Here is a 57,554-nt window from a genome sequence, read left to right as displayed (position 1 = left end):
CAACAAGGCACTGCTCAGCCTCGTGCCCCAACATACCGAACTCATCGCCGATATTTACATCAAGAACAAAGACATAGGCTTTACGCGCATTGGCGACCGTGCCCTGATTCGTTACGCCTCTTATCCCTATCAAAAATTCGGCATGCATGGCGCCGCGATTACTTCCATCTCGTCGGTGGCGGTGCCCGCCTCGGAAATCGTCAGCATCTCTGGCGCCCTGCCCGGCCTCGACCACCAAGCCGCGCAAGAACTCTACTACCGGGCCTCGCTGCGCCTAGACAATCAGCACATCCTGGCCTATGGCGAACAACGGCCGCTCGCGCCCGGCATGGCGCTTGAGGTCGATATCCTGCGTGAGACCCGCGCGATTTACGAGTGGGTGTTAGAGCCGCTCTACAGCATTACAGGAAAGATTTCTTCATGAGCGGATTCACACTCACGGACCTCAAACGCCTGATGTCCGGGCGCGCCAGCGTCCCCGTCATTTTGCAGGGCGAGGCGGCCGAGTGCGCCAACGCCTGCATCGCCATGGTGGCGAGCTACCACGGCCATGCCTTGACGATCCATCAGTTGCGCCAACGTTTCCCGATCTCGCTCAAGGGCGCCACGCTGCTGCAGGTGGCGGGCATGTGCGAACGGCTTGGCATGCAGTACCGGGCCGTCAGTCTGGAACTCGACGAACTGACCAATCTGCGCACGCCTTGCATCCTGCATTGGCGATTCAACCACTTCGTGGTGCTATGTTCGGCCAATGGCCGAACCGCGATCATCAACGATCCCGCGACAGGCCAGCGCAAAATCAGCTACGAGGAGCTTAACGAAGCATTCACCGGCGTCGCCCTGGAAGTCTGGCCCGCCGAAACGTTCCAGCCCGCCCCGCCCGAGCCGCCGTTGCACCTGCGTAAGCTAATCGGCAAAGTCTACGGCATCAAGCGCGCGCTGCTGCAGATCATCGTGCTCGCACTGGTGCTGGAAATGCTCTCGCTCACCACGCCGGTCTTCACGCAGTGGGTGATCGATGACGTGATCGTCTCCGCCGACACCGATCTATTAACCACCCTGCTTATCGGATTCGCGCTCTTGCTCATCATGCAGACCGCGGTGTCCACGCTACGCGCCTATATCGGCATGCAACTGGGAACCAGTCTCTCGTTCCAGAGCAAGAGCAATCTGTTTTCGCATCTGGTAAAGCTGCCGACCGCTTATTTCGAGCGTCGTCACATCGGCGACATCGTGTCCCGGTTCGGCTCGATCGACACGATCCAACAGACACTGAATGCCTCGCTCGTCGCCGGTATCCTCGACGGTCTCATGACCGTCATCACGCTGGCATTGATGCTGCTATATAGCTGGCAGTTGTCCCTGATCGCCATCGCCGCCATGGTGATTTACGGCATCGTTCGACTCGTGTCTTTCCCTCCGCTCAAGGCGCGTTCGCACGACGCCATCATCAAGGGCGCGCAGACCCAGTCGCATTTTCTGGAGACATTGCGCGGCATCCGCACGCTGCAGGTTTTTCAGAAAACGCAGGACCGCTGCACGTCATGGCAATCGTTGCTGGTCAATCAGGTCAATGCCGGCGTGAAGGTGCAAAAACTCAAACTCGCGTTTCAGCAGCTCAATGCCGTGATATTCGGCATGGAAGGGTTGATCATTCTGTGGGCCGGCGCCAACCTGGTTATCTCGGGCGGCTTTAGCGTCGGGATGCTGATGGCCTTTCTCGCGTACAAATCGCAGTTCAATCAACGAGTCGGCGCGTTGATCGATAACTTCTTCGAACTGCGCATGCTGCGCCTGCAAGGCGAACGCCTCTCCGACATTGTGCTGACCGCGCCCGAGAGTCCCGGCCTGGATCCGCAGCGCCCCGTCGACAATCTGGCCGGGACGCTGGCATTCTCCAACGTCAGCTTCCGCTATGGCGAGGCGGAGCCGCTGGTCCTCGATCAAGCGTCATTTCAAATCGAAGAAGGCGAATCCGTCGCCATTGTCGGCACCACCGGCACCGGCAAATCGACGCTGCTAAAACTCATGCTCGGCATACTGCCGCCTACCCAGGGCGAGGTCGCCATAGGCGGTGTGTCCTACTCTCAGTTGGGTGCGCGCGGCATCCGTTCCATCTCGGCCTCGGTGCTGCAAGACGATGTGCTCTTTGCCGGATCGATCGCGGATAACGTCAGTTTCTTTGATCACGAGGCGGATCGCGAGTGGATCGAAACGTGTTGCAAACATGCCGCGATACACGATGATATTGCCGCGCTACCCATGGGCTATCACACGCTTGTCGGCGACATGGGCACCGTGCTTTCCGGCGGGCAGAAACAGCGACTGTTGATCGCCCGCGCCCTGTACCGCCGGCCCAAGATTCTCATCCTCGACGAGGCCACCTGCCACCTTGATTTGCAAGTCGAGGCGCGCGTTGTCGACATGCTCAAAGCGTTGAACCTCACGCGCATCGTCGTGGCGCATCGTCCCCAGACGATTGCGTCGGCAGACCGCATCCTGGTCCTGCAACACGGCCGCCTGCACGAACACAAGATCACCCCCGAGCATCATGGTTAGCCCATCCCGCGTCCTCTCTCTGGTTCGCACCCGCCTCTTGCTAACGGTGGGGATGTGCTCAACGGTCAGCACCTGGGCATCGCCCGTGTCGTTGGAAACGCCCCCGACATTGAACTTCCCGCTGACGGCAGACGTTTGCGAAACCCCCGCTACCTTGACCGATCTCGAATTGCGCGACGTGGTACACATCGCGCTATGCCAAGCACCCGCCGTACGGCAAGCCACGCAGACGGTCGAAGAGCACCTGGCCGAAGTCGAGGTAGCACGGGCCAAGTATTTCCCCACACTGAACGCCAGCGCGGATGTCAGCCGCTTTGGTAAATCCATGCGATACGCCGGACGTGACTACGGCGATCATGACGTCTATGGCAATCGCGAAAACGCCCGGTTGGGCTTGAACTGGCTGCTATTCGATTCTGGCAGACGCGGGGCGCAAGTCGATCACGCACGCGCGAACCTCACGGCGGCGCTCTACAACAAAGTGCTCGTCAACCGCAATCACGCCATCGCGGTTGCCACGGCGTACTACAAAGCGAGCAGCGCCCAGGCAAGCGCCTTGGCCGCTCAAGAGGCCGCTGCCCGAGCGGAAAAGAATTTCCTCGCCACGCAACGTCTGCGCGAAGGCGGCGTCGGATCCATCGCCGACGAACTGCTAGCCAAAGTCGCCTGGCAACGCACGCTGGTCGATAGCGAAACCAAATCGAGCCAAGCCACCGCCGCCAGGATGGCGCTTGCCTCGGCGATGGGGCTGGCGGGCCAGACGCCAATTAGCGTGGCCACGACAGCGCATCAGCATGCCGCTCCCGTATCCGCAGATACCCGCGCAGACGCTACGCAATTCCCGATGGCGTTGACCGAGCAAATCAACACGGCCGTCCGTCATCATCCCCGCTTAGCCGCTGCCCGCGCCAAAACGCAAGCCGCGGCCGCCCAAGAACAGACCATCTTCGCTCAGAACCTCCCCAGCCTGACGCTGCAGGCTGACCGGGATCTGGGCATCACGCGTCCCTCGAATGCCAATGCCAGGCAGAACGTCAACAGCTGGTCCGTCGGTCTGAATCTGCAGATCCCCATCTTCGATGGCATGGCGACACGCTACGCCACCACCGCCGCCAAGGCGAAGGTCCGTGCCGCGCGCGACACCGAACGCAATATCTGGCTCGAAGAAGAGCTCGCGTTGCTCACCGACATCAACCGCCTCACGAGTACCACCCAGAAGGCCGCGCTATTGAATGTCGCCGAAGCCAGTGCCGAACAAGCCTATCGCAGCGCGCAAGTGCGCTACCAGCAAGGCGTCGGCACCGCCATCGAACTGCTCAAAGCGCAGGACGAACTCTCCAGTATCAAGCAGTCCCATATCGACGTGCGTTATGAGCTGCTGGCCACGCAATTCCGCGTTGCCGTAGCGCTCGACACGCTCCCCGCGACGGGGGTCCGCTAGGAGCTTTCTTTCCACACCGCTACCAGAGGGCCTGACACCATGAGACCACTCAACCCGCACGAATTGTCGCTTGTTTCCGGAGGATTCCAGATACCGTTGGTGGGGTCTATCAACAGGGCACTGTCGCGACGCGGCGTACCTCTTATGGTCGTGGGAGTCTCCGCGAGCATCGCGCATCAAGTCGGCGGGCTCATTGCTGGCGAGAATCTGTCGATTCGCTATTTACTCGGCTCCACCTTGGCCAGCATGGCCACTACACCTTTGCTCGCCGATGCGGGCGTGACGCACTGCACGTCTTTAAAAACCGCCATCACGACGGTATACGCCATCGGCTTTCATGGCTATGTACAAGGGCTTGTCACCCAGCAGCCCGACATCGACCCGACCGACGTTCAAGACGACGAGGAAATAGGCTAGCAACCCCGCAATACCAACAATGCTCCCCGACGCATGACGAACCAACAAACCTTAGGAGACACACTCCATGCGCGAACTCACGAGACCCGATCTGCGGCACGCTTTCGGCGCCGGTCTGTACACCGATTACGGCGCGCAAGAGATCTGCCCCATAGGCACCATGATGGGCTATTGGTTGGGATCAGCCATACAAAGCTGGAGCAAGACCGACCACCGCATGTCGGTCAATGGCGTCATCACCGCGATCAGTTTGTGCGCGCGCCGTATCGATGTCGCTCGTGAAGTCACCTTCCATTACCTACCTCACACAAGGAGCTTTAACGCGATCACCCATTTATGTTGCGGCATTGTGATGGGTATGACAGATCGCCCCCGAGATAAACCCCATCCCACTTGAAGCAGGACCCACGGCGACACTGCCACCGTCTTTACTTCGCATTGGAGCACGCACCATGCATACCCTAGCCAAACAAGATTTGATGACCGTATCCGGCGGCTATTGTTGGGCCGACGAAGATGATGATGATTTCAGACTGTTCGAGTTTGGTTCGATGCCGGACCCCTTTGCCCTCATCGACCAGTACATCGAACCTCCCTGGCTGCAATACACCTTAAAAGCAGGCTTAATCGCCATCTATCTAGGCATCGCGGTCACGTTCATCATGAACGCCACCGCCAATGACGACGACTGCTGAACAGCAACGCAGCCCCAGGCCTTTTTATCAATACTGACGATTGTGAGGATGCCATGCGTGAACTATCGTTGCAGGAGTTGCACCAGGCGTACGGCGGCAAGGTGGTGTCGCAGCCGCCATCGCAAGAGATAGTCTCGACCACCGCGACTATAGGTCACGCAGTCGGCATTTTCTTTAGAGGAATAACCACGCAGGACTACGATGGGTCCGTGACGGAACTGGCGGCCTCCATCAAATATTGTCGCAAACTGCTGTCCTCGGTGCACTCGCTGGACCCCATGGGCAAACTAAAACGATTCCAACCCCTTACCGCCATTTTTCATTTGGGCTGCGGGATCTATAAAGGCATGTATCCCGATCGAAGAGGAGCTTAGCGACTCTGTTCTCTTTGAACGCCACGCCGTCGGGAATGGAGATGCTATGCGTGAATTGTCCTCAGCAGAGCTGTGCACCGCGTTTGGATGTGCAATCTCGGACTATATCCCTGAAGACATTGCCACAGTCAGCGCCACCACCGGCTATACCTTGGGCGCATTTATCAAGAATATCCAGGGCAACCCCTACCCGAGTTCGGTAACCGGTCTGGCCACGGCAATCAGTTCATGTCAGCGAACCTATAAACAGCTTCAAGGCATCATGCCTCGCCACATCACTGAATCACCCATCGTGCGCATGCTTTTTCACCTGGGGTGTTCGATTCAAGTCGGACTCTCCGAACGCGCGCCGCGAATCTACTAATCCCTAGCCACTTCACAGCGTACCGATCTGAATCACCGACTCGAACCTGATCATCCCGATTCATCCGCCCGTGGGGTACACCCGCGAGCCACCCATCCCGTCCATCATTCACAGCATCGATACCTGCCATGCGCGAACTGACACGACAACAGCTTCAATCGGTCCATGGGGCCCAGCGAATCTCTGAACTGCTGCCCGATGACATCATTCCCGTCAGTGTGGCCACGGGCTACTCCGTCGGCACCTTTGTAAAAAGTCTGGCCACTAGCACCTACAACGGCTCGGCCACGGATCTGGCCGTGGCCTTAAGCGATTGTCATAACCGGTTGAGAACTTTCCGCAGCGTGATCGGTTATGTCTATGAACTGCCCGTCGGTTCCAAGCCGCTGGATATGGTCAGCTTTTTCGTCTGCGGCACCATCATGGGTCTGGCCGTGACGAATAAAAAAGGCTAAGCGCGTCGCCTCCCGTGTACGGGGGCTATGGACGCAAAAAAGCCGGCAGCGTAAACGGTGCCGGCTATTGCCACGGTGTCGGGTACACCGATGAAAATTCGACCACTAAGTCAGTGGTCGGGGCGAGAGGATTCGAACCTCCGACTCCTGCGTCCCGAACGCAGTACTCTACCAGGCTGAGCTACGCCCCGAGTTTTACAGCATTTTTTCGCTAGCGATCTCGATTCACCGCGAAAGCGCAGAATTCTAGCAGAGATTTTTGGAAAACGGAAATCGGCAGTGCATCGAGCGCGCGGCGCGCGATATCCACCTCGGCCAACGCGGCTTGGCGCGCGTGGTCCAAGGCGCCTGTCGCGTGGATCGCTTCGGCCACCGCGGCAAAATCGGCGTCGCCCGTTTCGATGGCAGTGCGAATCAGATCGCGCTGGGCGGACGTGCCTTGCTCCATGACCCAGATCAGCGGCAGCGTGGGCTTACCCTCGCGCAGATCATCGCCTACGTTCTTGCCCAGGGCCTGCGCATCGCCGCTATAGTCCAGCACATCGTCGACCAGTTGGAAGGCGGTGCCGATATGACGGCCATACGCGGCGGCGGCTTCTTCCTGTTCGGGCGTAGCGCCCGCGAGCACCGCGCCCACTTGGGCGGCTGCTTCGAAAAGTTTGGCGGTCTTGTAACGCACGACTTGCAGGTAGCGCTCTTGCGAGACATCCGGATCGTGCACGTTGAGCAACTGCAACACCTCGCCCTCGGCGATCACGGTCGTGGCCTCGGACAGGATCTGCATGATGCGCATCGAGCCGGCTTCGACCATCATTTCGAAGGAGCGCGAGTACAGATAATCGCCCACCAGCACGCTTGCGGCATTGCCAAACATCGCGTTGGCGGTTTCACGGCCGCGGCGCAGCGACGACTCGTCCACTACATCATCATGCAGCAGGGTGGCCGTGTGGATGAATTCCACCACTGCGGCCAGCAGATGGTGATGACTACCTTGGTAACCCAAGGCGCGCGCGACCATCAGCACCATGGCCGGGCGCATGCGCTTGCCGCCCGCGCCAATGATGTAGTCCGCGATCGTCCGGATCAATACGACCTCAGAGTCCAGGCGGCCGCGGATAACCGCGTCGACGGCCTTCATGTCATCGGCAATAGGGGCGATCAGCTCAGGGAGATTCAAAACGTATCCGACAGATATCAAGAAGAGCCGACCCATGGCTCCGTGGTGTGCCAACAACGCGGCCGGGACGCCGCTACCGGGAACGGAGGATTATACGGGCTTAACCCTGCCGCGCCCGGTCATCCCCTGGCGGCCAGCGGGTTTTCAACATTTCCCCAGCACCTAAACACCCGGCCCATAAGGAAATTTTTGACTTTGCCGGCCCGGCGGGCTAGAATCTACGGCTCGGTCTATACCGAAATCCCAAATTTTTTAGGAATTCCCCATGTACGCGGTCGTAAAAACCGGTGGCAAGCAGTATCGTGTTGCCGCTGGCGAAAAACTCAAGGTAGAACAGATACCTGCTGACATTGGGCAAGAAATCACCCTGGACCAGGTCCTGTCGGTGGGCGAAGGCGACCAACTGAAAGTTGGTACCCCGATCGTCGCTGGCGCCGTGGTCAAGGCGACGGTTCTTGCGCATGGCCGGCACGATAAGGTCAAGATCTTCAAGATGCGCCGTCGCAAGCACTATCAGAAGCATCAGGGCCACCGTCAGAACTACACCGAAATCCGCATCGAAGCCATCACGGCTTAATGATACGGTTCGGTATTGAATAGCAGGAGCTATCAAAAATGGCACAGAAAAAGGGCGGCGGCTCTACGCGGAACGGTCGCGATTCAGAATCGAAGCGACTTGGCGTCAAGGCTTTTGGCGGTCAACTTATCCCGGCTGGCTCGATCATCGTGCGCCAGCGCGGTACCCGTTTCCACCCCGGCACGAACGTCGGCATCGGCAAGGATCACACCTTGTTCGCGCTGGTCGACGGCAAGGTTCAATTCGGCTTCAAGGGCGCATTGAACAAGCAGACCGTGTCGATCGTGGCAGCCGAATAACGGTTTCCGGATCCCGGTAACCGTTTCTTAAACGGCAAAAGCCCTGTCGCGCGCGGCAGGGCTTTTTTGCTTCAGGCAGAAATACTTATGAAATTCGTAGACGAAGCCACCATCGAAGTCATCGCCGGTAAAGGCGGTAATGGCGTGGCGAGCTTTCGCCGCGAAAAATTTATCCCAAAGGGCGGACCCGACGGTGGCGATGGCGGACGTGGCGGCAGCATCTTTGCCGTAGCGGATCGCAACATCAACACCCTGATCGACTTCCGCTACGCACGCTTGCATCGCGGCAAGAACGGCGAGAACGGCCGCGGCTCCGACCAATATGGCGCCGCTGCTCCGGACATCACGCTGCGTGTGCCAGTGGGCACCATGATTTACGACGCCGATACCGGCGAACTGCTGTTCGACCTGAATCGCCACGACCAAAAGGTCACGCTGGCGGCAGGCGGGCAGGGCGGTATGGGCAACATCCACTTCAAATCCAGCGTCAACCGCGCGCCGCGTCAATGGACACCGGGCAAGGAAGGCGAACAACGCCGTCTGCGCATGGAACTGAAGGTGCTGGCCGACGTGGGCTTGCTGGGCATGCCGAACGCGGGTAAATCGACGCTGATCAGCCGCATTTCCAATGCGCGCCCCAAGATCGCCGATTACCCCTTCACCACGCTGCATCCGAATCTGGGCGTGGTGCGCACCTCGGCTTCGCGCAGTTTTGTGGTGGCCGATATTCCGGGGCTGATCGAAGGCGCGTCCGAAGGCGCGGGCCTGGGCCATCTGTTCCTGCGTCACCTGGCACGCACGCGCGTGCTGTTGCATCTGGTGGATATCTCGTCCGCCGACCCGGACACGGATCCGATCGAGGCGGCGGTAGCCGGTGCGCGCGCCATCGTCGAGGAACTGCGCCGCTACGACCCCGAACTGGCCGAAAAGCCGCGCTGGCTGGTATTGAACAAGCTGGATATGGTCGACGACCCCGAATCCGCACGCCAACGCTTTGTCGAACAATTCGATTGGCAGGGACCTGTCTATGCGATTTCCGGTCTGAACGGAGATGGCACGCAAGAGCTGATCTGGGCGCTGCAGGACTATCTGGATGCCGAACAACGTAAGGATCACATCGCCCAAGATCAGGCCGATGGCACGTACGTGGCCGAGGATCCCCGCTTTGACGCCACGCGCAGTGACGCAATTGTCGCGCCGAGCCCGCGTAGCGGTGACGAATAAGCCATAATTTCGCCTCGCTTTCCCTGGCCGCCGCAGGCGGCCTTCCTTTCCTTGCCACATTACGGTCATCGTCATGACTGCCGAGCAAACCGCTGTTTCTGTTGTCGCCAGCGCCACGCGCCTGGTGGCTAAAGTCGGGTCGTCCCTGGTCACTAACGAGGGACGCGGTCTGGATCGCAACGCTGTTGCGCAATGGGCCGCGCAAATTGCCACGCTGCGCCAGCAAGGCAAGCAAGTCGTTCTGGTCTCCAGCGGCGCGGTCGCCGAGGGTATGGCACGGCTGGGCTGGCACAAGCGACCGTCAGTGATGCATGAGCTGCAAGCCGCCGCGGCCGTGGGCCAAATGGGTTTGTGCCAGGCGTACGAAGCGGCATTCGCCGAGCATGGCCTGCGCACCGCGCAAATCCTGCTCACACACGAGGACCTGGCCGACCGGCATCGTTACCTGAACGCCCGCAGCACGTTGTTTTCCCTGCTGCGTATGGGCGTGGTGCCCATCGTCAACGAAAACGACACGGTGGTGACCGACGAGATCCGACTGGGTGATAACGACACCCTGGGCGCACTGGTCACCAACCTCATCGAAGCCGACACCCTGATCATCCTGACCGACCAGCGTGGCCTGTATGACTCCGATCCGCGCAAGAACCCTGACGCCGTGTTTATCTCGCACGCTCAGGCGGGCGACGTCGCGCTGGAAGCCATGGCCGGTGGCGCGGGCTCGGGCATCGGCACGGGCGGGATGCTGACCAAGATCCTGGCGGCAAAACGCGCGGCCCATAGTGGCGCGCATACCATCATCGCCTCGGGGCGTGAATCCAATGTCCTGACCCGTTTGGCCGACGGCGAATGCATCGGTACGGAGTTGCGGGCGGTGCTGCCCGTCTGGTCGGCGCGCAAGCAGTGGCTGGCCGATCATCTGCGACTGCGCGGTAACGTCGTGCTGGACCAAGGCGCGGTGCGGGCGCTGGCGCACGAAGGCAAAAGTTTGCTGCCTATCGGCGTCATCGACGTGCAAGGCGAATTCGAACGCGGTGACGTCGTGGCCTGCGTTGACGAATCGGGCAAGGAGTGTGCTCGTGGACTGGTCAATTACTCGTCCACCGACACGCGCCGCATCATGCGACAGCCCTCGTCGCGAATCGCATCAATTCTGGGCAGCATGACCGACCCGGAATTGATGCATCGCGACAATATGGTGGTGACTTAATTAATGTAATTGGCCTGCGACTGCGATGAGGATTGCGGCGCAGTACTGGGTCGTTCATCGCCCTGGCCATCGGGCGCCACATCGGCCAAGAAGATGTAACCCCACTGTCGCACCGCCAATAGCGGCAGGCCAACGCCCAGGCGCTCCGCCTTGGCGCGCAGCCGCGACACCATGACATCGACACTACGCGTGGACTGACGTCGTCGCGGCCCCACGACGGGCGTGGTGACAAGACGTTCGCGCGGCAAACGATGCCCCGGCGAGGACAAGAGGCGCAAGAAAAACGCGCTTTCCGTGAACGTCAGCGGCAAGCTCTGCCCACGCGGCCCGGCCAACACGCGACCCGAGTGCGTGAGACGCCAAAGCGGCGTGTCGCGGCCCGAACGTTCCGGCGTGGTCTTGCGCGTGCGGCTCAGGGCGCGGCCTAGCGCGCAGATTTCACGCACGTCGGTCGACATCAAGCAGCAGGCATCGGCGCCAGCATCCAGCGCCACGATGCGGTCGTCCACATCAGCATCGTCCACCAGGACGATGAGCGCCGCGTTGGGCACGCCGTAGCGCGCGATGCCCACGGCGGTGCGCAGGTCCGAGTCGCCGTTTTCCAGGATCACCACCTGGGGCGCGCAGCTCTCGGCTAATTCGCCCAACGTATCGGTGGATTCGCAGGTGCGGACGTTCCAACCCAGGGACCCCAGACCTGTGGCCAGGTAGGGTAGTTTTGGCCTATGGCCTTGAATAATGATGGCTTCGATTGCGGTATGCATGAGATCTCCTCGGCGAGAAAAGCGATTTAGTGATAATCATGATCGCCAACGTAATCTCAATGCACGGTTGCATCCCATGCGGGCGGGATTTTCGGACCAAATGAAGGCTCTAAAGCAATATTTGCTAACTTCAGCAAGTTTCAGCGCCGGCTAGCGCGGTGGCAGTGCCGCCGTGGGGTCTACCGGCTGACCGCGGTATCGAAGCTCGAAGTACAAGCCGGGGCCATTACGGTCGGTGCTGCCCATCTCCGCCAATTGCTGGCCTTGCGACACTTTCTGCCCTTCTTTGACCAGCAGCTTGTTGTTGTGCGCGTAGATGCTCAGGAAATCGGCCGAATGCTGGACGATAACCAGATTGCCATAGCCGCGCAGACGGTTGCCCGCGTAGACCACGCTACCCGCAGCGGCCGCCTTGATCGGCGTGCCGGCCTTATTCACCACCGTCAGGCCCTTGGACGAGCTGCCGTTATAGCGTTGCGTGAGTGTACCGTCGGCCGGCCAGACAAGTTTGAGCGATTTCACCACCGCTGACGACGCGGATGACGAAACGGCGGGCGTGCGCGTGCCGCTAGTCTTGCTGGGGGTGGTAGTGCGGCTCGGAGCGGTACTGGCGGTCGTGCCGCTGCCCGACGAAGCCGTGGCGCCGCTTGCCGACACGCGCAGGATTTGGCCTTTTTCGATGCGATTCGGGTCGGACAACTTGTTCAGCCGCATTAACGCCGACACACTGGTGTTGTGCTGGCGCGCGATCTTGCTCAATGTATCGCCCGGTTGAACGCGGTAATAGCCAGGCTCGACCTTGCCAGTTTGTGTGCTGCTACAACCCGCGATCGCAATGAAAAGGCACAGACAAAGCAGCCATATCAGGGGTTGGCGGCTAGGCGCGCGCGTCACAGGGCACGCGGAAGAAGGCAAACACGGGCGGCTCAAAAACGCAGACACAGAGGGCTATGAATAAAGGGCGATGGATGAAAAGGGCGTCGGACCTCAAGGTAAAAAGTTTGGGGCCGGCGCGATGTAGGAAATTACACCAACCCAAGGGTAACAAGAAACGATGTAACAGGGCTTATGCATTTCGCTAAGGAATCGCCGCAGCGACCGGTTCGACCCCTTATCGGCATGCTTTACCCTCACACGGGATTCGCGCAGGCGCGAGGCGTGGACACGACGGTCAGCCGTCCCTTGGCACCTATTGCAGCGAGTAGTGCGGCGAGCGCGGGCCATACAACAGGCCCCCTGGCCGACCGGCGTACAGCAGCCGCGTATCGGCCATGCCGGCCACGTCGTAGCTTCGATCGGACAAGGTATTGGCGATCTGAGCCACCATGGCGCCGACCAACATGCCGATCAGGCTGTTATTGTTATTGTTATCGCCGCCATGCACCACGGTTGTGGCGCCTCGCCAAAGATTCGCCCCCGAGCGCAGATCGACCAGCGACGCCTCTAACTCGACCGTGATCATGCTGGACACGACTTTGTAGGTCGAACCGTACTGCTTGACCGTCATATAAAGTGCGGCATCCGCGCCAAAGATCTCGCGCAGTTGGGCGGCGGGCACGGCGTGGGCTTCCTCGGCGGCCATCATGCCGTTCTGGCGAAAGGTTTCTTCCATGACGCCCACGGGCACCACGTAATACCCCGATTCCGCCAGCGGGTAGGTCACCTGGGCGAGCACGGCGGCCGCGGCTCCCGGTTCGACCGAGTGATTCACGGGCGGCAACACCAGCAGGGACGCCGGCTTGCTTTCACGAAATGCATCGTAATTGACATCGCTGTGCGCAACGGCGCAGCCGCCCAGAGTCAGTACCATGCCGACGAGGATGCCGCGCGACAGAAATTTCATCATCACACGCCTCCCTCGCGATTGGTGGTCTCGGACACGGCAGGCGCGGGATTTTCTGCAGCGGCGGGTGGTGCCGAGGCCTGCGACTGCGGCTTCAGATTACGCATCAGGAAATCCATGAAGGGCGCCGATTCCGGAAAGGCGGCTTTCTCGTCTTCCATTTGCTCGATGGCTTTGCCGTCTTGGCCGACTTTCAGATAGAGCATGGCCAAATGTCCGCGGAATCCCGGGGGCAGTGCCTTGTTGGAGGCACGCGCCGTTTCGATGTTGTGCTCCATCTTCTGGATCTGAGCCGCGGCATCGTTGTCCGGCTCCTTTAGGTAGGCGTATACGGCGGGCTGATAGCTTTCCCAGGTATACATGTGCTGGGACTGTTGAGCGCAGGCGGCCAGCAGAGAAAGCGTGGCGCCGGCCATGGCGAGCTTCATACTGGATCGCAAAAAGCCCGCTCGCGCGCAGGCCGGGGCCTGCACAGCGTTGAACAGGTTGGACATGTGGGAACTCCTCTTTACTTGCCGCCCGGTTGCCAGACGCCTTGCTCGATACCCGCGACGAGCTTATTGACCGCTTCGCGGATGGCCAGGTCCAGGACCTTGCCGTTGAGCGTGGAGTCGTAGCCGGCCGTGCCGCCAAAACCCACGACTTCGCGGTTGGACAGGCTGTGCTCGCCCGCGCCCGCGGCGGAATACACCACTTCGGAAGTCTCTACGTCCACGACGTTCAGATCGACCTTGGCGTAGGCGACTTGTTGCTTGCCCTTGCCCAAAATGCCGAAGAACTGCTGGCCGCCGGTAACTTTGCGGCCGAAGGCGGTCACGTCGCCGGTCACGACATAACGCGCGCCCTTGATGTGGTTCGCTTGCTTGTTGAACCCGGCTTCCTGCGCGAGGGCTTGCAGGTTCTCGCGGTCCATCACCTGGAACCGGCCGGTCTGTTGCAGGTGGCTGATGAGGATGGTCTTGGCCTGGCTGCCGAGGCGATCCACGCCATCCGAGAACACGCCGCGCAGGTAGTCGCTGCGGTTGTCGAACTTGCCCACCGAGATAGGGCTGCGCACGCCCTGATACACCGTCCCCGCCGACGCGACTGTCGGCACATTGATGCTCTGCGAAGACTCCGTTGCACAACCCGATACCAGCAGTGCAGTCAGCGCGGCTGTACCCAAAACACGATATTTGCCCATTGTTTTCCTCGGCATGTGAGCGCCGCCACGACCTGGACTGCTGTCCGGCGCCCGGAGGACGCAACAACGCTGTTTAAGTGAAAAGAAAGGGCCACATTTAATCGTACTGATCACAATGTAACCATGATCAACGAAATTTTCGGACTCAATGACGTTCCACAGCGTGCTTGACGCTGTCCAAGGCCCATGCCATCCTCCGGGGATGGTGATCGCAAGATCACCGTCCTCGAAAAGGACCGAGCGCGCAAGCGATGAAAATTCTTGGGTTTCAGCTTCTGATTGGCGATTACCTCGCACGCAGCGTGCGCGGGCGCCCCTGTGCGCCACCTCGGTGATGGCCGGCTGACGAATTCCCGACTTTCATCCTTTGCACAATCAGGAGCCAACTCATGGCAGACCTTTTCGACAACCCCATGGGCCTCATGGGGTTCGAGTTCATTGAATTCGCCTCGCCCACGCCCAACGTCATCGAGCCGGTGCTCGAAAGCATGGGCTTTACCAAAGTCGCGCATCATCGCTCCAAGGCGGTGACGCTTTATCGCCAAGGCGGCATCAACGCCATTGTCAATAACGAACCGAAAAGCCCGGCGGCATACTTCGCGGCCGAACACGGCCCTTCGGTTTGCGGATTGGCGTTTCGGGTGCGTAATGCGCAAGAGGCGCATCGCCGCGCGCTGGAGCTCGGCGCGCAACCCGTGGAAATCCATACCGGGTTCATGGAGCTGCGCCTGCCCGCGATCAAAGGCATTGGCGGCGCTCCGTTATATCTGATCGACCGGTTCGAAGACGGCTCTTCGATCTATGACATCGATTTCGTCTTTATCGAAGGCGTGGACCACCACCCGGTAGGTGCGGGCCTCAAGGTCATCGATCACCTCACGCATAACGTGTATCGCGGTCGCATGGCGTACTGGGCCGATTTCTACGAACGGCTCTTTAATTTCCGCGAGATCCGTTATTTCGATATCAAGGGCGAATATACGGGTTTGACCTCCAAAGCCATGACCGCGCCCGACGGCCTGATCCGCATTCCCTTGAACGAAGAGTCGTCCAAGGGCGCCGGACAGATCGAGGAATTCCTGATGCAGTTCAACGGAGAGGGCATACAACACGTGGCCTTTCTCACGGACGATCTGATCAAGACCTGGGATGCGCTCAAAGCCCGCGGCACGAAGTTCATGACGGCGCCGCCGGCGACCTACTACGAAATGCTGGAAGGCCGGTTACCCAATCATGGCGAGCCGACCGAGGCCCTGCAATCGCGTGGCATTTTGTTGGATGGCACCTCGGAAGGCGGCGAGCGCCGGTTGCTGCTGCAGATCTTCTCCGAGACGCTGCTGGGCCCCGTGTTCTTCGAGTTTATCCAGCGCAAGGGTGACAGCGGATTTGGGGAGGGCAACTTCAAGGCCTTGTTCGAATCGATCGAACGCGATCAGATCCGCCGCGGTGTTCTGACCACGGAATAACCGGCAAGTGCCAGCGGTGCGGTGGATTAAGCCCACCGCGAGGGCCCGCACGAAAACGAACCGTGCGGGCCCCCTCAAAAAATCAAAATACTTACCCCGTTCGGGGACTCAGCAGCGCCCTACCTGAGGGCGTTTTTCACTGCCTCATAACTCCTCATTGATTTTCGAACTCGTGCATGCGGCTGCCTGCGGGCGAGGGCGCGGCGCGTACCTGCAATTGCCCGGCCACGCGAGCCAAACTTGTCGAATCTAAAACACAAGACTGCATTCGATTCAGCGAGTAGGCTAATATCGGTTACAAGTACCGATCCTCTTATTAGGGGAGTCACGTTGCAACTCAATACAGCGGTTGACCACAACCCGGAGACATGGCGATTCGCCCCATACGGAAACATTTATGAGTGAAACTACGCCCTCAACTTCCGGAGCCCGTCCGCTCCAGATCGATGACATTACCGTTATCGACGACGCCAAAGTCAAGAAAGCCGTCACTGCCGCCGCCCTGGGCAACGCCATGGAGTGGTTCGACTTCGGCGTCTATGGCTTTGTGGCGTTCGCGCTGGGCAAAGTGTTTTTCCCGAGCGCCTCGCCAGCGGTGCAAACCATCGCGGCGCTTGGCACATTCTCGGTGCCATTTCTTGTGCGGCCGCTGGGCGGTTTGTTTTTCGGAATCATGGGCGATCGTTTCGGGCGGCAGAAGGTGCTGTCACTGACGATCATCATCATGGCGATCAGTACGTTCTGTATTGGGCTGATTCCTTCCTACGCCAGTATTGGCATCTGGGCGCCGATTCTGCTGTTGCTGTGCAAACTGGCTCAAGGGTTTTCCGTCGGCGGCGAGTACACCGGGGCCGCGGTGTTCGTGGCGGAGTACGCCCCCGACAGGCGGCGCGGCTTTCTGGGTAGCTGGCTGGATTTTGGGTCGATCGCGGGGTTCGTGCTGGGCGCGGGTCTGGTGGTGTTGTTGCAAGCCATACTCGATGATGGCCCCTTCCTTGAATGGGGATGGCGTGTGCCATTCTTCATCGCGGGGCCGCTGGGGCTGCTAGGTCTTTATCTGCGCCATGCGGCGGAAGAGACGCCTGCCTTTACTCAGCAACTCGAAAAGATGGAGCAGGCCGACCGCGAGGCCGTCAAGGAGCGGCCGACCCTGTCGTTCAAGGAAATCTTCGTCAAGTATCGTAAGTCGCTGCTCGTCTGCATCGGCATGGTGTTAGTGACCAATATCACTTACTACATGCTGCTGACCTACATGCCGACGTATCTGTCGAGCAGCCTGGGCTATGACGAGCAGCACGGCGTGATGATTATCGTGGTGGTGATGATCGGCATGCTGTTCGTGCAGCCCATGGTGGGCTTTTTCAGCGACAAGGTGGGGCGCAAGCCATTCCTGCTGGCGGGTAGTATCGGGCTGATGTTGTTTTCGATACCGGCGTTCAAGCTGGTGGGCAGCGACAATATGGGGCTGATTTTCCTTGGCCTGCTGGTGATCGCGGTTCTGCTCAACTGCATGACGGGCGTGATGGCCTCTACGCTGCCCGCGCTCTTTCCGACACGCATTCGTTATAGCGCGCTGGCCAGCTCGTTCAACATCGCCATCATCGTGGCGGGCCTGACGCCGACCGTCGCTGCGTGGCTGGTCGAGGTCAGCAACAACCTGCTGTTGCCCGCCTATTATTTGATGGCCGCGGCTGTCATCGGCTTGATCACCTCGTACTTCCTGCCGGAAACCGCGAATCGCCCGATGCGCGGAGACACGCCCAGCGCCTCGAACCGGCGCGAGGCCAAGATCCTGCTGCAGCAAGCCTACGATCATATCGAGCAGACGGTGCAAACGGTGGACGCGGAAATCGATGCGTTGCAAGCGCAGATCGAGGCGCTGAAAACGCGCCGGCAACGCCTCATCGATCGTCATCCCGAGCTCGAATAGCAACGGGTATCTCGGCGAGGCGCCCGTCGAGGTGCCTGCAGGCCCAGACAGAGGCGAGTATTATCGAGGCCGGGAGTGCATCCGGCGCGCATCGGCGCAGGCGTGCTCCCTTGGCCCTCAATAAAAAGACAGTGACCAGAGCGACATGACCCGAGCAGCTCCGACATGGCTGATGCCCATCGTGGCAATTTTCACGCTGCAGACCATTTCGTCGTTTCTGAACCGTCTGATCCCCATCATCGCGCCGGACATGTCGGCAGAATATGGCTGGAGCGGCAGTTCTATCGGGTATCTCACCGCCAGCAACTCGCTGGGCAGTCTGGCGATCTTGGTCGCGGGCTCGGCGATGCTCAGGCAAATCGGTGGCATGCGCACGCTGCAGCTGACTATGCTGATAGGGGCGGCCTGTATGGCGTGGCTGCTGGTTCCCAGCTTGACGGTTGCGCTTATCGCCTGTTTTTTCATGGGATTAAGCGGCGGCGCGGCCAATCCCGCGGGCAGCGAAGTGCTGCAGAAGTATTCCCCGCCGGGCAAGCGCAACCTGATGTTTTCCATCAAGCAAGCGGGCGTGCCATTAGGCGGCGTGCTCGCAGGCCTGTTCGTCCCGGTGCTGGTGACAGTGGCTGGGTGGCGCATTTCGCTGTTTATCTGCGCCATCATCATCTTGGTTCCCACCATGATGTTTTGGCGTCTGAGCAGCCGCCTGGACGAGACCCCGAATAAGAAAGCTCACTTTTTCCATTTCCCGACGATGGAATCGCTGCGTACGTTGACCGTGCCGCTTGCCGCGTTACGCCATAACAGCGGTTTGATGAAGATGTCGGTGGTGGGCAGCCTCTTTGCCGTCTCGCAAAGTTGTTGGTTCACCTTTACCGTGATCTATCTGGTGGATCAGCTTGGCTATTCGCTGAGTCTGGCGGGCGCGGTGTTCGCTGTCATGCAGGCGGGCGGCGTCATCGGGCGGATCGTACTGGGGTGGTTATCGGATTACTTGCGCTCGGCGAAAGCGACGCTGACGCTGGCTGCGGTGTTTTCCACCATCACGACGGTGATGCTGGGGCAGACGAGTTCGGCTTGGCCGTTATGGTCGGTGATCGCGCTTGCCTTCATCGCGGGCGGATCGGCGGCTAGCTGGAATGGCGTACAGATCGCCGAGGTGGCACGTCATTCGCCGCCGGATTTGATTTCAGAGACGTCTGCCGGCTCGAGCATCCTGGTCAATTTGATCAATATGCTGGCGCCCACACTGTTTGCGTTGTTTGTGGCGAGCACGGGGCGCTATGACTATGCGTTTATGTGCGCGGGCGCGCTGACTTTGCTGGTACTCGTGGTGCTGCCGCGCGAACCGCGTCGCGCCTGACACGTCGCGAGCGTGGCGCCATATGTTTCGACTATGGCGCAAAGCGGAAATATCAATTAGACCGGTTTAATGATAATAATTATCATTAAATACAGTTGATTATTCTTTCCAGGTCCGCCATGTCACGCCTTCGTCAGCTCCGCCCAGAAACCTCCCGTATGCTGCTCAAGACCGGCAGCTACTATCTCATGCACATCATGGTCGCTGCGATGGTCGCTTATCTGGTGACCGGCAACCTGATTGCCTCGCTCACGTTAAGCTTGTTGGAACCCACGGTCCAGGCGTTCGCTTACTTCTTTCATGAGAAGGCCTGGAGCCGGGCGGCGAGCAGACAGTCGCAGACTGGCGGCAATCCGGCCGTAGCCGTCGCGGGCTGATCGCAACTGAACCCGGAGTTCGCATGAAGAAACTCATCAATGATCCCCGCCACATCGTGCGCGAAGCCCTTGAAGGGCTGGTAGCCAGCACGGGGCATCTGGCCTTGGTCGAAGGCGAGAATATTGTCGTGCAGCGCGAGCTTTCGGATCCGCAGACACGCCCGGTCGCGGTGATCTCGGGTGGAGGCAGTGGGCACGAACCCGCGCATGCGGGATATGTGGGCGCCGGGATGCTGACCGCTGCCGTTGCCGGTGATGTGTTTACCTCGCCCAGCGTGGATGCAGTGCTGGCGGGTATTCAATGCGCCGCGGGTCCGGCGGGCGCGTTGCTGATTGTCAAGAACTACACCGGGGACCGACTGAATTTCGGATTGGCGGCTGAACTGGCCCGCGAAGCCGGTATCCCCGTCGAGATCGTGCTGGTGGCCGATGACGTGTCCTTGCGCGACCGGGTTCCCGCGGAACGCCGGCGTGGCATCGCCGGTACCGTGTTGGTCCATAAAATCGCCGGTGCCGCGGCGGCGCGGGGATGGCCGTTAGAGCAGGTCGCGGCGATTGCCACGCGCGCGGCGAGTGCGGTGGGCTCCATGGGTGTCGGATTGGGGGCTTGCACGGTGCCTTCGGCGGGCACGCCAAGCTTTACGTTGGGCGAGGATGAAATCGAATATGGCTTGGGCATTCATGGAGAGAAAGGCGTAGAGCGCGTTTCGATGAAACCTGCCGATGCGATCGTCGACGATATCCTGGGGCACATTTGCGAGGAAATTCCGGCTGGTGCGCAGCGTGTGGCCTTACTGGTCAATGGCTTGGGTGCAACGCCGCCGCTGGAGCTTCAGATCGTGGCCAGGCATGCGATCGCCAGTTTGCGTGCGCGCGGCCTGACGCCGGTGCGCGCATGGGTGGGCAATTTCATGACGGCGTTGGAAATGCCAGGCGTTTCTTTGTCGGTGTTACCGGTGGACGATGAATTGCTAGAGCTGTTGGACGCCCCCAGCGACGCGTCAGCGTGGATGCCGTCGGCGCATCTCGGCAGTTCGATGGCGAAGGTCACGCTGCCCGACACGCGTCAATCCACGCACATGGAGGGTTCCGCGCCAGGGCCGTTAACGGACACGCTGCGTCGCGTGGCTACCGATGTGGCACACGCGCTGATCGCAGCGGAAACCGAACTCGGCGAACTCGATGCGCGAGCGGGTGACGGCGACTTGGGCGCAAGCATGGCGCGCGGCGCACAAGCCATTCTGGATCTGCCAGACGCGGCTTATCACACCCCGGCTCAGTTCTTGGCCGCGCTAGCTCAAGGCGTGCGCCGGGCTATTGCGGGGAGTTCGGGGCCGTTTTACGCGATAGGGCTGTTGCGTGCCAGCCGGGAACTGGCTGGCGTGGCGCAACCCAGCGCGGCGCAGTGGCAAGCGGCTTTCGCGGCGGCGCAAGCTGGCGTGATGGACATGGGCGGCGCCAAACCGGGGGATCGTACGATGGTGGACGCGCTGGCCGCCGCGAGCGAGGCATGGGCCAAGGCCTTGAGCAAAGGCGCGGGTGGCTTGGACGCTTTCCACCAGGCTGCTCAGGCAGCCCAAGCGGCCGCCGACCAGACAGCGAACATGCAGCCGCGCCTGGGGCGCGCCAGCTATCTGGGTCAACGCGCCGTGGGGGTGCCGGACGGTGGCGCGGTTGCCGTGTCACTTTGGCTCGACGCCATACATAAGAGCCTCGACGCGACCTGAGCATCGCCACCTTGTCGTCCAAGCAGGCGATCGTAGTGGATAATTCACTTGGTTCGCAGGACGAGAAAGGAAAAACAAGTGGCGGCTCTGATGAGATGGTGTCGGGCGTTGGCGGTGGGATGCTGCGCGGCGTGGATGATAGTTGCCATGAATGCGCCCGCCTACGCCATGGCCGAGCGCGCGCTATCCCCGGTGAATACCTCCAGCCCAAGCGAGACCTACCAGTCGCTCGTGGCAGGCATAGATCGCCTCGAAGAGCTCTACACCGACTACAAAGCGGACAAGAGCTTCGACAAGCTTCGCGAGATACGTTATCAGTTCGGTCGCCTGCGCGCACTGCTGGATCTGACCGACGTTCCCTCGGCCAACCGGGTCAAGGTTGGCAATGCGGCGATGACGTATTTGGCCGATATTCTCGTGCGCCTTCCTCCCGTCGACGTAAAGGATATCCCGGGTGGCAGCCCGAGCGACAAGGCATTACCGGCGCGCTGGAGCATCCCAGGCACGGACATCCAGATCGCCAAAATGGAAACCGGGTCACAAGCGAATGAGTACTTGATCACGGCGCAAAGTATCGCGAACCTCGCCGATTTCTATCATCGGGTGGAGGATCTGCCGGTTTTACAGCCCAGACGCTACAGCTCGCTGCAAAAGGAACATATCAATGCGACCGGGCCGCTGATTCCCAACTGGCTGACAAGCCACGTGCCCGACTCGCTGAAGGTCGTCTACCTCAGCACCCCCCTTTGGAAAATTATCGCGATTGCTATCGTGGCCTTCGCTATGCTGGTCGTCGCGGTGCTATGGGCACGGCTGACACGCATACAGCGCCGTCGCGGTAGCGAAGTGCGGCGTCTGGGCTGGCAATTCACCCTGCCGACCATGCTGTTGCTTTTGTATTCGATTGGCGACTGGTTTGTCATATCGCATCTGAACCCCGCTGGGTACTTCGCAACGGGCGAGCGTCTGCTTTCTACGGCAGCGTTCTATGTCGTGGTCGCTTGGGCAGTATGGATTGCTTGTTATCTCATCGCCGAAACCATCATCAATTCGCCAAGGATCGCGGGAAATAGTCTTGATGCACATCTGCTGCGGCTGACCGCGCGCGTCGCGGCGATTGGATCGGTGGGCGCCATATTGATATATGGCGCTAATGAAATCGGCATCCCTGCGTTAGGCTTGATCGCGGGGATTGGCGTTGGCGGTTTTGCGCTGGCGCTCGCCGCGCAATCGACGATCGAGAACCTGTTTGGTGGCGTAGCGCTTTTTGTGGACCGCCCGTTTCGTATCGGGGACGTGATCAGTTTTGGCGATCAACGCGGCGCGGTGGAGATGGTCGGCACGCGCTCGAGCAGAATCCGGGCGATGGACGGCACGCTGGTCACAGTCCCCAATAGCGATCTGGCCAGGATGAAGATCGTGAACTATTCCCGCCGCAATAAGTGCCTGTTTATCCATACATTGGCGCTGCAAGTCGATACGCCGCCAGCGCGACTACGGCAGTTGCTCGCGCGCTTACGCGAGCTGCTTGCCGCTGAACCCATGGTGGAGAAAAAAGACGGTTGGCCGCGCGTGCGCTGGACCGGCGTCGCGGTTGGGCATCTCGAAGTCGAGATCCGCGCTTATGTACAAACGGATAACTATACGAAGTTTCTCGATGTGCAGGAGTCGCTGCTGCTAAGTATTTTTGAGCTGATCGAAGCGCTGCAAATCAAGCTGGTGCAGCCGCGGATTGTCAGCACTGCCGGAACTGAGCGGATTCAACGTCAAAGTTCTGAGTCGCACATTGATTCCTATACCGAGCATACGTCGGTGAGCGCAGATTGAGTTGATATGGTTATCTGTTCTGCGCGTAGCAGAACAGATAACCGTACGCGCACCGACAGGTGTGCAATCGCGCACACACCCGCTGTCGGCGCTATTGAGGCGCGGGCGTCTGCGTCACTGGCGGCGAAGAGACATTTCCCAGCGCCTTGTTGACCGCCACATATCGATTATTCATTTGCCCCTGACTCGTGGCCAGATCGCGGCGCGCTGCGATATAGCTGCGTTGAGTATCCAACACAGTCAGGAAGTCGGCGGCTCCGCCTTCGTAACGCGCCTGGGCCAACTGGTAGGCATCCTGCGCCGCTTGCACGCGCAATTCCTGCTCGTGGAGCGCCTGCTGATCGGCCGTATAGGCGCTCAGGGCGTCGTCGATTTCCTGCCAAGCTTTCAGGACGGTTTGCTGATAGTTCACCGCCGCCTCTTGCTGCTGCAGTTCACGCAAGCGCACCACGCTTTTTCGCCGACCATGATCGAAGATCGGTAGATCCAGGCTGGGACCAATGGACCAGGTACGACTGCCCCAGTCCGCGAATTCACCGCTCAAGTAGCTCTCATACCCGAATCGGGCGCCCAGGCGGATGCTGGGGTATAACGCCGCCTGGGCGATGCCGATATTGGCCGTCGCGCTATGCAAGCGTGCCTCGGCCGCGCGGATGTCGGGACGACGCTTTGCAACCTCGGAGGGCAGGCCCAGGGCCAGATCGGGCAATCGTGCATTCAATTGCGTGGGAGCCGCTGTTAACTCCTGCCGCAGTTCGCCGGGCGGCACGCCCAACAGCAGCGAGATTTGATTGATATTCGCGCCCTCTTGCGCCAGCAGGCCCGGCAATTGCGCTTTCAGCATAGAGACCTCTGCGCGTTGCTGCTGCAAATTCAAGTGATCCATTGTGCCACCGCGCACATAGGCTTCGAGCAGCGACAGGCGCTCCTGCAAGGCGGCGATATCCTCGCGCGTGAGGCTTATCTGATGTTGAGCTGTTCTTAAACCAAAATAGGCGCGGGCCACATCGCTAGCAAGCGAGAGCCGCGCCATATCCAAGAGCGCGGCTTGCTGCGCGACGTCGGCATCCGCGGCTTCGACGGAGCGGCGCACGCGGCCCCACAAATCCAACTCCCAGGAGGCATCAAAGCCTGCCTGGTACAACGTAAATGGCTCGGACAGCAGCTTGACCACCTCATCGCGATTCGCGCCGCCAGCGACGGCATCGATCAGCCGGGTGCCGGCACCATATTCGCTTTGCCGCTGGCGAGTGATTCCGCCGTTCGCGGACAAGTCCGGGCCACGCTGGGCCGCCGTCGTGTCACGCTGTGCACGTGCTTGCGCAAAGCGCAATGCGGCTGTCATCAGATCGGGACTGGCCACGAACGCACGCTGCAGCAATCGGTCCAGCACCGGGTCCTCGTAAGCGCGCCACCACTGCGGTGGCAAAGCCGCATCCGAGCCTGGCGCCACCTGCAGGCTGTCATCGACGCTACGCCAACTGGTCCAGTCGTCGGGCGCCTGTGTGGTGGGCTTGGTAAAGTCTGGTCCAACAGTACATCCCGCCAGCGTCAACGTGACCACACTGATCGTCAACAGCCACGATGTAATGCCTGATCGTCGTTCCTCAAACATAGCGAGTATCCGCATCAAGTTAACCGGTTACGGAACAACCACGCCGCCAGGGGCAGAGTGATCGCAGCCATTACCAGCAATGGTATGAAGTCAAGGGCCACATCGGTAAAACCCGCGCCTTCCAAGTAAACACGCCGCACGATGGAAGTGCCAAAGCGCAGCGGGTTGGCGTAGGTGACGATTTGCAGCGGCTCGGGCATATTGCGCACGGAGGTCAATAGGCCCGAGAGCAGCATTAGTGGCATGATGAGCAGGAACGAGAACAGCATGGCCTGCTGCATGGTCAATGACAGTGCCGATATTGACAAGCCCAGGCCCACCGAAGCGATGGTGAAGGTAAGCAATCCCAGATACAGCAACACAACCGAGCCGCTCATCGGTATCTGGAACCAGAATCGCGTCACCAGGAAGATAATCGTTGACTGCATCAGGCCGATAATGATCGCGGGCACCGCTTTACCGATGAGGATCTGCATGGGCGTAAGCGGCGTGACCAGTAGCTGATCAAACGTGCCTTGCTCCCGTTCGCGCGCGACGGACAAGGCGGCAACCAGCAAGGTTTGCAGCATACTTAGCGCGCCTATCAGGGCCGGCATCATGTTCCAACGCGACTCCAGGTTAGGGTTAAACCACGCGCGTCTATCCACTTGTATGCCTGGTGCGCCCGTTCCGTTCGAAGCGTTGTAGCTGCCCACGATCGAGCTGACATAGGCTGCCGCGGAACTGGCGGTCAAGGAATTTCGTCCGTCCAGAATGACCTGTAGCGGGGCGCGTTGGCCCGTCTCCAGGCGCTGTTCGAAATCGGCGGGTATCGCCAGCACCACCAGCGCTCGATTACTGTCGATGGTCTCGGCGATCTGATTCGACGAGCTGAGCGTGGAGACCCGATGAAACACTCCCGTGCCGTCCAGCCGCGCCAGCAACTCTGTCGCAGCCTTGCCCCGGCTTTGATCAAGCACGGCGTACGGCACGTGGTTCAAATCGTATGTCGCGCCATAGCCAAACAACAACGCTTGAATCAAAGCGGGTGCGAAAAGCACGAACCGGGCCGAGGGATCCTTCAGCAAGTCGAGGATTTCCTTGCGGATGAGCGCGGCGATCTGAGCGAGGGTGACGAGGAAGGCAGCCATACGTCACTCCAGGCTTTTGCGCAGCTTGCGGCAGGTGCCGATTGTCAGCAACACCGCATACAGCGCCAGAACAGCGGAACTCTGCGCGATCGTAGGCCAGTGATCCCCCGCCAGAAACAGCGTCTTGATCAACACCATGAAGTGCGTGGCGGGTAACAGCTGACTGATGTACTGGATCACTGCTGGCATATTGCGCAAATCGAACACGAACCCGGATAACATCATGGCAGGCATGAAGCTCGCCAATAGCGCGATCTGGCTGGCCTGAAATTGATTGCGCACCGCGGCGGATATGAAAAGCCCCAGCAGTAGCGACACCAGCAGGTACAGCATCGAGACCATCGTGATGACAAACAACGAGCCCCGCACCGGCACGTGAAAGAGAAAGTGCGAGGCCAGCAAACACATCAGCAAATCAATCGCGCCTATCACCAAATACGGCACGATCTTGGACAACACGATTTCCAAGGGCCGCACCGGCGTGACAAACAGGGATTCCAACGTGCCTCGTTCCCATTCACGCGCAATCAATAGCGAGGTCAGAAAAGCGCCTACCAAGGTAAGCACCAGCACGATAAGCCCTGGCACCAGATACCAACGGCTTTCTCCAGCCTCGTTAAACCACATGCGCTGCACGACTTCCACGCTGCCGGCAGCACCGGCTTTATTGCCACCTCGATCCGCCTGACGTTGTGCCCAGATGCCTAAGACGCCATTGATGTAGCCTTCGATACTGGATGCCGAAGTCGAGTCCACGCCGTTCAGTATGAGTTGTACCCGGGCGTCGCCTTGATTGAAACGACGCGAGAAATCCACCGGGATACGCAGAATGCCCACCACGTCGCCCGCTCGCATCAAGCGTTCGGCCTCGCGCATGTCGGGCACGATCAGAGGATCGAGATAGTCCGACCCCTGCATGCCGGCGACGATCTCACGGGGCAGAGGTGCCCGGTCTTCCATGGCCACCGCGATGGGTGCATTCTTGACGTCGAAGGACAGACCATAGCCGAACAGCAAGATCAGCGCGACCGGCAACAACAGGCCGATGGCGAGATCGCTTTTGTCGCGCAACACCTGCCTGATTTCCTTGCGCAATAGCGCCAAAAAGCGGCCGCTAAAGCCCGAGCCCTGAGCGCGCACGCGGGTATGGCTGTTGTCTGGTTGGCGCGGCGCTTGTTCAACGTTCATGCCAGTGCCTCCGACCTATGCGACGCCGTCGCCTCTGCACGTCCTTGTTCCACGATGGCAATGAAGGCGCTATTCATATCCATTTGTCGGCTCGCGTCTCGTCCCTGCCCAGCCTGCTCGCGCACCTGCTGCGGTGTGCCGAGCGCCAGCATTTTTCCAGCGTCTTGAATCGCGATGCGATCGCAGTATTCGGCTTCCTCCATGAAGTGCGTCGTGACGATGATGGTCACGCCCTGTTGGGCCAACGAAGTGATCGTTCGCCAGAACGCGCGTCGTGCCAACGGATCGATACCGCTGGTTGGCTCATCAAGGAACAGAATCTCTGGCTGATGCAGCAAGGCCGCCGCCATCGCAAGGCGCTGTTTATAGCCTCCAGGCAAAAGACCGCTGATCGCATTTGGTGCCAGGCCAAACTGTTCAATGGTGGCGCTCACGCGCTCTTGCAGCCTGCGGCCGCGCAAGCCATAGACGCCGCCAAAGAACTCCAGGTTTTCGCGCACGGAGAGGTTGCCGTAGAGCGCGAATTTTTGCGAGACATAGCCTATGCGAGCACGTGCTTGTGCGCGCGCGCGGCGCAGATCCAACCCCACCACTTCGAGATGTCCGCTGGAAGCGGGAAGCAGTCCACACAACATGCGAAATGTTGTCGTCTTACCCGCGCCATTGGGTCCGAGCAGCCCAAAGATTTCGCCACGCGCCACATCGAATGAGGTGCTGGCCACAGCGGTGAAATCGCCGAATTTACGCACTAGATCGCGTACCACGATGACAGGTTTTCCGTCCCCGACACCCTTCCGAACGACCGTATCCGACGTAGTAATGCGTGCGTCACCCGTCTCGACTGCCTCTCGCTGATGCTGGCTCTGTCGCAACATCATCATGAATGCGTCTTCGAGCTCTTCCTGGCATGGCACAGGTTGTAAGCCCGAGATCAACCGATTCAGATCCCCCGGCTGGGCCTCAGGATAGCGGATATAGTGCACAGAGCCGCCTTTAGGCACGGCGTCGATGATCGTTGCTCGGGCATCGATTAGCCTGGCTTGCTGATCCCGTGCTGGCGTATCGGCCGTAGGCGCCACCATGAAGGTCAAGCCCCGCGCTCGGCTGGCCAGTTCGTCAGGCGGTCCATCGGCCAACACGCTGCCTTCACTCATGACATAGACATGCGCACAACGTTCTGCTTCGTCCATATAGGCGGTGCTAACCAGCACGCTGAGCTCTTCTTCTTGCACGAGTTGCTGTAGGATTTTCCAGAGTTCGCGGCGCGACAAGGGGTCCACGCCGACACTGGGCTCATCGAGCAACAAAAGATCGGGCGATCGGACCAAGGTACAAGCCAAGCCGAGCTTTTGCTTCATGCCGCCAGAGAGTTTGCCTGCTGGCCGATGGACGAAATCCGTCAGATCCGTCATGTGCAGCAACCTGCTAAAGCGCTCGCGGCGCACCTGGCGCGGTACGCCGTGCAGATCTGCGTACAAGTCCAGGTTTTCCTGTACGCCCAGATCCTCGTACAGGCCGAACCGCTGCGGCATATAACTGATGCGATCCTGCACCGCCTGAGGATCCTTGGCGACATCGATGCCAAGCACCTCCAACGTACCCGCATCCGGCTTAAGCAAGCCGGCGGCCATGCGCAGCAGCGTGGTTTTTCCCGCGCCATCCGGGCCCACCAACGCTGTCAGTCTGCCGCCCCTTACCTGTAGCGAGATGTCGTTAATGGCGTGCAGTGGATCACCGGTAGGCGAGGCGAATGTCTTGCGCAGGTCCCTGGCCAGGACGATGGCTTCGCGCTCGCTCATTGGGGTGTCTCGCCTCCAGGGAATCGCACTGTCGCCGGCTGCCCCAGCCTGAGTTGGTTGTCCAGGTCTTCGACCTGCACGCGCAGTTCGTAAACGAGGCTGGTGCGCAGTCCCTCGGTTTGCACGGATTTTGGCGTGAACTCGGCCACCGAAGAGATATAGCCCACCCTGCCGTCTATCGGCTGACCAGGGCGACTATCCGTATAAACCTTAGCGGCCATGCCAGGTTGAATTCGGCCAAGATCGGATTCGCTCACGAAGACGCGCACCCATTTGGGTTGCGTGAGTGCCAACGAGAATGCGGCTTTCTGGGGCGTGGCCATATCGCCCGGTTCCAGTAAGCGCGAGCGCACGACTGCATCCGCGGGGGCCTTGAGTTCCCCTTGAGCGATCTGATGCTCGAAAAGCGCAAGCTGCGCTTGGGACGCTTGCAATTGCGCCTCGGCCGCAGCTAGTTCCTCTTTGCGTGGGCCCATTTCCGCGATGCGCAATGCTTCTTCTTGTTCCGCCGCCCGGGCTTGGGCGACCTTTACGTTGCTACGCGCCAGATCCATTTCCTGAGCGCTGACGCCCCGTCCCTGCGTATTGGCGGAGATCCCCTGCAGGCGTTTCAAATCCTGCTTCGCGCGCGACGCATCCGCTTGTGCGGCGGCCAGACGGCTGCGTGCTTGCGCGACTTCTTCGGGACGCGAACCATTGCTCAGGCGTAGCAGGTTTTGCCGCTGCACTTCAATCTGGGCGCGAGCCTGTTGCGCCTGCAATTCCAGGGTTTTGGTGTCCAATACGCCAAGAACCTGACCGGCTTTGACGCTGTCGCCTTCTTCGGCATGCAGCGCCACGACGCGTCCATTACCATCGAAGGCCAGTGACACTTGGCGGATGTCAACGTTGCCGTGAAGGGCTAAGTTGTTGTCGTCGACATTAGCCTTGGTGTACCACCACACGCCGCCAAGTATTGCCAAACCCGTCAAGATCACGACAGCAATGACGGTTTTTTTCATGTTTTTATGCTCCAACTATTGTCGCCGCCCGGCGCATTCAGTTATAGGTAGAGATTGAGCAGACGCTCGCGCGGCTGCGGGGTACAGCAAGAAATGTTCCTAACGCTATTGGGCACTGGTAGCCTTCGCTCCCGCTATGGTTGCACGGCAGAGCTTACAAAGCTAATGACGGTGAAGCTCGACGAAACTGGAGGCTAACGGGAACCAAAGCGGTATGCCATTGGTCTCTTCACAACACGGCGACTCAGACCGACTGCGGTCGCGCCACCGCTTGAAGCTCCAACTGCTCCATGAGGAATTCAAAATGAACGAACAGGACCGTAATGCTATCGAGAGCGTCTTCAACCGAATTCGAGAGGTAGAAAAACAAGCCCCTCAGCGCGACCCTGAAGCCGAACAGTTGATCCGCGAGGAACTGCAGAAGAATCCCGGCTCGGCCTATTACCTGGCGCAAACCGTGCTGGTGCAACAAGAAGCATTGAAGACGGCACAGGCGCGCCTGCAGGAGTTGGAAAAAACGCCTGCGCAGGCGTCGCGGCCTGCCGCCACGCCATCGACCGGTTTTGGCCGCAGCGCCGCGCCTCGAGAGCCGGCGAAAAGCGGGATGACGACGGGTTTTGGCCGGAGTGCGGCTTCCCCCGCCGGCGGAGGCTTTATGGCAGGCGCCATGCAGACAGCGTTGGGGGTCGCGGGCGGGATGATGCTAGGTAATCTGCTCGGAAGCCTCTTTACTGGCAATGACGCCCACGCGGCGGAACCTCCGCCCCGGGACGAGCCGGCTCCTGTACAAGAGGAAGCGGCGCCCGAGCAGTATGACGATGGATTCGATTACTCGGATGATGGCGGCGATATGGACGTTTGAGACCTGCGCGGGCGGGCGGGCGCACCATCAAACAACCACGATGGCGAACGTCTAAATCCCGTCCGTACTACCAGTTCAGGATCAGACTATTGCGGGCCCGGTAGAGCTGCGCTCGACCAGGTACGTGGGCAGCATCTGCGGGGCGGGCATGGGGCCTTTCGATTCAATGGAATCCAGAATGGTTTGCGCTGCGCGCGCACCAATTTCCAGCGAAGGGAAATGAATCGTCGTCAGCGGCGGGTAGGTATACGGTGCGAATTCGCTATCGTTGAATCCGATCACGGACACGTCCTCGGGGATACGCTGCCCATGCTCGCGCAAACATGCCATCGCGCCATGCGCGAGATAGTCATTGCCACAAATGAGGGCGGTGAACGACTCGCCGGTTTCCAGGAGCTTGCGCGTGGCCTCGAAACCCTCTGGGAATCCATAATCCGTCTCGACAATCAGCTTGCGCGATAGCACGCCACCGCCCGAAGCAATAGTTTCCAATAAGGCCTGATAACGTTGACGCGCCCGCAGGTTGGAGGCGAGATCCCCACTGATAAGGGCGAACTTCCGATGGCCCAGGCCTAACAGATGTTCGGCTGCCTGTTTGCCGCTCTCATAGTTGTCAAAGCCGATTGCCCCTGCAGGGGCCTCCTTGGCGTCGGCCCAGATGGTGGCCACGGGAAGGTTATGTTTAGCGATGAGATTGCGCCATTCGGGTGCCCAATCGTTCCCGAGCAAGACGACCCCGTCGACCCCGCGTTCAATCAGCGTTTTCAGAGGGCGCAAGTCATGTTGTTCCTTAAGCGGCGGTTGCGCCAATAGGAGCGTGTAGTTTGCCTGACCGAGCCCATGACGCAGGGCTTGGATCGTCTGCGCGAAAGCCGAGACGCCCATCCTAGGCACAACGGCACCGACCGTGTACGTGCGACCCGACACCAGGGCGCGGCCAATCCCCTGCGGCACATAACCCAGCGCGGTCACCGCGATGTTGACGCGCTCACGCGTCTGCGCATCAACCATTTCCGGCCGGTGTAGAGCGCGCGATACGGTGCTGATGGAAACGCCAACCATGCGTGCCACATCTTGCAAACTGGCGGGCATATCAGTTTTCTCCCTTCTGACTGCAAACGAATGTCAAAAATATACCACTCCGCTTACCGAGCGGAGGAGGTGTATTGACCAGCTCATGCAAACGTTTGTATTATGCAGCGCATAGAACAACCCGGCCATCGAAGCTTGTTTTGATAAAGCCGGAAATTTATAAGCGCAGGAGACAATCTATGAAATTCCCGAAGTTAGCGTCCCTTTTGAGCATCGCAGGCGCGGCGCTCTGCGTGGCCAGCGCGAACGTGTATGCGGAGGCAAAGGAAGTCCGCCTGGCACGTCAATATGGCATTGCTTACTTGCCGCTCATGGTGATGCAGGAAAAGCAACTGGTCGAGAAACATGCGCGCGAAGCAGGGTTAGGTGATGTGAAGGTGAGCTGGAACCAGTTCACCGGTGGCTCGGTCATGAACGACGCACTGATTGCCGGCGCACTGGACTTTGCCGTGAGCGGGCCTCCGCCGTTTTTGACGATGTGGTCGCGCACCCAGAACACGCCCGTCAATGTCATTGGCCTGGCGTCGTTGAACACGATGCCCATGCAGCTCGTGACCCGCAATCCTGATGTCAAAACGGTAAGCGACTTCACCAGCAAGGACCGGATTGTCGTGTCGGGCGTGAAGGTTTCCACCCAGGCCGTTGTGCTGCAAATGGCTGCAGCCAAAGCATTCGGCCAGGAAAAGTATGACGTACTCGACAAACTGACTATCGCGATGCCACTGTCCGACAGTATGGCGATTATGTTGTCGGGTAAAGGCCAGGTGACCGCCGATTTCACCGTGCCGCCGTTCTCCTACCGCGAGCTCAAGCAGCCCGGCTTCCATACGGTGCTCGACACGTTCGAAGTGCTCGGGGCGCCCAGTTCCACGAACGTTCTATACACCACGAACCGATTTCAGAAGGAAAACCCGAAGCTCACGCAAGCGGTATTGGACGCGCTGGACGAAGCGCAGAAGTTCGTCAGCGAGAACAAGGAAGAGGCGGCACGTATCTATCTGTCGATCACCAAAGACAGTGACAGCGTAGAAGATGTGGTCGAGATGCTGTCTGACCCGCGGGTCAGCTATAGCCTGACACCGCAAGGCATGATGGCGTTCGCGGACTTCATGCATGGCATTGGCACGATCAAAAACAAACCGGCGTCCTGGACCGAGCTGTTTATTGACAAAGTGCACGCCCTGCCTGGGAACTGATTGGGACGCCACCATGAGATTGCAGATCGGCGATGTCGCCATTGACCGGATTGAAGAATCATTGGGGCTGGGTTTTCAGCCACACGAGCTCTTTCCGGCGTATGAGCCGCGCATGCTTGAGCCGGTTCAGGACTGGATAGCACCCGGGTTCTACGACCCGACGGTGTGCCGGTTTCGCACGAGCATTCACAGCTGGCTGGTGCGCACGCCCAAACACCTGATTTTGGTGGACACGTGTGTCGGCAATCATAAGAGGCGGCCTCACGTCCCGCGTTTCGATATGCGGGATACGCCGTGGCTATCCCGGCTAGCCGATCTGGGTGTGGGCGTGGAAGACATCGACTATGTGATGTGCACGCATCTGCATTGCGATCACGTCGGCTGGAATACCCGGCTGGTAGACGGACGATGGGTACCGACGTTTCCGAACGCTCGATATCTGTTTGGCCGTGCGGAATTCAATCGCTGGGATGCACGACGAGCTGACTATCAGCACAGACCGATCAATGACAACGTGTTCGAAGACAGCATTCTGCCCGTGGTCGAATCCGGCCAGATGGTACTGGTTGAGGATGGCTTCGATATCGATGGCGTGTTGATCGTTGAACCGGGTCCCGGCCACACGCATGGCCATATATGTATCCGACTCGCCTCGCAAGGCCACTCAGGATACTTCACGGGGGATATCTTTCATCACCCCCTGCAGATCCGCTATCCCGAGCTATATACGGGCTTTGACGATGTGCCGGAACTGGGCATACAGACGCGCAGACGATTGTTATCGGCCTGCGCGGATGACCATGCGCTCTTGTTGCCGGCCCACTTCGCCGAGCCACACGCCTGTCATATCCACCGTCGTTCTGACGGGGACTATGAACCAGACTTTGCATCTGTACAAGCATTCATAAACGGCAACCGCCTGCCTGCAGGCCATGAAGCCGGGGAGACAGTATGAACCAGCCCTTAGTCGAAGTAAAAGGCGTCACCCTGCAGTATCGAACGCCCGAACACCTGGTCACCGCGACGTATCGCGTCGACTTCACCGTCCAGAAAGGTGACCGGTATATCTTGCTCGGTCCCTCTGGATGCGGGAAATCCACGCTATTGAAGGCGGTGGGTGGCTATCTGCGGCCCACTGAAGGCCAGATCCTGCTGCAAGGCAAACCAATTACCCGTCCCGGGCCGGATCGGATGATGGTATTCCAGGAATTTGATCAGCTGCTGCCGTGGAAAACGGTGAAGCAGAACGTGATGTTCGCGCTTGAAGCCTCGGGACGCCTGAGCGGCAAACAGGCCGAGGAAAGAGCGCTGCACTATCTCAACAAGGTCAACCTGGGCAAGTTCGTCGACAGCTATCCACACATGCTCTCGGGCGGGATGAAGCAACGCGTGGCGATCGCGCGCGGCATGGCCATGGAGCCCGACGTCATTCTGATGGACGAGCCTTTTGCCGCGCTGGACGACTTAACGCGCCGCAAGATGCAAGACGAACTGATGCAGCTGTGGGACGACACGCATTTCACGGTGTTGTTCGTCACGCACTCGATCCCCGAGGCGGTGCGTATTGGCAACCGTATCCTGTTGCTGTCTCCCCACCCTGGCCGCGTGAAAGCCGAATTGAATGGTGTGGATTGGAACAGCCCACACGAAGGCGCCCAAGCCGCGCTGGAAGACGAAATCAAACATCTACTATTCGCGGATCATGTCGAAGAGGTCAGTCATGCGTGAGAATGTGATGGTGAACCAGGCTGTGGGTCATCCCCCCAGCGCCCCTAACGCCCCCAATGACGCTGCCACGCTGCAGGTCACGCAAAACACATTGCCACTGGCCGTGCGTCTATGGGACCAAGGATGGATACGCAAGACATTCGTGCTGGTCATCCTCGCCGGTATCTGGCAAGGCTACGCCCTCTATCTGAACAACGATCTGCTGCTGCCGACCTTCGTCGACACTTGTCAGGCGCTGTGGAACAGCATTGTCGCGGGCGAACTGCCGGACCGTGTGCTGAGCTCGCTCGATATACTGATGATTGGTTATGGCGTGGGCCTGGTCATTGCCGCGGTGCTGACGCTACTGGCCATCACGAACCGGCTGGCCACCGACTTCCTCGAAGTCATGACAGCGATGTTCAACCCGCTGCCCGCGATCGCGCTATTGCCATTGGCGCTGATCTGGTTTGGCCTGGGTAAGCTGACCATCGTGTTTGTGTTGGTGCACTCCGTGTTGTGGGCAGTGACGCTCAACACCTATTCAGGTTTTCAGTCGGTATCGGCGACCTTGAAGATGGTGGGCAGAAACTACGGCATGTCGCATCTGTCTTTTGTCATGAAGATACTGATTCCGGCCGCCTTTCCCAGCATCCTGTCGGGGCTGAAGATTGGCTGGGCGTTTGCCTGGCGCACGCTGATTGCCGCGGAGCTGGTGTTCGGCGTGAGTTCCAGCAGTGGCGGCCTGGGTTGGTTTATTTATGAGAAAAAGAACCAGCTGGACACCTCGGCGGTATTTGCCGGACTGTTGACCATCATCATCATTGGCCTCGTCGTGGAGAACCTGATATTCCGCACGATCGAGCGACGTACTGTCCAACGCTGGGGCATGCAGGCCGCTGCCTAACGCCGGGTCGATGTTCCAGCAACGAATCCCTCTACCACGGCGGCGCCCGTCAAGCTTTAACCGCAACGGCAGCGCCGCTACACAATCCTGACCAAACTTTTTTATTTATTAGGGATACATCCGTCGTTAAATGCAAGCGTTTGCATGTATCTCTGTTTTCCAAGGATGCCAAGCATGACTACTACCAAAAAAGCCGTTGTCGAAACCCTGCTCGAATGTGGCGTTACCCACGCCTTTACGCTGCCCGGCCTGGGCATCACTTGGATGCTGGATGAGTTTCATGAGGTGCGCGACAAATTGCGCGTGGTGCTTACCCGCAGCGAGCAGGTGGCGTCGGTGATGGCGCAGGTATATGGTCGGTTGACCGGCAAGCCGGGCGTATATATGGGGCAGGGGCCGTTCGCCAGCACCACCGGTGCCTTCGGCATTATCGAAGCGTACTTCGCTGGCACACCGATGGTCGTCCTGACGGATACCTCGTGCTATGACGGCTTTGGCATGTACGGCGTCTACCAGACGATGACGGGCGACTACGGCGCGGCCGACATTCAGGCCGTCATGAAGACGATGACCAAGTTCTGCGCCTATGCGACCGAGCCGCACGAAGCGGTTTATGGCCTGCAGCTGGCCTATAAGCACGCCTCGCTGCCGCGCACCGGCCCAGCCGCGGTCATCATGAAGAGCCCGATCATCAAGCGCGAAATCCCCGAAAACGCGCGCGTGAAGCTCTACCCGTCCAAGGGCTATTTGCAGTATTGCCCGCCGGCCGTGGACAAGGAAGCGGTCGCACGCGTCGCACAACTGGTAGCCAAAGCCACTCGTCCAGTCATCATCGCAGGCAACGGTTTGCAAAACGATGCTGGGCGCGAGCGCCTCGCGGCGGTCGCGGGTCGCGCCGGCATTGCGGTGCTGACCAGCTATAACGGCAAGGGCGTGATCGACGAGACCAGCGACATCGCGGCAGGCATGCTGGGTACCTGGGGTTCGCGTACCGCTAACCGTTGCCTCGAACGCGCCGATCTCGTGCTGGTGCTCGGCTCGAGCCTGGGACCGGATTATCTGCGTTTCCGCGACGAAAAAATGATCAATCCGGCGCAGCAGACGTGGGTGCAGGTAGACGTCGATCCGCGCAACGCGGGTTGGGTGGTTCCCGTTAACGAGGCGGTCACGGCCGACGCGGCGGAATTCCTGCGCGAGCTGGCTGAGCATGAGCTCGGCGAATCGCAACGCCAAAGCCGTATTCGTCATCTGACGGGACTGAAGGAAGAGTACGGCTATAACTCCTTGCCCGAACTGCCAGTGGCCGAAGGCACGTTGCACTACACGCATATCATCCGCGCACTCGATCAAACGCTCACGCCCGACAGCATGCTGACCTTGGACGCCGGCAACAATCGTATTTGGGCCACCAGCGCATTGCGCATCAAGACGCCCGGTCAGCTTGTGGTACCAGGCGGCGTGGGCGGCATGGGCTGGGGTCTGCCTGCGGCGGCCGCCACCAAGCTCGTTTATCCCGAGCGCCATGTCATCAGCCTGATCGGTGATGGTGGCGCCGCGATGACCTTCACCACGTTGGCGACTTGCGTGCAGGAAAACCTGCCAATTACCGTTATTGTCGCGAACAACCATGGACTGGGAATGGTTCGCGACAACATGAAGGGTCGCCGGATCGCGGTTGATTTCAGCGATACCGACTTTGCGATGATGGCGCGAGGCATGGGCTGCCATGGCGTTCGCGTCAACACCTACGAAGGCTTGCTCAAAGCCCTCGAAGAGGCACGCACCGCGACCGTTCCCACGGTGATCGACGTCAATGTGGACACCGCAGCGAGCCACGTTCCCGCTTCCGACTATTGAGGCTTGAAATGAAAGAACCCGTTGTGGTCATTACAGGCGGCGCCAGCAATATCGGCTGGGCATGCGTGCAGAACTTCAGTGCGACACACTCGGTCGTCATCGGCGACCTCAAGCATCCGCCGCAGACGGCTGCCAACGTGTCGTTCATCGAGACCAATATCGCCAACCCGGATTCTGCGGCGGCCATGATGCGCTATGCGGCGGACCTTGGGCCGGTCGAGGCCGTCATCCATTGCGCGGCCATCACGGCCCCGGCCAAGCCCGTCGAGGAAATCACGCCGGAAGAGTGGGTCAAGGTGATCAACGTCAATCTGAACGGCGCGTTCTTCGTGGCGCAGGCCGCGATCCCTTATCTGCGAGAAACAGCCGGTGCGATGGTGATGGTTGCCTCGCGCGCGGCCCGCACGGGATACGCCGCGTTGTCGGCTTCGCCTTCTGGCACGAAACCGCATTACTGCGCGTCCAAGGCCGGCGTGCTGAGCCTGGTCAAATCGCTCGCCATCGAGTTGGCGCCACAAGGCGTCAGAGTCAATGCGGTCGTGCCCGGCTCCATCGAAGGGACGATGATCCCCAAGGAGCGGTGGGGCGAACTGTCCCGGCAGATTCCTTTAGGCAGGCTGGGCACGCCCGAGGAGATCGCGGAAGCGGCGAGATTCCTGACCTCTCCCGCCGCAAGGTACATCACAGGCCACTCGCTGGATGTCAACGGCGGGACGTGGATGAATTAGGTCACACACCTGAGAGGAGACTGCTATGTTTAAGAAGTGGATCACGGCAACGATTGCCGGCGTGTTGTTGAGTGTGGGTGGGCCGGCCTGGGCCGCCGACTATCCAAACCGGCCGGTAAAGGTTGTGGTCCCCTTCCCGCCGGGAGGGGCGACCGATGTGGCGGGACGCCTGGTGGCCGAACGCTTGCAAAACGCGTTTGGAAAACCCTTTGTGGTGGAGAACCGATCAGGCGCGAGCGGAAATATTGGCGTGGGCGAGGTGGTCCGATCGCCCGCGGACGGCTATACGCTGGTCGTCGGGGCGCCGCAGACGCTCACCATCAACCCGCTACTGTTTAGCAATATCCCGTTCGACCCGAAAAAGGATCTGGACCCTATCGTCATGGTGGCGTCCGTTCCTAATGTGTTGATCGTGAATAAGGATCTGCCGGTTAACTCCGTGCCTGAACTCATTCAATACATCAAGGACAATCCTGGCAAGGTTCGCTACGGCTCCTCCAGCGTGGGCGGAACGCCGCACTTGTCTTCCGAGATGTTCGCATCGATGACAGGCACGAAGATCGCCCATATCCCTTACCGTGGCAGCGCGCCGGCTTTGCAGGACCTGCTGGGTGGTCATATCGAAATGATGTTCGATAACCTGCCCGCCTCCTTGCCCCAGATACGTGCCGGCACCGTCAAGGCGCTGGCGGTGACCACGTTGGAGCGTTCGAAGTCGGCACCGGACATTCCCACACTTGATGAGCAAGGGGTCAAAGGGTTCGAATCGCAGGGCTGGTTCTCGCTTTTAGCCCCCGCGGGCACGGATCCAACAATCGTGGAACGCATCAACGGCGTGGTTAATGAGGCGTTGCAAGATCCGGAATTCCGCGCCCGTCTGGCCAGCGTCGGCGCCGATCCTGTCGGTGGATCCTCCGAAGATTTCCGCAACGCGATTCAGGCGGAAAGCAAGCGCTGGGCGAAGGTCATTCAAGAAGCCGGCATCAAAGTGGAATAACCATGTCAGACGCTTCAATTTACTCAGAAGCCACGCCCGAAGTCTCCGAGCAACTGCTGGCGGTTGCGTGCCGACGGTTTTCTTCTCGCACCGCATTAGTAACGGGCGCGGCGCGAGGTATTGGTTTTGCCACCGCCGTGCGCCTGGCGGCAGAAGGCGCACAAGTGTGGATAGCCGACCGCGACAACGATGCACTTGAGCGTGCCTACGCCGCGGCTCGCGCGCATGGCATCACGCTGCACCACGCGATCATGGATTCTGCTTGCGCAGACAGCATTCGCTCGGGAATTGCTGATATCCAGGCCAAAGCGGGAGGCGTAGACGTATTGGTGAATAACGCGGGCGGATCGCTGCACACTCCTTTTCCTTTGATGGAAGAAAGCGGGCGAGACTGGGAACGCGTCATGACGCTGAACGTCATGTCGGTGGTGTGGACGAGCCAGGCGGTACTACCATCCATGATGCAACGGCGTTATGGCCGTATCGTGAATTTTGGCTCCAAGGCGGGCCGGTTTTCCAGCCTGATTGCGGGCGCCAACTATGCGGCGTCCAAGGGTGCCGTTGCCGCGATGACCCGGCAAATGGCCACGGAGTTTGGCCCCAGCGGGATCACTGTCAATTGCGTATGCCCCGGCGTCGTGATGACCGAACGTACCCAGCGCCTCTGGGCCGAACGCAGAACCGAAGAGGAGCGCGCCAAAATCCTCAGCGATATTCCACTACGGCGCTATTGCTCGGTGGAAGACGTCGCGGCGGCAGTATCATTTTTAGCCTCCGACGATGCGTCGTTCATCACGGGTGTGGCACTGGATCTTAACGGCGGGCAGGCAATGGCATGAGAACAAGCGTATTGAATTCAAATATACCGTCGTCACCGCTGGCGCTGAGCGGAGGGGATATCCTTTCCGCGCTCGCCGTCGTGGTGATCTGGGGCCTGAACTTCGTGACGATGAAAGTCGCGTTGGTCGACTTCACGCCATTCCAACTCGGTGCCGCGCGATATGTGTTCGCATTGCTCCCGTTGATCTTTCTGGTGCGCGCGCCAAAGGATGCGTGGAAGTGGTTGTTGGCTTATGGGCTGTGCCAAGGCGTGGGCCAGTTCGGTTTGCTCTTTGTGGCACTGAAGGTCGGCATGACCGCCGCGCTGGCGTCGGTGCTGATGCAGACTCAGGTGTTTTTCACGGCGATCTTCGGCTATGTGCTGCTCAAGGAAAAATTGACGCGGCCCCTGCAACTCGGCTTGGTATGTGCGGCGGTTGGCTTGGGATGCTTCGCGATGAACTATGTGGGCGACCATGCCGACCGTTCCTTGCTGGTTGGCACAACCGTCGCGGGGTTCCTGCTGAATCTGGCCGCCGCCGCGATGTGGGCGGGCTCGAACATTATCGCGCGCCGGGCACAGCAGAAGGTCGAGGGCTTTAACGCGCTCGGCTTCGTGGTCTGGTCCAGCCTGGTGCCTATCATTCCGTTTTGTCTGGCAAGCTGGCTGCTTGACCCCGTTGAAACCCGCTGGGCATGGACCTCGGCGTCGTGGGCGAGTTGGCTCTCGGCGATTTATCTGGGATGGTTCGCGACGATCCTGGCCTACGCACTGTGGACCGGATTGCTACGCCGTCATCCCGCCAACCGTATCGCGCCGTTCAGTCTGGGGGTGCCGGTCATCGGATTGCTGGCTGGGGTGTTAATGCTGGGCGAAACCGTGACGTCTTGGCAGTTAGCCGGGGCCACGTGCATCGTGGTGTCCCTGGGGGTTGTGCTGTTGTGGAAGCCATCTACCAGTAAATCCTAGCGGGCACACCCACGCCGATCACGCTCACTCCCGCGTGGATTTACCTTTACGCAGGCCGGCCCTTTAGCCACAAGGGCCGGTGTTTTTTGCGCTCGAAACTCGGGAAGGCCTACGGTATCACCGAATTTTTATTGATGAATTATCGACAAATTGATAGCATTCCGTAAACGATGCTCAATTTTTCGCCTATGAAGTCTCCCCTTATCGCGTCATCGGCACATCTGGCCGACGGTAGTGCGCCCGACCTGTCGGAGGTCGAATTCGGCCTTATGATCGCCAGCCATGCCTTCGACCGCTGGATCGTTCGCTGCATGGCCGCGGCCGGATTGCCGGACCTGACGCCAACCGACGTCATGGTGTTTCACCACGTCTACCATCGTCAGCGGGCGAAGAAGCTCGCCGATATCTGCTTCACGTTAAATATCGAAGACACCCACATCGTTAACTATGCGCTCAAGAAACTCGACCGCATGGGCATGGTGCGCGGCGAGCGCAATGGCAAGGAGGTCTTCTATAGCGTGACGCCCGAAGGCGCGGCCATCATCAAACGGTATGGGGAGATCCGCGAACAGTGCCTGACCACGGGCTTGACCGCGCCAAATGGCGGCGAACTCGAATTCAGCCGCCAACTGGCGCATACGCTGCGGGCGCTATCCGGCTTGTACGACCAGGCGGCGCGAGCGGCGACCTCTCTTTGATTCAAACACGCGGGGTATTGCCCCGCCAGCAACAACCGACCGGTGCGACATACGTCCCGGCGGCCTCTAGTAGTCGAGGTTATTTATGAAATGGCAATTCTGGATTGATCGTGGGGGTACGTTTACCGACATCGTGGCGCGACGCCCCGATGGGACCACCACCACCGCGAAAGTGCTGTCGGAAAACCCCGAGCAGTATCGCGATGCGGCCGTTGCCGGGATCCGTAAACTGCTGGGCATCGCGCCCGGACAGCCCGTACCCGCCGATCAAGTCGAATGCGTGAAGATGGGCACCACGGTCGCGACCAATGCGCTGCTGGAGCGCAAAGGCGAGCGTACCGTTCTGGTGACCACCAAGGGTTTCCGCGACGGGCTGCGCATCGCGTATCAGAACCGTCCGCGCCTCTTTGATCGCAACATCGTCTTGCCCGAATTGCTGTACGAGTCCGTGGTCGAAGCCGATGAGCGCATGGACGCCAAAGGCGAAGTGGTACGTCCATTGGACGAAGCCGCTCTGCGCGAGAATCTGCAGCGTGTCTATGACGATGGCGTGCGTTCGGTCGCCGTCGTGTTCTTGCACGCTTGGTACGCGCCTGCACATGAAAAACGCGCCGCCGACATCGCGCGCGAGATCGGGTTCACGCAGGTATCGGCCTCGCACGAAGTCAGTCCGTTGATCAAGTATGTCTCGCGTGGCGACACCACGGTGGTCGATGCGTATCTGTCGCCCATCTTGAAGCGCTATGTCGATCGGGTGGCGAGCGAATTGCCCGGCATCCGCCTGATGTTCATGCAATCCAGCGGTGGCTTGACCGATGCGCATCGCTTCCGCGGCAAGGACGCCATTCTGTCCGGCCCGGCGGGCGGCATTGTCGGCATGGTTCGCACCAGCGAGCTGGCTGGCTTTAATCGCATCATCGGATTCGATATGGGTGGCACGTCCACCGATGTGTCGCACTATGCGGGTGAATTCGAGCGCGAGTTCGATACGCAAGTCGCTGGCGTGCGCATGCGTGCGCCGATGATGAGCATCCATACCGTGGCCGCGGGCGGTGGATCGATCCTGCATTTCGATGGCGCGCGTCTGCGCGTGGGCCCGGATTCGGCTGGCGCCAACCCCGGCCCGGCGTGCTATCGCCGTGGCGGCCCGTTGGCCGTGACGGACTGCAACGTCTTGCTTGGCAAGATTCAGCCAGATTACTTCCCGCGTGTCTTTGGCCCGCAGGCCGATCAGCCGCTGGATGCCGACGTCGTACGCGAGCGCTTTACCGCGATGTCTGACGAAATCCGCACGGCCACCGGCCGCGAGATGACGCCTGAGCAACTGGCCGAAGGCTTCCTCGAAATCGCCGTGGGCAATATGGCCGAAGCCATCAAGCGCATCTCGGTGCAGCGCGGCCATGATGTGACCGAATACGCGTTGACCGTGTTCGGTGGCGCGGGTGGTCAACACGCTTGCTTGGTTGCCGACGCGTTGGGCATGACGACGGTTTTCGCGCACCCCTTGGGCGGCGTGCTGTCGGCCTATGGCATGGGCTTGGCCGATCAGACGGATATGCGTCAAAAGAGCGTGGAGAAAGTACTCGACGCAGCATTGATGGCTGAACTGCAAAGCGAGCTCGACGAGCTGGCCGCACAAGCTCAAGGCGAGCTGGAACGTCAGCATGTGCCGCAAGATCAGATCCGTGTATTGCGTCGTCTGCACCTGAAATACCGAGGCACCGACACCGCACTGGAGGTCGCGTTCGCGGACATCGAGCAAGTTCAAAAGGACTTCGAGGCCGCTTATCGTCAGCGTTATTCGTTCTTGATGCCCGGTCGTGAACTCGTGGTCGAGACCATTTCGGTCGAAGCAACCGGCGGCGGCGAACCGGCGACGGAGCAACCAGAAACGCGCACCCGCGACACCGCACTCGCTGCGCGCGAAACCGTGCAGATGTACGGGCAGGGCGCATGGCGCGATACGCCGCTGTATGTGCGTGCGGATCTGATTCCGGGTGATGTCATCCCGGGACCCGCGATCATCTCCGAGCCGAACCAGACGACCATTGTTGAACCCGGCTGGCAGGCAGAACTGACGCAGCTCGATCACATCGTGCTCAAGCGCGTCGAGGCACGTCCGGAACGTCGTGCCGTGGGCACTCAGGCCGATCCGGTCATGCTGGAGGTGTTCAACAACCTCTTCATGTCCATTGCCGAACAGATGGGCTATCGCCTGCAGAACACGGCTTACTCGGTCAACATCAAGGAACGCCTGGACTTCTCTTGCGCGATCTTTGACGCCGAAGGCAATCTGATTGCCAACGCTCCGCACATGCCGGTGCATCTAGGATCGATGGGCGAGTCGATCAAAACCATCATGAACGCCAACGCTGGCCGCATGCAGCCGGGCGACGCGTATGTGGTGAATGATCCCTATCACGGCGGCACGCACTTGCCCGATGTCACCGTCATCACGCCGGTGTTCGATCGTGAAGGCAACGAGATCCTGTTCTTTGTTGGATCGCGTGGCCACCACGCCGATATCGGCGGCACCACGCCGGGCTCCATGCCGCCGGATTCCAAGACTGTCGAAGACGAAGGTGTGCTGTTCACCAACTTCCAACTGGTGCGCAATGGCGAGTTCCGCGATGCCGCTGCACGCGAAATCCTGGCCTCGGGCCGCTGGCCCGCGCGTAACCCGGATCAAAACATCGCCGACTTGCACGCGCAGATCGCCGCTAACGAGAAGGGCGTGCAGGAACTGCTGCGCATGTGCGATCACTTCGGTCTGGATGTCGTGCGCGCCTATATGGGCCACGTGCAAGACAATGCCGAAGAAGCCGTGCGTCGCGTGATCTCGGTGTTGAAGGACGGCAAGTTCGAGTACCCCTTGGATAACGGCGCGGTCATTCGCGTCGCCGTCAGCGTGAACCGCGAAGCGCGTACGGCCGTGGTCGATTTCACGGGCACGTCCGCACAGCTGGATAACAACTTCAACGCGCCTGGCGCGATTGCGGTTGCCGCCGTGCTGTATGTGTTCCGCACCATGGTCGATGACGACATTCCGTTGAACGCGGGGTGCTTGAAGCCCATCGAGATCATCATCCCCGAGGGTTCGATGCTGCGCCCAAATCCGCCGGCCTCGGTCGTAGCGGGTAACGTCGAAACGTCGATGTGTATCGTCAACGCGCTGTATGGCGCGCTGGGCGTGCTGGCCGCGAGCCAGGGCACGATGAACAACTTCACGTTCGGGAACGCGCGTTATCAGTACTACGAGACCATCTCGGGCGGCACGGGTGCGGGTCCAATGCGCATCGATGCCGCGGGACCCCATGACGAAGGTTTCGCGGGTACGTCGGTGGTTCAGGCTCATATGACAAACTCTCGTCTGACCGACCCTGAAGTGCTGGAGCTGCGCTTCCCCGTGCGTCTTGAGTCGTACGAGATCCGTCACGGTTCGGGCGGCGCGGGCCGTTATCGCGGCGGCGACGGTGGCATTCGCCGCATGCGCTTCCTCGAGGACATGACGGCGGCCATTCTGTCGAACAATCGCGTGTATGCGCCGTTTGGCTTGGCGGGCGGTAGCCCGGCGATGGTCGGCCGCAACTACATCGAGCGTGCGGATGGAACGGTTGAAGAGCTGGCAGCGCAGGATAGCGCGCAGTTGCGTGCGGGTGATGTGTTTGTCGTGGAAACGCCGGGAGGTGGTGGATACGGCGCGGTATAAGCGTTGCGCCAGAATGTCCGACTGACGCTGATGGCGGGGTCGGACATCCCCCACGTGATGCCCCGTGCATAAGATTCAGGGCCTGTATTCCTAATCGTAGGGATACAGGCCCTGAACGTTATGAGGGCAGCAACTCTGCCCGGTGATAGGCACAGCGTTCACAGTAGCGTCGATACCGATTGCGCGAGCTGCGCCCCGCTCACACAGCCGCAAGCAATTCGCGGATACGATCCTGCACAAAATCCGCGTCGCGAGGATTCTGCTTGGGATTATTCACACGATGGCCCCAATCGGTCTCGATGACTTGCATCCTGGCATCGGGAATCATGCTCGCCTCGGCCTCGATATCGGGCACGGTGAAATACAAATCCGTACGGCTCGGCATGATCAAGCTCTTGGCCTGGATCGAACCGAGCGCGCGGGGCAGGTCTTTACCGTATAGGGGATTGTCGCTGATGTCTGTGCGTTGCCATGTGTGCAGCATGGCCAGCAGGTCATTGGCATCATGACGACCGAAGAAACGTTCCCAGTCGTTGACGATGAACTCCTCCGGGTTGGCGTATCCGATGCCTTTATACAGCTCGTGCCGATAAAAGGCCTGCGACAGTCCCCATCCCGCATACACGCGCGCCATCGCCTTTAGACCGCGTTCGGCACGGCCGACGAATTGCTCGCCGTTCCATGTGGGATCGCCTGTCAGCGCGGCCTTGACGCCTTCGAGGAACACAAAGTTGTGACGCGTGGTACGCGCCGTCCCGCAAATCGCTGCCAGACACGCCACTTTCTCGGGATAGGCCGCGGCCCATTGATACGCTTGCTGCGCACCCATGGAAAACCCCACGGCCAAGGCCAAGCGCCGCACGCCTAGTTGCTCGAACAACAACTCATGCTGAAGCACCACGTTATCCAGCACCGACACAGCCGGGAAACACGCCGCGTCGGTATTGCTCGGCGAGCTGGACAAGCCATTGCCGAGCATGTTCGGAATGACCACGTAATAGTGGTCGGTATCCAGCGCACGCCCCGGGCCGACCATCCACTCGATATCGGTATGGCGCGTTGCATACGAGGTGGGATAAACGATCGCGTTATCGCCTCGCGCATTGAGCCGACCGGCAGTCTTGAACGCAATGCGCGCGTCCGGTAGAACCTCGCCTGATTGCAGACGAAAGTCGCCTGCCCGGAAGATTTCATAATCGCCGGACGTCGTATCCAATCGCAGCCCCATACGTACCCTACTGTGCCGTCAGACCGCTATCGATCGAAAAGATCTGACCGGTGGTACGCGCCGATTCGTCAGAGCCGAGGTACACCGCGGTGTGTGCGATGTCTTCGGGTTCCAGAAGACCCAGCAAGTGCTGTCCTTTCAGAACGCCCAGGGCAGGGATCGTATCGACCAGCTTGCGCGAGCGCTCGGTCAGCGTCGTGCCGGGAGCAATACCGTTGACCCGAATCTTCTTCGGCGCGTAGTCGACCGCCATGGTGCGCGTGAGCGCAATCACGCCGCCTTTCGCCGTGGAGTATGCCGAACGCGAGGGCGAGCCCACCAAGCCATAGAACGACACGATGTTGATCACCGATCCGCCACCGGCAGCGACGATTTCCGGCACGGCATAACGGCAGCACAGCCACGTCCCGAACAGATCGAGATTGATCGTCTTCCAGAAGGTGTCGTTGTCGACCTCGGTCACCGGGCCATCCTGCGGCAGCGAACCGCCGGCGTTGTTGACCAGGATATCCAGCTTGCCAAACGTACGAACCGTTTCCGCCACCGCGTGAGCGACTTGCTTTTCATCGGTCACGTCCGTTTCGATAAACAGCGCACGGCCACCGGCTGCGTTGATTGCGTCGGCGGTTTTGCGGCCGTTTTCCGCGTTTTTCTCAATGACGGCGACGGCCGCGCCTTGTTGCGCGTATTGTTGCGCGATCGCCTGACCGATGCCGGTACCAGCGCCAGTGATGAAGGCTACTTTGTCTTGTAATCTCATGATCAATACTTCCAGAATCGGTTTACATGGAACGCGTGAGCCACAGCGCGATCTCGGGGAAGATCGTGATCAGGACTCCGCTTAAAAGCATAATGAGGAAGAACGGCAATGCCGCGCGGGCCACATAACCGAGGCTCTTGTCGGTCAAGCCCTGCAGAATAAACAGGTTAAAACCCACCGGCGGCGTAATGGTCGCCATCTCCACTGCGATCACCAGGAACACGCCGAACCACACGGGATCGAAGCCCGCCTGCACGACCAGCGGCAACGTGATGGGCAAGGTCATCACGGTGATGGAAACGCCTTCCAGGAACAGCCCCAGCAGCGTAAAGAACAATGCGAGCACCAGGATCAGCACATACGGATTCAGGTCCAGCGACGCGATACCGTTGGCAATGCTGGCAGGAACGTGCAGATACCCCATCGCAGTCGATAGAAAATTCGCCGCGATAATGATGGCGCACAGCATGGACGAAATGTTGACCGTGGAGGCAAGCGACTCGCGCATCAGGCGAATGCTGAACTGGCCCGACAGCAGGATGTAGAGCAAGCTCACCGCAACGGAAGCCGCGCCCGCTTCCGAAGGGGACACCACACCGCTATACAAGCCACCCATGATGAGCGCGACGAGCGCGACAATCGGGGAAATGTCATAAAGCCCGCGAATTCGGTCGCGCCAAGAATACTTCGGTGCCGGCGGCACGGCATTCTTGCCGGTTGACGAGACGATCATGACGTATATGACATAGAACGCCGCCGTCATCAGCCCCGGCAGCACGCCCGCCATGAACAACTTCGAGATCGAGACTTCGCCCACGACCCCAAAAATAATCAGCACGACAGAGGGCGGGATAAGCAGTCCCAGGCTGCCCGCGCCGGCCAGCGATCCGATTGCAAGCTTCTCGGAATAACCGCGTTCCTTCAGGTTCTTGATGGTGATCTTGCCGACAGTCGCCGTGGTCGCACTACTAGAGCCGCTGATGGCGGCAAACAGCGTGCAACCCAACACGTTAACGTGCAGCAGACGGCCAGGCAGCATCGACACCAACGGTGCGAGGCCCCGGAACAAGCGTTCGGATATATCGGTGCGATACATCAGCTCGCCCATCCAGATGAACATGGGCAATGCCGCCAACTCCCAACGCGTGGAGCTGGACCACACGATGGTCTGTAGGCTAAATCCGATGCGCGTGAGCGAGAAATCGGCCACGAAATACAGGGCGGTCGCCGATACCAGAATCAGCCCCATGAAGATCCATACCCCGAGCCCGAGATATAGCACCAGCAACAGCAGCATGATGCCGCCGGTTAGCAATTCATTCATGTGCGGCTCCTACAGCACTTCTGCATGACTGGGTTCCTCGATCGAGGCATCGCCGCTGATCATGCGCAATAGATAGGCGATGAGCTGCAACCCGAAAATGATCAGACCGACCATAATGATCGTATTGGGAATCCAAAGCGGCACCGCGATCACCGAATTGCTCAGTGTTCCGCGCGCGAGAAAACGCGTGATGGCTAGGTAAAAGTAGTAGCACAGGAAGCCGACAGCCAGCAGGCTCAGAAAGGCGCCCAACGCCTCGACAGCCCGGCGCGCACGTCCGCGCAGCTTCGAGAGGAGGATATCCACGCGGATGAGAGCGCCTTGTCTGAGCGCCTGTCCTAAGCCCAAGAAAACCATGGCCGCCAGTTCATATCCCACGAGCTCATCGAGCACATGGGTGGACATACCAACGGTACGCAGCGCGATTTCGAGTACCGTGTGCGCGACCATTAAAACCAATAACACGGACGCGAGCCCAGCGGCGAGCGCGGAGGCTCGATCCGCGATCGTCAAGATGAATTTCATCGGAGTCGCTTGAAGGAAAGAAAAATCGGGATGCCCGTGCTGCCCATGCACCGGGATATCCCGTGCATGGACACACAACATCAATGAGGCGTTACTTCGCTGCGGCTTTACGCGCGTTGAAGTCGCTGAGGATCTTCTGGCCGCGCTCGCCCGTTTCCTTCAACCAGCTTTCCTGAATCGTCTTGCTGGTGTCGCGCAATGCGTTCATGAAGGCGGGATCGATTTCCGTGGCGATCGTCACGTTGTTCTTGCGCATGAGTTCGTAGGTCGCCACTTCGCGTGCCTTCAACTCGTTCCAACCGAAGTCCTCGGTGTCTTTCGCGGCCTGCATGACGGCCTTGCGATCAGCTTCCGACAGATCGTCGAACGCGTCTTTGTTGATCGCGGCGATCTGCAAGGACATGGCGTAGTTGATGGCGGTGTAATGGGGAAGCTGTTCCCAGAACTTCAGCACCGCGCCGCCTTCGGCCGCCGTCAACACACCGTCGAGCGCGTTGGTCGCCAGCATGGGCATCACATCGCCGATCGGCGTTTGCAACGGAGCGGCGCCAATGGCACGCAGCGCGACGATACCGTTCGGATCGTACGTGCGAATACGCAGGTTCGCCAGATCGGCTTGGTTGTTGATCGGCTTACGCGTCCACAGACCCGACGGAGCCCATGGGATCACATAGAGCAGGTATTGATTACGCTCGAGCAGCGCCTTCTCGTAATAAGGACGCGCCACATCGTAGAGAATACGGGCTTCTTCATACGTCGACACGACAAACGGCATGCTGGTCAGCTTGAACAGCGGATCCAGGCCGCCCCAGAACGAGCTGGACGAGTCGGCGATCTGAACCGCGCCGGTTTCCACGGCATCCAGCGCGTCGGCCGACTTATAGCCCAGCGATCCGCCGAGGTGAACGTTGACCGTCACGCGCCCGTCGGTCAGCTCGTTGACCTTCTTCGCAAACATTTGGTCCATCTGACCGGAAAGCGAAGAGGCTTGGTAGTCGTTGGTCAGATCCCACTTTACCTTGGCCGCCGACACCGTTTGGGAGGCGAACAACATGCTGCAGGCGACGCCGCAGAACGCGGCCAGACGAGATATCTTTTTCATAGCATTCCCCTAATCGGAAGGCGCATTTTCACATTGCGTCGAGATGTCAACAAACTTTTTTTTTCGATCTGTGAGATAAGAAAAAGTTAATGAAACCTGTAATGACGTAGCAATGACGGGCGTCAACGATAACTAAAAGTTGGAATAAACTACCCCCGGAAATGCTTGATGCCTCACTTCGGGGCGGGAAAAACGCCGTGAATGTACGATTCCTGGAGACCTTTATTTGGGTGGCGCAGCTGCGCAGCTTCAAAGCCGCGGCGGCGAAATGCAATCTGACGCAAGCCGCCATCTCGGGACGCATCGCCGCGCTGGAGGAGGAGTTCAACCAGCCGCTGTTCGAGCGCAAGGCCCGCTCGGTACAGCTGACCCACGCGGGACGCATGCTGCTGCCCTACGCTCAGCAAATGGTGGAGGCATCCAAATCCATGCTTCATCTCATGCGCGACGCACTACCGCTGCGGCGCCGTCTGCGTTTGGGGGTCATTGAATCCATCACCCATTCCTGGTTTCCCGAACTGGTACGCGGACTCGAACGCGAACTGCCCGAGGCGCAGATCGAGCTCACTACCGAGTCCGCGCGTCGACTGCATCAGCTCATGCGTAATGGCGAAGTCGATATCGCCTTGCAAGCGGACCCTATTGTCGAAGAGAACATGTACAACCGCGAAATAGGCGCGATGAAGATGGGCTGGATTTGCCTGGCCGAGTCGGATGTTCCACAGCGCATGAGCTTGAGCGAACTGACGAGCTGGCCGATCATCACGTTCCCGCGGGACTCTCAACCCTATATGTCGCTGTTGCACATTATGGAGAAGAACGGTGTGTGGCCGCATCACATGCACTTCGTGTCTTCGATTGGCGCGAGCCGCAAATTGCTGGAACAGAATATCGGTATCGCGACCTTGCCCATTGCGTGCGCGAGGCCTTTCATCGAGAGCGGCGATTATCGTCTGATCCAATGCGACCATCCCTTGGCCGACATGCCGCTCATCGCCAGCTGGCGCCCGGATCACGCGGTGAAACTAGGCGCGGCCATTGTCGCGATTGCGCGCGAGGCCATGCAGCTGCACGCGACCGGGCGGGAGGATTTGGTCGTGCTTCCTGAACATGATGTGCGTCTGGCTTGATCCTCCGTCATTGGCTTGGATAAAGACAGAGGCATTGCACTTCGTTCGTTCATAATGGCGCCTGATGTCTTCCATTCAGGCGCCACGGCTTCGCGTGTGCTTACTCCACCGTCACACTCTTCGCCAGATTCCGCGGTTTATCCACATCCGTCCCACGTGCACACGCCGTGTGATACGACAGCAACTGCAGCGGTATCGTATGCAGAATCGGCGACAGCATGCCATAGTGCTCCGGCATGCGAATCACGTGCATACCATCGCTATTAGTGATGCGACTATCCGCATCGGCAAACACGTATAGCTCGCCGCCACGGGCGCGCACTTCCTGCATATTGGATTTCAGCTTTTCCAACAGCGCATCGCGCGGAGCGATCGTCACCACCGGCATATGCTCGGTCACAAGCGCCAGCGGGCCATGTTTGAGCTCCCCAGCGGGATAGGCTTCCGCGTGAATGTAGCTGATCTCTTTAAGCTTTAACGCACCCTCCAACGCAATGGGATAGTGCATGCCACGGCCCAGGAATAGCGCATTCTCCTTGGTGGCAAATCGATCCGCCCATGCCATGATTTGCGGCTCCAGCGCGAGGACAGAGCCAATAGCGACCGGCAGGTGACGCAGGGCTTTGAGGTGTTCGGCTTCTTGTTCAGCGGTCAGACGATCACGCACTTGAGCCAAGGCCAGCGTCAGCAGGAACAGACCCGTTAACTGCGTCGTGAAGGCTTTGGTGGAGGCCACGCCGATTTCCACGCCCGCGCGCGTGATGTAGGCGAGCTTGCATTCGCGCACCATGGCGCTGGTGGATACGTTGCACACGGTCAGCGTATTTTCCATGCCCAGCGATCGTGCATGCTTTAACGCCGCGAGCGTGTCGGCGGTTTCACCGGACTGCGAGATGGTCACCACCAACGCACGCGGATTCGGCACGCTGTCGCGATAGCGGTACTCGCTGGCGATTTCGACTGCGACAGGAATCTGCGCAATGGATTCAATCCAGTATTTCGCCGTCAAACCCGCGTAGTAGCTGGTGCCGCAAGCCAGGATCAACACGGAGTCGATGTTCTTGAAAATCTTGTACGCCTCATCGCCAAACAGCTCCGGCGTGATGGCTTCGATGGCCTGCAGCGTATCGCCCACGGCGCGCGGCTGCTCGAAGATTTCCTTCTGCATGTAATGGCGATAGGGGCCCAACTCGGCAGCACCCGTGTGCACATGCACAGTGTGGGTCTGGCGCTCGACCGGCTTGCCTTCGGTATCCGTGATCCATACGCGCGAGAGCTGCAGATCCACTACGTCGCCGTCTTCGAGATAAATGATGCGATCGGTGGTGCCGGCCAGTGCCAAGGCGTCAGAAGCGAGGAAGTTCTCGTTTTCGCCCACGCCCACGACCAAGGGCGAACCCTGGCGCGCGCCCACGACACGATGCGGCTCATCGCGGCAGAACACGGCGATGGCGTATGCGCCTTCCAGACGGCGCACGGCTTGTTGCACGGCCTCGAAGAGGTCGCCGTTGTACAGGTGGTTAACCAAGTGCGCGATGACTTCGGTGTCGGTCTGGCTTTCGAACACATAGCCGGCGGCCTGCAATTCGGCGCGCAGTTCATCGTGGTTTTCAATGATGCCGTTGTGGACCAACGCGATACGAGGCTCGTCGTTACCCAGCTGCGAGAAGTGCGGATGGGCATTGTGCGTGGCGGGTGCGCCATGGGTGGCCCAACGGGTGTGCGCAATGCCGGTAAAACCCGACAGCTTGTCCTCGGCGATCTGGTCAGCCAGCTCGGCCACGCGCTTGGTGCTGCGCGTGCGCCGCAATGCGCCGTCCATATACAAGGCAACGCCGCAGGAATCATAGCCGCGGTATTCCAGCCGCTTCAGGCCCTCGACCAGGATGGGAGTGATGTCACGTTGAGCGACGGCGCCGACAATTCCGCACATAGAAAACCTCGTTTTCGGTAAGTATGTGGCGCATTGTGCGCTGGTTGGGGTGAAATTTGATTTCTTAATTTTGGTGTATATGAAAGCTTATTTTCTTACATAAGTATGATTAAATATTCTTTCTTTTAGAGCTCCCCGATGAAATAAAAGTACGTGAATCAATCCCCTTTGGTCGAATTAGACGACCTCGACCGGCGCATCCTCGTCCAACTCCAGCAAGACTGCGCGCTGACCAACCAAGAACTGGCCGGCCGCGTCCATGCATCGCCGCCTACGTGCCTGCGCCGCGTGCGACGGCTCGTGGAAACGGGGGTAATCACGCGCCAGGTTGCCATCTTGGCGCCAGAGAAGATAGGCAGCAGTTTGACGGCGATCGTCGAGATCACACTGGATATACAGGCTGCGGAGAACCTCGCTGCCTTTGAAACAGCAATGCTGAACGAGCCCGCGGTGCTGCAGTGCTATCGCGTATCCACCGGCCCGGATTTCGTTGTCGTTGCTCAAGTGCCCGATATGCCTGCTTATCACGCACTCGTGCATCGCGCGTTCACGGCACAGGCGAACGTGCGCAATGTGCGCACGTTTTTCTCGGTGCATCGGGCGAAATTTGAAACCCGCGTGGATATTTCAGAGGCTTAACCGTTGCGCCTCAACGTTGCGCAAGCAGACGTTCGAACAGTGCTAAATAACGCCGCCCCATCTCTGTCACATCATGCTCGCTACGAACATAGTCGTACGCACGCTGCGTGCACGCGTCGCGGAACGCAGCATCGTCCAGACAACGCGCCATGCCACTCGCTAACGCTTGCACATCGCCAACCGGACACAACACGCCACGACCATCGGCCAGACTTTCTTTTAGGCCACCAGCGTCCGTAGACACGACCGGTACGCGTTGCAGAAAAGCGTCCAGCACACTGCTGCCGAGCGCTTCTTCGATGGAGCTCATCACGAACACGTCAAAGATGCTGTAGAAGTCTTCCACACCCTTGCGAAAACCCGCGAACAGGTAGACGTCTTGCAACCCTAAGGCTTGGACTTCCGCGCGCGCCTGCGCCTCGCGATCACCGCCCGCGCCAAAGTGCACAAACACAAAATCACGACGCGTGCGCGCCAACTCACCCACCGCGCGTATCAACGTGAGCGGATCTTTATCGTGAATCAGCGCCGCCGAGGTAGCCAATACCTTTTTGCCCTGCAACCCCAGTTCGGCCACTAAGCGATCGACATTCGCATGGTCGATGGCGTGGGGCTCAACAGCACTGCGGATGATCACGGGCTGCAAGCCTAAACGTCTGGGCTCGGCCGCGGCCATCTCGCTGATCGCGACAAAGCCATCCACGCGGCGCCATTTCGCGCCGGTCTTCCACTGGTCACCGGGTTCGACTTCGAATGATGTACGACGCGAAAACACCACCGGGCGGCCGTGGAAGGCTTTGGTCAACACTGCCCACGTAACGGTGTTCGCCGTCTGGGCGTGGATGATGTCGTAGTGCCGACCCGCCCGCGCCAGATACGCGAGCTGCGCCGGCACGTTACGCACGCCATGCGTGACAAAGCCTTCTTCCTTGCAACGCGCCTCAAGCGGCGCGCCCGCGCGGCATAACACTTCTACATCATGCCCCGCCGCACGAAACGCACGCATGCAGTAGAGCGTTTGACGCTCACCGCCGCGCCAGCCTTTTTCGAAATTCAGTTGCAAGACCTTCATCATTCAACGCGTAGCTTGTTCGCCCGCACAGAGTTCACCGCGATGGCCACCGCCGCGCACAACGTGGCAAGCACGAGTGCGACGGTAGAACCATTCGCGCCGCCCACGCTGAACGCAATTGCCACCAAAGCCGTACCGAAGCTTTGACCGAACACACGCGTCGTCGCCTGCATTCCGCCGGCCGCACCACTGCGTTGGCGCGGCGCCGATGACAGCATCGCGCGATTGTTAGGCGTTTGGAAAAATCCGAACCCCATTCCGGTCAAACCCATCGCGGCCATGATGACGCCGTTATGCGCACTCAATGGCAGCATGGCGAGCGCCGCTAATCCCAATGTCATCGCGCCAGCACCCACGCCGCTCAATATCGCAGCGGAATAACGGTCGGATAAACGACCGGCAAACGGCGCGACGATGGCCGTACCTATTGGCCAAGCGCCCATCAACAAACCCACCTCTAGATAGGGACGTCCCAGCACCTGCTGAAAGTAAAACGGTAGCGACACAAAGGCCGCCATCTGCGCGGCAAATGTACATACCGACGCTCCCACGGCGAACGCAACAGGCCGGATACGCAACAAGTCCACGGGCACAAGTGGCGCGGTCTGATGGCTCGCGCGCCGCACCAGTATGCCCCCCGCGATGACAGACAGCGTGATCAGCGCGACGCCACGCCAGGGACTTTGCCCCAGCATATCAACGCCGGTGATAAAAACGCCCAACGTCACCATGCAAAGCAAGGCGCTGCTCCAATCCAGACGTCCGACGCTACGGGGCACCTCGGGCAAATAACGCAAGCCAAACATGACGCCCACACTGATGGGAATATTGATCGCGAAGATCCACCGCCAATGCGCCACATCGAGGATGATCGATCCTACCGTCGGCCCAAGCACCGACATGATCGCGACAGTCGTTGCGTTAATGCTGATACCTCGGCCCAGCATACGCAACGGGTAGATATTGCGCACCAGACCGCCAAACATGCACATCAGCGATGCCGCGCCTATGCCTTGCACCACGCGCGCCGCCGTCAGATGCCAAAGCGTCTGCGACAACGCGCCACACAACGACGCGATCGCAAACAACGCCAAGCCCACCGTAAACATCCGGCGAAAGCCCACGCGCTCTGCCACCGCGGATAGCGGCAACAACAGCATCACCACCGCGAGGTTATACGCGTTGACGACCCAAACTGCCTGCGAGGGCTGTGCATGCAAGTCTGCCGCGATGGTGGGCAATGCCACGTTGGCGATCGAGGTGTCGAGCACCGACATGCTGATGCCCACCAGGACGGTTGCCGCCGCATAGTGGCGGCGCGGCGTGGGCAAACCGTCAGGCAAAGCCTGACGTTCCTTGGCGCCGCGCGACTGCGCGCAGTTTGACGTGTTCGAACTCACGATTTCTTCTGCGGACGCTGCCAACCCTCGATAGTGGTTTGACGGGCGCGTGATAGCGTGAGCTTGCCCGCTGGTGCGTCTTCAGTCAGCGTAGTTCCCGCCCCCAGGGTGGCGCCGCGTCCCACGCGTACGGGTGCGACAAGTTGCGTATCCGATCCGATAAACGCATCGTCTTCGATCGTCGTACGGAATTTGTTCACGCCATCGTAGTTGCAAGTGATGGTGCCTGCACCGACGTTGACGCGCGCGCCCACATCGGCATCACCGATATAGGCCAGATGATTCGCCTTGCTATCGACGTCGAGCACGCTGTTTTTGATCTCGACAAAATTACCGACATGGGTACGATCGCCGAGCTTGGCGCCGGGACGCAGGCGCGCATAGGGACCAATGCGGGCGTCCCCGCCCACCACCGCCCGTTGCAGGTGACTGAACGCTTCGATCTGCGTACCGGGGCCGATCGAGACATCGCGCAGCACACAATGTGGTCCGACGCGCACGCCGTCTGCCAACTCCACCTTGCCTTCGAACACGCACCCCACATCGATCACGACATCGCGTCCGCAGGCGAGGGAACCTCGCACATCGAAACGGGCGGGGTCCATGAGCGTGACGCCGGCCTCTAACAGGCGACGCGCTTGTTCATACTGATAGCGGCGCTCCAGCTCGGCCTGTTGCACGCGACTGTTTACGCCCAGCGTTTCCCAACCCGCGGCCGGGTGTGCGGCGCCCACTGCCACGCCGTCGGCGACGGCCAGGCCCACCACATCGGTCAGGTAATACTCGCCTTGCGCATTGTTGTTGTCGATGCGGCTGAGCCAGTCTTTCAGTTTGGCCGTCGGGGCCACCAGAATGCCGGTATTGACCTCGCGAATCGCGCGCTCTTCGTCGTTGGCG

At 59.7% G+C, this 57,554-nt stretch carries 54 protein-coding genes and 1 tRNA gene (2 of these 55 running past the window's edge); 33 read left to right on the top strand and 22 right to left on the bottom strand.

The window, feature by feature from the left end:
* The 9 genes from GOQ28_RS06210 to GOQ28_RS06170 all read left to right on the top strand — a co-directional run.
* On the top strand, positions 1-424 hold the 3' end of the coding sequence (locus GOQ28_RS06210; RefSeq protein ID WP_160355831.1) for an HlyD family secretion protein. 845 nt of this gene lie to the left of the window's left edge; the window shows 424 of its 1,269 coding nt (coding positions 846-1,269); its start codon lies beyond the left edge, outside the window; its stop codon occupies positions 422-424.
* Positions 421-2,559 (top strand): peptidase domain-containing ABC transporter, encoded by a 2,139-nt coding sequence (locus GOQ28_RS06205; protein WP_236844247.1) that lies wholly within the window; start codon positions 421-423, stop codon positions 2,557-2,559. Before GOQ28_RS06210 ends, GOQ28_RS06205 begins: the two co-directional genes overlap by 4 nt.
* Positions 2,552-4,000: a TolC family protein gene (locus tag GOQ28_RS06200; protein ID WP_160355830.1), complete on the top strand. Its 1,449-nt coding sequence runs from the start codon at positions 2,552-2,554 to the stop codon at positions 3,998-4,000. The genes GOQ28_RS06205 and GOQ28_RS06200 overlap by 8 nt, the downstream gene beginning before the upstream one ends.
* A 144-nt stretch (positions 4,001-4,144) precedes the next feature.
* Positions 4,145-4,417 (top strand): hypothetical protein, encoded by a 273-nt coding sequence (locus GOQ28_RS06195; RefSeq protein WP_160355829.1) that lies wholly within the window; start codon positions 4,145-4,147, stop codon positions 4,415-4,417.
* Positions 4,418-4,484: 67 nt separating this feature from the next.
* Complete coding sequence (locus GOQ28_RS06190) at positions 4,485-4,814, top strand: hypothetical protein (RefSeq protein ID WP_160355828.1); 330 nt, start codon at positions 4,485-4,487, stop codon at positions 4,812-4,814.
* A gap of 55 nt (positions 4,815-4,869) precedes the next feature.
* Positions 4,870-5,112 carry a hypothetical protein gene (locus tag GOQ28_RS06185; RefSeq protein WP_160351031.1) on the top strand — a complete coding sequence of 81 codons (243 nt, stop codon included), beginning with the start codon at positions 4,870-4,872 and terminating at the stop codon, positions 5,110-5,112.
* Positions 5,113-5,165: 53 nt separating this feature from the next.
* Positions 5,166-5,486, top strand: coding sequence for a hypothetical protein (locus GOQ28_RS06180; RefSeq protein WP_160355827.1), 321 nt, complete (start codon positions 5,166-5,168; stop codon positions 5,484-5,486).
* 46 nt (positions 5,487-5,532) lie between these two features.
* On the top strand, positions 5,533-5,850 hold the full coding sequence (locus GOQ28_RS06175; protein ID WP_160351033.1) for a hypothetical protein: 318 nt from the start codon (positions 5,533-5,535) through the stop codon (positions 5,848-5,850).
* Positions 5,851-5,978: 128 nt separating this feature from the next.
* Entirely contained in the window at positions 5,979-6,305 is a 327-nt protein-coding gene (locus GOQ28_RS06170) for a hypothetical protein (RefSeq protein ID WP_160351034.1), read from the top strand.
* Between the two features lie 114 nt (positions 6,306-6,419).
* Here the strand turns inward: GOQ28_RS06170 and GOQ28_RS06165 are convergent.
* Positions 6,420-6,496: transfer RNA gene (locus tag GOQ28_RS06165), tRNA-Pro, on the bottom strand.
* 20 nt (positions 6,497-6,516) lie between these two features.
* Entirely contained in the window at positions 6,517-7,482 is a 966-nt protein-coding gene (gene ispB / locus GOQ28_RS06160) for an octaprenyl diphosphate synthase (protein WP_160351035.1), read from the bottom strand.
* A gap of 265 nt (positions 7,483-7,747) precedes the next feature.
* Between ispB and rplU the strand changes: the two genes are divergently transcribed.
* The 4 genes from rplU to proB all read left to right on the top strand — a co-directional run bounded on the left by rplU (position 7,748) and on the right by proB (position 10,792).
* Positions 7,748-8,059: a 50S ribosomal protein L21 gene (gene rplU, locus GOQ28_RS06155; RefSeq protein ID WP_094819592.1), complete on the top strand. Its 312-nt coding sequence runs from the start codon at positions 7,748-7,750 to the stop codon at positions 8,057-8,059.
* Positions 8,060-8,097: 38 nt separating this feature from the next.
* Positions 8,098-8,358 (top strand): 50S ribosomal protein L27, encoded by a 261-nt coding sequence (gene rpmA, locus GOQ28_RS06150; RefSeq protein ID WP_160351036.1) that lies wholly within the window; start codon positions 8,098-8,100, stop codon positions 8,356-8,358.
* Positions 8,359-8,445: 87 nt separating this feature from the next.
* A complete protein-coding gene (gene obgE / locus GOQ28_RS06145) occupies positions 8,446-9,582 on the top strand; it encodes a GTPase ObgE (RefSeq protein WP_160355826.1) in 1,137 nt (378 codons plus the stop codon).
* A 73-nt stretch (positions 9,583-9,655) separates the two neighbouring features.
* Entirely contained in the window at positions 9,656-10,792 is a 1,137-nt protein-coding gene (proB, locus tag GOQ28_RS06140; RefSeq protein WP_160351038.1) for a glutamate 5-kinase, read from the top strand.
* Here proB and GOQ28_RS18600 read toward each other — a convergent pair.
* The 5 genes from GOQ28_RS18600 to GOQ28_RS06115 form a co-directional block, all read right to left on the bottom strand.
* On the bottom strand, positions 10,789-11,556 hold the full coding sequence (locus GOQ28_RS18600) for a winged helix-turn-helix domain-containing protein (RefSeq protein WP_236844246.1): 768 nt from the start codon (positions 11,554-11,556) through the stop codon (positions 10,789-10,791). The genes proB and GOQ28_RS18600 overlap by 4 nt on opposite strands.
* A gap of 150 nt (positions 11,557-11,706) precedes the next feature.
* Positions 11,707-12,450, bottom strand: a complete 744-nt coding sequence (locus GOQ28_RS06130; RefSeq protein ID WP_336603746.1) for a M23 family metallopeptidase — start codon at positions 12,448-12,450, stop codon at positions 11,707-11,709.
* A gap of 295 nt (positions 12,451-12,745) precedes the next feature.
* A complete protein-coding gene (locus GOQ28_RS06125; protein ID WP_336603745.1) occupies positions 12,746-13,402 on the bottom strand; it encodes a DUF799 domain-containing protein in 657 nt (218 codons plus the stop codon).
* Positions 13,402-13,893: a DUF4810 domain-containing protein gene (locus tag GOQ28_RS06120; protein WP_160355824.1), complete on the bottom strand. Its 492-nt coding sequence runs from the start codon at positions 13,891-13,893 to the stop codon at positions 13,402-13,404. Before GOQ28_RS06120 ends, GOQ28_RS06125 begins: the two co-directional genes overlap by 1 nt.
* Positions 13,894-13,907: 14 nt before the next feature.
* The gene (locus tag GOQ28_RS06115) at positions 13,908-14,582 is read right to left on the bottom strand and encodes a CsgG/HfaB family protein (protein WP_202109637.1); all 675 of its coding nucleotides are present in this window, start codon (positions 14,580-14,582) and stop codon (positions 13,908-13,910) included.
* Positions 14,583-14,971: 389 nt separating this feature from the next.
* On the opposite strand from GOQ28_RS06115, the gene hppD reads away from it, so the two are divergent.
* From hppD to GOQ28_RS06085, 6 genes are all read left to right on the top strand, one after another.
* Positions 14,972-16,048: a 4-hydroxyphenylpyruvate dioxygenase gene (gene hppD, locus GOQ28_RS06110; protein ID WP_160355822.1), complete on the top strand. Its 1,077-nt coding sequence runs from the start codon at positions 14,972-14,974 to the stop codon at positions 16,046-16,048.
* 397 nt (positions 16,049-16,445) lie between these two features.
* On the top strand, positions 16,446-17,978 hold the full coding sequence (proP, locus tag GOQ28_RS06105; protein WP_160355821.1) for a glycine betaine/L-proline transporter ProP: 1,533 nt from the start codon (positions 16,446-16,448) through the stop codon (positions 17,976-17,978).
* 145 nt (positions 17,979-18,123) lie between these two features.
* On the top strand, positions 18,124-19,338 hold the full coding sequence (locus tag GOQ28_RS06100) for an MFS transporter (protein WP_160355820.1): 1,215 nt from the start codon (positions 18,124-18,126) through the stop codon (positions 19,336-19,338).
* A 119-nt stretch (positions 19,339-19,457) separates the two neighbouring features.
* Positions 19,458-19,715: a DUF2061 domain-containing protein gene (locus tag GOQ28_RS06095; protein ID WP_160355819.1), complete on the top strand. Its 258-nt coding sequence runs from the start codon at positions 19,458-19,460 to the stop codon at positions 19,713-19,715.
* A 23-nt stretch (positions 19,716-19,738) separates the two neighbouring features.
* Positions 19,739-21,442, top strand: coding sequence for a dihydroxyacetone kinase family protein (locus GOQ28_RS06090; protein WP_160355818.1), 1,704 nt, complete (start codon positions 19,739-19,741; stop codon positions 21,440-21,442).
* 147 nt (positions 21,443-21,589) lie between these two features.
* A complete protein-coding gene (locus GOQ28_RS06085; RefSeq protein ID WP_160355817.1) occupies positions 21,590-23,269 on the top strand; it encodes a mechanosensitive ion channel family protein in 1,680 nt (559 codons plus the stop codon).
* Positions 23,270-23,360: 91 nt separating this feature from the next.
* Here the strand turns inward: GOQ28_RS06085 and GOQ28_RS06080 are convergent, their stop codons facing one another.
* The 5 genes from GOQ28_RS06080 to GOQ28_RS06060 are packed head-to-tail and all read right to left on the bottom strand — an operon-like array spanning position 23,361 to position 30,002.
* Positions 23,361-24,884 carry an efflux transporter outer membrane subunit gene (locus GOQ28_RS06080; protein WP_160355816.1) on the bottom strand — a complete coding sequence of 508 codons (1,524 nt, stop codon included), beginning with the start codon at positions 24,882-24,884 and terminating at the stop codon, positions 23,361-23,363.
* Between the two features lie 14 nt (positions 24,885-24,898).
* On the bottom strand, positions 24,899-26,014 hold the full coding sequence (locus tag GOQ28_RS06075) for an ABC transporter permease (protein ID WP_160355815.1): 1,116 nt from the start codon (positions 26,012-26,014) through the stop codon (positions 24,899-24,901).
* Positions 26,015-26,017: 3 nt separating this feature from the next.
* Complete coding sequence (locus GOQ28_RS06070) at positions 26,018-27,202, bottom strand: ABC transporter permease (RefSeq protein ID WP_160355814.1); 1,185 nt, start codon at positions 27,200-27,202, stop codon at positions 26,018-26,020.
* A complete protein-coding gene (locus GOQ28_RS06065) occupies positions 27,199-29,001 on the bottom strand; it encodes an ATP-binding cassette domain-containing protein (protein WP_160355813.1) in 1,803 nt (600 codons plus the stop codon). Before GOQ28_RS06065 ends, GOQ28_RS06070 begins: the two co-directional genes overlap by 4 nt.
* On the bottom strand, positions 28,998-30,002 hold the full coding sequence (locus tag GOQ28_RS06060; RefSeq protein ID WP_160355812.1) for an HlyD family efflux transporter periplasmic adaptor subunit: 1,005 nt from the start codon (positions 30,000-30,002) through the stop codon (positions 28,998-29,000). The genes GOQ28_RS06065 and GOQ28_RS06060 overlap by 4 nt, the downstream gene beginning before the upstream one ends.
* Positions 30,003-30,306: 304 nt before the next feature.
* On the opposite strand from GOQ28_RS06060, the gene GOQ28_RS06055 reads away from it, so the two are divergent.
* Positions 30,307-30,864 carry a DUF2076 domain-containing protein gene (locus GOQ28_RS06055; protein ID WP_160355811.1) on the top strand — a complete coding sequence of 186 codons (558 nt, stop codon included), beginning with the start codon at positions 30,307-30,309 and terminating at the stop codon, positions 30,862-30,864.
* Positions 30,865-30,945: 81 nt separating this feature from the next.
* Here the strand turns inward: GOQ28_RS06055 and GOQ28_RS06050 are convergent, their stop codons facing one another.
* Positions 30,946-31,956, bottom strand: coding sequence for a LacI family DNA-binding transcriptional regulator (locus tag GOQ28_RS06050; protein ID WP_160355810.1), 1,011 nt, complete (start codon positions 31,954-31,956; stop codon positions 30,946-30,948).
* 179 nt (positions 31,957-32,135) lie between these two features.
* On the opposite strand from GOQ28_RS06050, the gene GOQ28_RS06045 reads away from it, so the two are divergent.
* The 11 genes from GOQ28_RS06045 to GOQ28_RS05995 all read left to right on the top strand — a co-directional run bounded on the left by GOQ28_RS06045 (position 32,136) and on the right by GOQ28_RS05995 (position 45,544).
* The gene (locus GOQ28_RS06045) at positions 32,136-33,152 is read left to right on the top strand and encodes an ABC transporter substrate-binding protein (RefSeq protein WP_160355809.1); all 1,017 of its coding nucleotides are present in this window, start codon (positions 32,136-32,138) and stop codon (positions 33,150-33,152) included.
* Between the two features lie 13 nt (positions 33,153-33,165).
* A complete protein-coding gene (locus GOQ28_RS06040; RefSeq protein ID WP_160355808.1) occupies positions 33,166-34,107 on the top strand; it encodes an MBL fold metallo-hydrolase in 942 nt (313 codons plus the stop codon).
* Positions 34,104-34,880 (top strand): ABC transporter ATP-binding protein, encoded by a 777-nt coding sequence (locus tag GOQ28_RS06035; RefSeq protein WP_160355807.1) that lies wholly within the window; start codon positions 34,104-34,106, stop codon positions 34,878-34,880. Before GOQ28_RS06040 ends, GOQ28_RS06035 begins: the two co-directional genes overlap by 4 nt.
* On the top strand, positions 34,873-35,766 hold the full coding sequence (locus tag GOQ28_RS06030; protein ID WP_160355806.1) for an ABC transporter permease: 894 nt from the start codon (positions 34,873-34,875) through the stop codon (positions 35,764-35,766). Before GOQ28_RS06035 ends, GOQ28_RS06030 begins: the two co-directional genes overlap by 8 nt.
* Before the next feature lie 174 nt (positions 35,767-35,940).
* Complete coding sequence (locus GOQ28_RS06025; protein ID WP_160355805.1) at positions 35,941-37,623, top strand: thiamine pyrophosphate-binding protein; 1,683 nt, start codon at positions 35,941-35,943, stop codon at positions 37,621-37,623.
* A gap of 8 nt (positions 37,624-37,631) precedes the next feature.
* Entirely contained in the window at positions 37,632-38,351 is a 720-nt protein-coding gene (locus GOQ28_RS06020; RefSeq protein WP_160355804.1) for an SDR family NAD(P)-dependent oxidoreductase, read from the top strand.
* A 25-nt stretch (positions 38,352-38,376) separates the two neighbouring features.
* A complete protein-coding gene (locus GOQ28_RS06015; RefSeq protein ID WP_160355803.1) occupies positions 38,377-39,348 on the top strand; it encodes a Bug family tripartite tricarboxylate transporter substrate binding protein in 972 nt (323 codons plus the stop codon).
* A gap of 2 nt (positions 39,349-39,350) precedes the next feature.
* Positions 39,351-40,187 (top strand): SDR family NAD(P)-dependent oxidoreductase, encoded by an 837-nt coding sequence (locus GOQ28_RS06010; protein WP_160355802.1) that lies wholly within the window; start codon positions 39,351-39,353, stop codon positions 40,185-40,187.
* The gene (locus GOQ28_RS06005) at positions 40,184-41,137 is read left to right on the top strand and encodes an EamA family transporter (protein WP_202109636.1); all 954 of its coding nucleotides are present in this window, start codon (positions 40,184-40,186) and stop codon (positions 41,135-41,137) included. Before GOQ28_RS06010 ends, GOQ28_RS06005 begins: the two co-directional genes overlap by 4 nt.
* Positions 41,138-41,325: 188 nt before the next feature.
* Entirely contained in the window at positions 41,326-41,835 is a 510-nt protein-coding gene (locus GOQ28_RS06000; RefSeq protein WP_160355801.1) for a winged helix DNA-binding protein, read from the top strand.
* Between the two features lie 85 nt (positions 41,836-41,920).
* Positions 41,921-45,544 (top strand): hydantoinase B/oxoprolinase family protein, encoded by a 3,624-nt coding sequence (locus GOQ28_RS05995; RefSeq protein ID WP_160355800.1) that lies wholly within the window; start codon positions 41,921-41,923, stop codon positions 45,542-45,544.
* A 199-nt stretch (positions 45,545-45,743) separates the two neighbouring features.
* On the opposite strand, the gene GOQ28_RS05990 is transcribed toward GOQ28_RS05995, so the two are convergent.
* The 5 genes from GOQ28_RS05990 to GOQ28_RS05970 form a co-directional block, all read right to left on the bottom strand.
* Positions 45,744-46,772 (bottom strand): alpha/beta fold hydrolase, encoded by a 1,029-nt coding sequence (locus tag GOQ28_RS05990; protein WP_160355799.1) that lies wholly within the window; start codon positions 46,770-46,772, stop codon positions 45,744-45,746.
* A 7-nt stretch (positions 46,773-46,779) separates the two neighbouring features.
* Complete coding sequence (locus GOQ28_RS05985; RefSeq protein WP_202109635.1) at positions 46,780-47,532, bottom strand: SDR family NAD(P)-dependent oxidoreductase; 753 nt, start codon at positions 47,530-47,532, stop codon at positions 46,780-46,782.
* A 22-nt stretch (positions 47,533-47,554) separates the two neighbouring features.
* Positions 47,555-48,856: a TRAP transporter large permease gene (locus GOQ28_RS05980; protein ID WP_160355798.1), complete on the bottom strand. Its 1,302-nt coding sequence runs from the start codon at positions 48,854-48,856 to the stop codon at positions 47,555-47,557.
* Between the two features lie 9 nt (positions 48,857-48,865).
* Positions 48,866-49,381 carry a TRAP transporter small permease subunit gene (locus GOQ28_RS05975; RefSeq protein ID WP_160351059.1) on the bottom strand — a complete coding sequence of 172 codons (516 nt, stop codon included), beginning with the start codon at positions 49,379-49,381 and terminating at the stop codon, positions 48,866-48,868.
* 91 nt (positions 49,382-49,472) lie between these two features.
* Positions 49,473-50,483, bottom strand: a complete 1,011-nt coding sequence (locus tag GOQ28_RS05970) for a TRAP transporter substrate-binding protein (protein WP_160355797.1) — start codon at positions 50,481-50,483, stop codon at positions 49,473-49,475.
* 197 nt (positions 50,484-50,680) lie between these two features.
* Between GOQ28_RS05970 and GOQ28_RS05965 the strand changes: the two genes are divergently transcribed.
* Positions 50,681-51,613: a LysR substrate-binding domain-containing protein gene (locus tag GOQ28_RS05965; protein ID WP_160351061.1), complete on the top strand. Its 933-nt coding sequence runs from the start codon at positions 50,681-50,683 to the stop codon at positions 51,611-51,613.
* A gap of 100 nt (positions 51,614-51,713) precedes the next feature.
* Here GOQ28_RS05965 and glmS read toward each other — a convergent pair whose 3' ends face one another.
* Positions 51,714-53,546, bottom strand: a complete 1,833-nt coding sequence (gene glmS, locus GOQ28_RS05960) for a glutamine--fructose-6-phosphate transaminase (isomerizing) (protein ID WP_160355796.1) — start codon at positions 53,544-53,546, stop codon at positions 51,714-51,716.
* Between the two features lie 153 nt (positions 53,547-53,699).
* Here glmS and GOQ28_RS05955 point away from each other — a divergent pair, with 153 nt between their 5' ends.
* A complete protein-coding gene (locus GOQ28_RS05955; protein WP_160355795.1) occupies positions 53,700-54,185 on the top strand; it encodes a winged helix-turn-helix transcriptional regulator in 486 nt (161 codons plus the stop codon).
* Between the two features lie 10 nt (positions 54,186-54,195).
* On the opposite strand, the gene GOQ28_RS05950 is transcribed toward GOQ28_RS05955, so the two are convergent.
* The 3 genes in view from GOQ28_RS05950 to glmU are tightly spaced (each overlapping or abutting the next) and all read right to left on the bottom strand, a layout consistent with a single transcriptional unit that may run on beyond the window.
* Complete coding sequence (locus tag GOQ28_RS05950; RefSeq protein ID WP_160355935.1) at positions 54,196-55,257, bottom strand: glycosyltransferase family 4 protein; 1,062 nt, start codon at positions 55,255-55,257, stop codon at positions 54,196-54,198.
* Positions 55,257-56,657, bottom strand: coding sequence for an MFS transporter (locus GOQ28_RS05945; protein ID WP_336603744.1), 1,401 nt, complete (start codon positions 56,655-56,657; stop codon positions 55,257-55,259). The genes GOQ28_RS05950 and GOQ28_RS05945 overlap by 1 nt, the downstream gene beginning before the upstream one ends.
* Positions 56,654-57,554: the 3' portion of a bifunctional UDP-N-acetylglucosamine diphosphorylase/glucosamine-1-phosphate N-acetyltransferase GlmU gene (gene glmU / locus GOQ28_RS05940; protein WP_160355794.1), read on the bottom strand. Its footprint extends 470 nt past the window's final position; 901 of the gene's 1,371 nt are visible here — the last part of the coding sequence; its start codon lies off the right edge, out of view; its stop codon occupies positions 56,654-56,656. The genes GOQ28_RS05945 and glmU overlap by 4 nt, the downstream gene beginning before the upstream one ends.

Origin of the sequence: Bordetella sp. 02P26C-1, assembly GCF_009763255.1 — a bacterium.
In the GTDB taxonomy this organism is placed as follows: Bacteria; Pseudomonadota; Gammaproteobacteria; order Burkholderiales; family Burkholderiaceae_B; genus Bordetella_A.
Note: the sequence above shows the minus strand (reverse complement) of the source record. Positions and strands in the feature narration are given on the sequence as shown.

Bases quoted from the DNA above. Each gene is read 5' to 3' on its own strand.
- GOQ28_RS06205 (WP_236844247.1), top strand. From the start codon at position 421: ATGAGCGGATTCACACTCACGGACCTCAAACGCCTGATGTCCGGGCGC.
- GOQ28_RS06200 (WP_160355830.1), top strand. From the start codon at position 2,552: ATGGTTAGCCCATCCCGCGTCCTCTCTCTGGTTCGCACCCGCCTCTTG.
- GOQ28_RS06195 (WP_160355829.1), top strand. From the start codon at position 4,145: ATGGTCGTGGGAGTCTCCGCGAGCATCGCGCATCAAGTCGGCGGGCTC.
- GOQ28_RS06190 (WP_160355828.1), top strand. From the start codon at position 4,485: ATGCGCGAACTCACGAGACCCGATCTGCGGCACGCTTTCGGCGCCGGT.
- GOQ28_RS06185 (WP_160351031.1), top strand. From the start codon at position 4,870: ATGCATACCCTAGCCAAACAAGATTTGATGACCGTATCCGGCGGCTAT.
- GOQ28_RS06180 (WP_160355827.1), top strand. From the start codon at position 5,166: ATGCGTGAACTATCGTTGCAGGAGTTGCACCAGGCGTACGGCGGCAAG.
- GOQ28_RS06175 (WP_160351033.1), top strand. From the start codon at position 5,533: ATGCGTGAATTGTCCTCAGCAGAGCTGTGCACCGCGTTTGGATGTGCA.
- GOQ28_RS06170 (WP_160351034.1), top strand. From the start codon at position 5,979: ATGCGCGAACTGACACGACAACAGCTTCAATCGGTCCATGGGGCCCAG.
- rplU (WP_094819592.1), top strand. From the start codon at position 7,748: ATGTACGCGGTCGTAAAAACCGGTGGCAAGCAGTATCGTGTTGCCGCT.
- rpmA (WP_160351036.1), top strand. From the start codon at position 8,098: ATGGCACAGAAAAAGGGCGGCGGCTCTACGCGGAACGGTCGCGATTCA.
- obgE (WP_160355826.1), top strand. From the start codon at position 8,446: ATGAAATTCGTAGACGAAGCCACCATCGAAGTCATCGCCGGTAAAGGC.
- proB (WP_160351038.1), top strand. From the start codon at position 9,656: ATGACTGCCGAGCAAACCGCTGTTTCTGTTGTCGCCAGCGCCACGCGC.
- GOQ28_RS18600 (WP_236844246.1), bottom strand. From the start codon at position 11,556: ATGCATACCGCAATCGAAGCCATCATTATTCAAGGCCATAGGCCAAAA.
- GOQ28_RS06125 (WP_336603745.1), bottom strand. From the start codon at position 13,402: ATGATGAAATTTCTGTCGCGCGGCATCCTCGTCGGCATGGTACTGACT.
- GOQ28_RS06120 (WP_160355824.1), bottom strand. From the start codon at position 13,893: ATGTCCAACCTGTTCAACGCTGTGCAGGCCCCGGCCTGCGCGCGAGCG.
- GOQ28_RS06115 (WP_202109637.1), bottom strand. From the start codon at position 14,582: ATGGGCAAATATCGTGTTTTGGGTACAGCCGCGCTGACTGCACTGCTG.
- hppD (WP_160355822.1), top strand. From the start codon at position 14,972: ATGGCAGACCTTTTCGACAACCCCATGGGCCTCATGGGGTTCGAGTTC.
- proP (WP_160355821.1), top strand. From the start codon at position 16,446: ATGAGTGAAACTACGCCCTCAACTTCCGGAGCCCGTCCGCTCCAGATC.
- GOQ28_RS06100 (WP_160355820.1), top strand. From the start codon at position 18,124: ATGACCCGAGCAGCTCCGACATGGCTGATGCCCATCGTGGCAATTTTC.
- GOQ28_RS06095 (WP_160355819.1), top strand. From the start codon at position 19,458: ATGTCACGCCTTCGTCAGCTCCGCCCAGAAACCTCCCGTATGCTGCTC.
- GOQ28_RS06090 (WP_160355818.1), top strand. From the start codon at position 19,739: ATGAAGAAACTCATCAATGATCCCCGCCACATCGTGCGCGAAGCCCTT.
- GOQ28_RS06085 (WP_160355817.1), top strand. From the start codon at position 21,590: ATGAATGCGCCCGCCTACGCCATGGCCGAGCGCGCGCTATCCCCGGTG.
- GOQ28_RS06080 (WP_160355816.1), bottom strand. From the start codon at position 24,884: ATGTTTGAGGAACGACGATCAGGCATTACATCGTGGCTGTTGACGATC.
- GOQ28_RS06075 (WP_160355815.1), bottom strand. From the start codon at position 26,014: ATGGCTGCCTTCCTCGTCACCCTCGCTCAGATCGCCGCGCTCATCCGC.
- GOQ28_RS06070 (WP_160355814.1), bottom strand. From the start codon at position 27,202: ATGAACGTTGAACAAGCGCCGCGCCAACCAGACAACAGCCATACCCGC.
- GOQ28_RS06065 (WP_160355813.1), bottom strand. From the start codon at position 29,001: ATGAGCGAGCGCGAAGCCATCGTCCTGGCCAGGGACCTGCGCAAGACA.
- GOQ28_RS06060 (WP_160355812.1), bottom strand. From the start codon at position 30,002: ATGAAAAAAACCGTCATTGCTGTCGTGATCTTGACGGGTTTGGCAATA.
- GOQ28_RS06055 (WP_160355811.1), top strand. From the start codon at position 30,307: ATGAACGAACAGGACCGTAATGCTATCGAGAGCGTCTTCAACCGAATT.
- GOQ28_RS06050 (WP_160355810.1), bottom strand. From the start codon at position 31,956: ATGCCCGCCAGTTTGCAAGATGTGGCACGCATGGTTGGCGTTTCCATC.
- GOQ28_RS06045 (WP_160355809.1), top strand. From the start codon at position 32,136: ATGAAATTCCCGAAGTTAGCGTCCCTTTTGAGCATCGCAGGCGCGGCG.
- GOQ28_RS06040 (WP_160355808.1), top strand. From the start codon at position 33,166: ATGAGATTGCAGATCGGCGATGTCGCCATTGACCGGATTGAAGAATCA.
- GOQ28_RS06035 (WP_160355807.1), top strand. From the start codon at position 34,104: ATGAACCAGCCCTTAGTCGAAGTAAAAGGCGTCACCCTGCAGTATCGA.
- GOQ28_RS06030 (WP_160355806.1), top strand. From the start codon at position 34,873: ATGCGTGAGAATGTGATGGTGAACCAGGCTGTGGGTCATCCCCCCAGC.
- GOQ28_RS06025 (WP_160355805.1), top strand. From the start codon at position 35,941: ATGACTACTACCAAAAAAGCCGTTGTCGAAACCCTGCTCGAATGTGGC.
- GOQ28_RS06020 (WP_160355804.1), top strand. From the start codon at position 37,632: ATGAAAGAACCCGTTGTGGTCATTACAGGCGGCGCCAGCAATATCGGC.
- GOQ28_RS06015 (WP_160355803.1), top strand. From the start codon at position 38,377: ATGTTTAAGAAGTGGATCACGGCAACGATTGCCGGCGTGTTGTTGAGT.
- GOQ28_RS06010 (WP_160355802.1), top strand. From the start codon at position 39,351: ATGTCAGACGCTTCAATTTACTCAGAAGCCACGCCCGAAGTCTCCGAG.
- GOQ28_RS06005 (WP_202109636.1), top strand. From the start codon at position 40,184: ATGAGAACAAGCGTATTGAATTCAAATATACCGTCGTCACCGCTGGCG.
- GOQ28_RS06000 (WP_160355801.1), top strand. From the start codon at position 41,326: ATGAAGTCTCCCCTTATCGCGTCATCGGCACATCTGGCCGACGGTAGT.
- GOQ28_RS05995 (WP_160355800.1), top strand. From the start codon at position 41,921: ATGAAATGGCAATTCTGGATTGATCGTGGGGGTACGTTTACCGACATC.
- GOQ28_RS05990 (WP_160355799.1), bottom strand. From the start codon at position 46,772: ATGGGGCTGCGATTGGATACGACGTCCGGCGATTATGAAATCTTCCGG.
- GOQ28_RS05985 (WP_202109635.1), bottom strand. From the start codon at position 47,532: ATGAGATTACAAGACAAAGTAGCCTTCATCACTGGCGCTGGTACCGGC.
- GOQ28_RS05980 (WP_160355798.1), bottom strand. From the start codon at position 48,856: ATGAATGAATTGCTAACCGGCGGCATCATGCTGCTGTTGCTGGTGCTA.
- GOQ28_RS05975 (WP_160351059.1), bottom strand. From the start codon at position 49,381: ATGAAATTCATCTTGACGATCGCGGATCGAGCCTCCGCGCTCGCCGCT.
- GOQ28_RS05970 (WP_160355797.1), bottom strand. From the start codon at position 50,483: ATGAAAAAGATATCTCGTCTGGCCGCGTTCTGCGGCGTCGCCTGCAGC.
- glmS (WP_160355796.1), bottom strand. From the start codon at position 53,546: ATGTGCGGAATTGTCGGCGCCGTCGCTCAACGTGACATCACTCCCATC.
- GOQ28_RS05950 (WP_160355935.1), bottom strand. From the start codon at position 55,257: ATGAAGGTCTTGCAACTGAATTTCGAAAAAGGCTGGCGCGGCGGTGAG.